The sequence below is a fragment of the Enterococcus sp. AZ179 genome (genome assembly GCF_050498885.1).
In the GTDB taxonomy this organism is placed as follows: domain Bacteria; phylum Bacillota; class Bacilli; order Lactobacillales; family Enterococcaceae; genus Enterococcus_D; species Enterococcus_D entomosocium.
Window position 1 is genome coordinate 1 of the sequence record NZ_JBMHEO010000003.1, and the last position, 57,671, is coordinate 57,671.

Annotated in this window: 63 protein-coding genes (1 of these 63 running past the window's edge); 53 read left to right on the forward strand and 10 right to left on the reverse strand. The window is 36.6% G+C overall.

What is annotated here, in order from left to right; translation table 11 throughout:
- Positions 1 to 955: 955 nt before the first annotated feature.
- The gene (locus tag IGI88_RS17630; protein WP_429960974.1) at positions 956 to 2,455 is read left to right on the forward strand and encodes a primase C-terminal domain-containing protein; all 1,500 of its coding nucleotides are present in this window, start codon (positions 956 to 958) and stop codon (positions 2,453 to 2,455) included.
- A 161-nt stretch (positions 2,456 to 2,616) separates the two neighbouring features.
- Positions 2,617 to 2,904 (forward strand): type III secretion system protein PrgN, encoded by a 288-nt coding sequence (locus IGI88_RS17635; protein WP_429960973.1) that lies wholly within the window; start codon positions 2,617 to 2,619, stop codon positions 2,902 to 2,904.
- Positions 2,905 to 3,038: 134 nt separating this feature from the next.
- On the opposite strand, the gene IGI88_RS17640 is transcribed toward IGI88_RS17635, so the two are convergent.
- Positions 3,039 to 4,010, reverse strand: a complete 972-nt coding sequence (locus IGI88_RS17640) for a helix-turn-helix domain-containing protein (protein ID WP_429960972.1) — start codon at positions 4,008 to 4,010, stop codon at positions 3,039 to 3,041.
- A 701-nt stretch (positions 4,011 to 4,711) separates the two neighbouring features.
- Between IGI88_RS17640 and IGI88_RS17645 the strand changes: the two genes are divergently transcribed.
- From IGI88_RS17645 to IGI88_RS17710, 14 genes are all read left to right on the forward strand, one after another.
- Positions 4,712 to 4,924, forward strand: a complete 213-nt coding sequence (locus IGI88_RS17645; protein ID WP_429960971.1) for a hypothetical protein — start codon at positions 4,712 to 4,714, stop codon at positions 4,922 to 4,924.
- A 19-nt stretch (positions 4,925 to 4,943) separates the two neighbouring features.
- Positions 4,944 to 5,231: a hypothetical protein gene (locus tag IGI88_RS17650; protein ID WP_411416092.1), complete on the forward strand. Its 288-nt coding sequence runs from the start codon at positions 4,944 to 4,946 to the stop codon at positions 5,229 to 5,231.
- Between the two features lie 498 nt (positions 5,232 to 5,729).
- Complete coding sequence (locus tag IGI88_RS17655; protein ID WP_429960970.1) at positions 5,730 to 6,257, forward strand: hypothetical protein; 528 nt, start codon at positions 5,730 to 5,732, stop codon at positions 6,255 to 6,257.
- A complete protein-coding gene (locus tag IGI88_RS17660) occupies positions 6,250 to 6,510 on the forward strand; it encodes a hypothetical protein (protein ID WP_429960886.1) in 261 nt (86 codons plus the stop codon). Before IGI88_RS17655 ends, IGI88_RS17660 begins: the two co-directional genes overlap by 8 nt.
- A 52-nt stretch (positions 6,511 to 6,562) precedes the next feature.
- Positions 6,563 to 6,838: a hypothetical protein gene (locus tag IGI88_RS17665; protein WP_429960885.1), complete on the forward strand. Its 276-nt coding sequence runs from the start codon at positions 6,563 to 6,565 to the stop codon at positions 6,836 to 6,838.
- A gap of 28 nt (positions 6,839 to 6,866) precedes the next feature.
- A complete protein-coding gene (locus IGI88_RS17670) occupies positions 6,867 to 7,163 on the forward strand; it encodes a hypothetical protein (RefSeq protein ID WP_429960969.1) in 297 nt (98 codons plus the stop codon).
- The gene (locus IGI88_RS17675) at positions 7,156 to 7,401 is read left to right on the forward strand and encodes a hypothetical protein (RefSeq protein ID WP_429960968.1); all 246 of its coding nucleotides are present in this window, start codon (positions 7,156 to 7,158) and stop codon (positions 7,399 to 7,401) included. The genes IGI88_RS17670 and IGI88_RS17675 overlap by 8 nt, the downstream gene beginning before the upstream one ends.
- The gene (locus tag IGI88_RS17680) at positions 7,398 to 7,679 is read left to right on the forward strand and encodes a type III secretion system protein PrgG (protein WP_429960967.1); all 282 of its coding nucleotides are present in this window, start codon (positions 7,398 to 7,400) and stop codon (positions 7,677 to 7,679) included. Before IGI88_RS17675 ends, IGI88_RS17680 begins: the two co-directional genes overlap by 4 nt.
- 10 nt (positions 7,680 to 7,689) lie before the next feature.
- Positions 7,690 to 8,052 carry a hypothetical protein gene (locus IGI88_RS17685; protein ID WP_429960966.1) on the forward strand — a complete coding sequence of 121 codons (363 nt, stop codon included), beginning with the start codon at positions 7,690 to 7,692 and terminating at the stop codon, positions 8,050 to 8,052.
- A 192-nt stretch (positions 8,053 to 8,244) separates the two neighbouring features.
- The gene (locus tag IGI88_RS17690; protein WP_429960965.1) at positions 8,245 to 8,769 is read left to right on the forward strand and encodes a hypothetical protein; all 525 of its coding nucleotides are present in this window, start codon (positions 8,245 to 8,247) and stop codon (positions 8,767 to 8,769) included.
- Positions 8,770 to 9,091: 322 nt separating this feature from the next.
- Positions 9,092 to 9,730: a hypothetical protein gene (locus IGI88_RS17695; RefSeq protein ID WP_429960964.1), complete on the forward strand. Its 639-nt coding sequence runs from the start codon at positions 9,092 to 9,094 to the stop codon at positions 9,728 to 9,730.
- 41 nt (positions 9,731 to 9,771) lie between these two features.
- Positions 9,772 to 10,086: a hypothetical protein gene (locus IGI88_RS17700; RefSeq protein ID WP_429960963.1), complete on the forward strand. Its 315-nt coding sequence runs from the start codon at positions 9,772 to 9,774 to the stop codon at positions 10,084 to 10,086.
- A gap of 30 nt (positions 10,087 to 10,116) precedes the next feature.
- Positions 10,117 to 10,350 carry a hypothetical protein gene (locus IGI88_RS17705; RefSeq protein ID WP_429960962.1) on the forward strand — a complete coding sequence of 78 codons (234 nt, stop codon included), beginning with the start codon at positions 10,117 to 10,119 and terminating at the stop codon, positions 10,348 to 10,350.
- A complete protein-coding gene (locus IGI88_RS17710; RefSeq protein ID WP_429960961.1) occupies positions 10,322 to 10,693 on the forward strand; it encodes a hypothetical protein in 372 nt (123 codons plus the stop codon). The genes IGI88_RS17705 and IGI88_RS17710 overlap by 29 nt, the downstream gene beginning before the upstream one ends.
- 863 nt (positions 10,694 to 11,556) lie before the next feature.
- Here IGI88_RS17710 and IGI88_RS17715 read toward each other — a convergent pair.
- Positions 11,557 to 11,958, reverse strand: coding sequence for a hypothetical protein (locus IGI88_RS17715; protein ID WP_429960960.1), 402 nt, complete (start codon positions 11,956 to 11,958; stop codon positions 11,557 to 11,559).
- Between the two features lie 5 nt (positions 11,959 to 11,963).
- Positions 11,964 to 12,233 (reverse strand): hypothetical protein, encoded by a 270-nt coding sequence (locus tag IGI88_RS17720; RefSeq protein WP_413133288.1) that lies wholly within the window; start codon positions 12,231 to 12,233, stop codon positions 11,964 to 11,966.
- A gap of 130 nt (positions 12,234 to 12,363) precedes the next feature.
- Between IGI88_RS17720 and IGI88_RS17725 the strand changes: the two genes are divergently transcribed.
- From IGI88_RS17725 to IGI88_RS17855, 27 genes are all read left to right on the forward strand, one after another.
- A complete protein-coding gene (locus tag IGI88_RS17725; protein WP_429960959.1) occupies positions 12,364 to 13,431 on the forward strand; it encodes a LysM peptidoglycan-binding domain-containing protein in 1,068 nt (355 codons plus the stop codon).
- Positions 13,432 to 13,587: 156 nt separating this feature from the next.
- Positions 13,588 to 18,219, forward strand: a complete 4,632-nt coding sequence (locus IGI88_RS17730) for a SpaA isopeptide-forming pilin-related protein (RefSeq protein ID WP_429960958.1) — start codon at positions 13,588 to 13,590, stop codon at positions 18,217 to 18,219.
- 58 nt (positions 18,220 to 18,277) lie between these two features.
- Positions 18,278 to 18,973 (forward strand): class A sortase, encoded by a 696-nt coding sequence (locus IGI88_RS17735; RefSeq protein WP_429960957.1) that lies wholly within the window; start codon positions 18,278 to 18,280, stop codon positions 18,971 to 18,973.
- Between the two features lie 80 nt (positions 18,974 to 19,053).
- Positions 19,054 to 19,473 carry a type III secretion system protein PrgE gene (locus IGI88_RS17740; protein WP_429960956.1) on the forward strand — a complete coding sequence of 140 codons (420 nt, stop codon included), beginning with the start codon at positions 19,054 to 19,056 and terminating at the stop codon, positions 19,471 to 19,473.
- Between the two features lie 25 nt (positions 19,474 to 19,498).
- Positions 19,499 to 19,726, forward strand: coding sequence for a hypothetical protein (locus IGI88_RS17745; protein WP_429960955.1), 228 nt, complete (start codon positions 19,499 to 19,501; stop codon positions 19,724 to 19,726).
- 15 nt (positions 19,727 to 19,741) lie between these two features.
- Positions 19,742 to 20,521, forward strand: a complete 780-nt coding sequence (locus IGI88_RS17750; RefSeq protein ID WP_429960954.1) for a hypothetical protein — start codon at positions 19,742 to 19,744, stop codon at positions 20,519 to 20,521.
- Positions 20,522 to 20,524: 3 nt separating this feature from the next.
- On the forward strand, positions 20,525 to 20,881 hold the full coding sequence (locus IGI88_RS17755; protein ID WP_429960953.1) for a hypothetical protein: 357 nt from the start codon (positions 20,525 to 20,527) through the stop codon (positions 20,879 to 20,881).
- Positions 20,835 to 23,213 (forward strand): VirB4-like conjugal transfer ATPase, CD1110 family, encoded by a 2,379-nt coding sequence (locus tag IGI88_RS17760; RefSeq protein ID WP_429960952.1) that lies wholly within the window; start codon positions 20,835 to 20,837, stop codon positions 23,211 to 23,213. The genes IGI88_RS17755 and IGI88_RS17760 overlap by 47 nt, the downstream gene beginning before the upstream one ends.
- Before the next feature lie 10 nt (positions 23,214 to 23,223).
- Positions 23,224 to 25,980: a phage tail tip lysozyme gene (locus IGI88_RS17765; RefSeq protein WP_429960951.1), complete on the forward strand. Its 2,757-nt coding sequence runs from the start codon at positions 23,224 to 23,226 to the stop codon at positions 25,978 to 25,980.
- 59 nt (positions 25,981 to 26,039) lie between these two features.
- On the forward strand, positions 26,040 to 26,798 hold the full coding sequence (locus tag IGI88_RS17770) for a hypothetical protein (protein ID WP_429960950.1): 759 nt from the start codon (positions 26,040 to 26,042) through the stop codon (positions 26,796 to 26,798).
- Positions 26,798 to 27,082: a type III secretion system protein PrgM gene (locus IGI88_RS17775; RefSeq protein WP_429960949.1), complete on the forward strand. Its 285-nt coding sequence runs from the start codon at positions 26,798 to 26,800 to the stop codon at positions 27,080 to 27,082. The genes IGI88_RS17770 and IGI88_RS17775 overlap by 1 nt, the downstream gene beginning before the upstream one ends.
- A complete protein-coding gene (locus IGI88_RS17780) occupies positions 27,063 to 28,277 on the forward strand; it encodes a hypothetical protein (protein ID WP_429960948.1) in 1,215 nt (404 codons plus the stop codon). The genes IGI88_RS17775 and IGI88_RS17780 overlap by 20 nt, the downstream gene beginning before the upstream one ends.
- Positions 28,278 to 28,352: 75 nt before the next feature.
- Positions 28,353 to 28,859: a DUF3801 domain-containing protein gene (locus IGI88_RS17785; RefSeq protein WP_429960947.1), complete on the forward strand. Its 507-nt coding sequence runs from the start codon at positions 28,353 to 28,355 to the stop codon at positions 28,857 to 28,859.
- 10 nt (positions 28,860 to 28,869) lie between these two features.
- Positions 28,870 to 30,681 carry a VirD4-like conjugal transfer protein, CD1115 family gene (locus IGI88_RS17790; protein WP_429960946.1) on the forward strand — a complete coding sequence of 604 codons (1,812 nt, stop codon included), beginning with the start codon at positions 28,870 to 28,872 and terminating at the stop codon, positions 30,679 to 30,681.
- A 115-nt stretch (positions 30,682 to 30,796) separates the two neighbouring features.
- Positions 30,797 to 34,351, forward strand: a complete 3,555-nt coding sequence (locus tag IGI88_RS17795; protein WP_429960945.1) for a toprim domain-containing protein — start codon at positions 30,797 to 30,799, stop codon at positions 34,349 to 34,351.
- A 118-nt stretch (positions 34,352 to 34,469) separates the two neighbouring features.
- Entirely contained in the window at positions 34,470 to 34,988 is a 519-nt protein-coding gene (locus IGI88_RS17800) for a hypothetical protein (protein WP_429960944.1), read from the forward strand.
- Positions 34,989 to 35,166: 178 nt separating this feature from the next.
- Positions 35,167 to 36,762, forward strand: coding sequence for an ArdC-like ssDNA-binding domain-containing protein (locus IGI88_RS17805; protein ID WP_429960943.1), 1,596 nt, complete (start codon positions 35,167 to 35,169; stop codon positions 36,760 to 36,762).
- Between the two features lie 63 nt (positions 36,763 to 36,825).
- Entirely contained in the window at positions 36,826 to 37,275 is a 450-nt protein-coding gene (locus IGI88_RS17810) for a hypothetical protein (RefSeq protein ID WP_429960942.1), read from the forward strand.
- A gap of 227 nt (positions 37,276 to 37,502) precedes the next feature.
- Positions 37,503 to 37,859: a MobC family plasmid mobilization relaxosome protein gene (locus IGI88_RS17815; RefSeq protein ID WP_429960941.1), complete on the forward strand. Its 357-nt coding sequence runs from the start codon at positions 37,503 to 37,505 to the stop codon at positions 37,857 to 37,859.
- On the forward strand, positions 37,860 to 39,536 hold the full coding sequence (locus IGI88_RS17820; protein WP_429960940.1) for a relaxase/mobilization nuclease domain-containing protein: 1,677 nt from the start codon (positions 37,860 to 37,862) through the stop codon (positions 39,534 to 39,536).
- A 4-nt stretch (positions 39,537 to 39,540) separates the two neighbouring features.
- On the forward strand, positions 39,541 to 40,275 hold the full coding sequence (locus tag IGI88_RS17825; protein WP_429960939.1) for a DNA/RNA non-specific endonuclease: 735 nt from the start codon (positions 39,541 to 39,543) through the stop codon (positions 40,273 to 40,275).
- Positions 40,276 to 40,451: 176 nt separating this feature from the next.
- The gene (locus IGI88_RS17830) at positions 40,452 to 41,876 is read left to right on the forward strand and encodes an SEFIR domain-containing protein (RefSeq protein WP_429960938.1); all 1,425 of its coding nucleotides are present in this window, start codon (positions 40,452 to 40,454) and stop codon (positions 41,874 to 41,876) included.
- Positions 41,877 to 41,931: 55 nt separating this feature from the next.
- Positions 41,932 to 42,678, forward strand: a complete 747-nt coding sequence (locus IGI88_RS17835) for a Fic family protein (protein WP_429960937.1) — start codon at positions 41,932 to 41,934, stop codon at positions 42,676 to 42,678.
- 321 nt (positions 42,679 to 42,999) lie between these two features.
- Positions 43,000 to 43,203, forward strand: a complete 204-nt coding sequence (locus IGI88_RS17840; RefSeq protein WP_429960936.1) for a hypothetical protein — start codon at positions 43,000 to 43,002, stop codon at positions 43,201 to 43,203.
- A gap of 66 nt (positions 43,204 to 43,269) precedes the next feature.
- Positions 43,270 to 43,527: a hypothetical protein gene (locus IGI88_RS17845; protein WP_429960935.1), complete on the forward strand. Its 258-nt coding sequence runs from the start codon at positions 43,270 to 43,272 to the stop codon at positions 43,525 to 43,527.
- A 58-nt stretch (positions 43,528 to 43,585) separates the two neighbouring features.
- On the forward strand, positions 43,586 to 43,765 hold the full coding sequence (locus IGI88_RS17850) for a hypothetical protein (RefSeq protein ID WP_429960934.1): 180 nt from the start codon (positions 43,586 to 43,588) through the stop codon (positions 43,763 to 43,765).
- A gap of 217 nt (positions 43,766 to 43,982) precedes the next feature.
- Entirely contained in the window at positions 43,983 to 44,738 is a 756-nt protein-coding gene (locus IGI88_RS17855) for a DnaJ domain-containing protein (protein ID WP_429960933.1), read from the forward strand.
- Between the two features lie 99 nt (positions 44,739 to 44,837).
- On the opposite strand, the gene IGI88_RS17860 is transcribed toward IGI88_RS17855, so the two are convergent.
- From IGI88_RS17860 to IGI88_RS17890, 7 genes are all read right to left on the reverse strand, one after another.
- The gene (locus tag IGI88_RS17860; protein WP_429960932.1) at positions 44,838 to 45,299 is read right to left on the reverse strand and encodes a hypothetical protein; all 462 of its coding nucleotides are present in this window, start codon (positions 45,297 to 45,299) and stop codon (positions 44,838 to 44,840) included.
- A gap of 90 nt (positions 45,300 to 45,389) precedes the next feature.
- Positions 45,390 to 46,025 (reverse strand): N-6 DNA methylase, encoded by a 636-nt coding sequence (locus IGI88_RS17865; protein WP_429960931.1) that lies wholly within the window; start codon positions 46,023 to 46,025, stop codon positions 45,390 to 45,392.
- Between the two features lie 561 nt (positions 46,026 to 46,586).
- Positions 46,587 to 46,994, reverse strand: coding sequence for a hypothetical protein (locus IGI88_RS17870; protein ID WP_429960998.1), 408 nt, complete (start codon positions 46,992 to 46,994; stop codon positions 46,587 to 46,589).
- A 4-nt stretch (positions 46,995 to 46,998) separates the two neighbouring features.
- Positions 46,999 to 47,337: a hypothetical protein gene (locus IGI88_RS17875; RefSeq protein ID WP_207115082.1), complete on the reverse strand. Its 339-nt coding sequence runs from the start codon at positions 47,335 to 47,337 to the stop codon at positions 46,999 to 47,001.
- Between the two features lies 1 nt (position 47,338).
- Positions 47,339 to 47,770: a hypothetical protein gene (locus IGI88_RS17880; protein WP_429960999.1), complete on the reverse strand. Its 432-nt coding sequence runs from the start codon at positions 47,768 to 47,770 to the stop codon at positions 47,339 to 47,341.
- A 559-nt stretch (positions 47,771 to 48,329) separates the two neighbouring features.
- Positions 48,330 to 48,860 (reverse strand): hypothetical protein, encoded by a 531-nt coding sequence (locus IGI88_RS17885; protein WP_429969540.1) that lies wholly within the window; start codon positions 48,858 to 48,860, stop codon positions 48,330 to 48,332.
- Positions 48,861 to 49,879: 1,019 nt separating this feature from the next.
- Positions 49,880 to 50,374 carry a hypothetical protein gene (locus IGI88_RS17890; RefSeq protein WP_429960997.1) on the reverse strand — a complete coding sequence of 165 codons (495 nt, stop codon included), beginning with the start codon at positions 50,372 to 50,374 and terminating at the stop codon, positions 49,880 to 49,882.
- A 589-nt stretch (positions 50,375 to 50,963) separates the two neighbouring features.
- Here IGI88_RS17890 and IGI88_RS17895 point away from each other — a divergent pair.
- The 10 genes from IGI88_RS17895 to IGI88_RS17940 all read left to right on the forward strand — a co-directional run.
- A complete protein-coding gene (locus IGI88_RS17895) occupies positions 50,964 to 51,392 on the forward strand; it encodes a helix-turn-helix domain-containing protein (RefSeq protein ID WP_429960987.1) in 429 nt (142 codons plus the stop codon).
- A gap of 3 nt (positions 51,393 to 51,395) precedes the next feature.
- A complete protein-coding gene (locus tag IGI88_RS17900) occupies positions 51,396 to 51,647 on the forward strand; it encodes a hypothetical protein (RefSeq protein ID WP_429960986.1) in 252 nt (83 codons plus the stop codon).
- Between the two features lie 574 nt (positions 51,648 to 52,221).
- Positions 52,222 to 52,719, forward strand: coding sequence for a hypothetical protein (locus IGI88_RS17905; RefSeq protein ID WP_429960984.1), 498 nt, complete (start codon positions 52,222 to 52,224; stop codon positions 52,717 to 52,719).
- Positions 52,720 to 52,736: 17 nt separating this feature from the next.
- Entirely contained in the window at positions 52,737 to 52,859 is a 123-nt protein-coding gene (locus IGI88_RS17910) for a hypothetical protein (protein ID WP_429960905.1), read from the forward strand.
- Between the two features lie 236 nt (positions 52,860 to 53,095).
- Positions 53,096 to 53,785, forward strand: a complete 690-nt coding sequence (locus IGI88_RS17915) for a hypothetical protein (RefSeq protein WP_429960904.1) — start codon at positions 53,096 to 53,098, stop codon at positions 53,783 to 53,785.
- Entirely contained in the window at positions 53,757 to 54,782 is a 1,026-nt protein-coding gene (locus tag IGI88_RS17920; protein WP_429969541.1) for a hypothetical protein, read from the forward strand. Before IGI88_RS17915 ends, IGI88_RS17920 begins: the two co-directional genes overlap by 29 nt.
- A 157-nt stretch (positions 54,783 to 54,939) precedes the next feature.
- On the forward strand, positions 54,940 to 55,539 hold the full coding sequence (locus IGI88_RS17925) for a recombinase family protein (RefSeq protein ID WP_429960982.1): 600 nt from the start codon (positions 54,940 to 54,942) through the stop codon (positions 55,537 to 55,539).
- A 21-nt stretch (positions 55,540 to 55,560) separates the two neighbouring features.
- Entirely contained in the window at positions 55,561 to 55,863 is a 303-nt protein-coding gene (locus IGI88_RS17930) for a hypothetical protein (RefSeq protein ID WP_074934969.1), read from the forward strand.
- Positions 55,864 to 55,970: 107 nt separating this feature from the next.
- Positions 55,971 to 56,171: a hypothetical protein gene (locus IGI88_RS17935; RefSeq protein ID WP_074934967.1), complete on the forward strand. Its 201-nt coding sequence runs from the start codon at positions 55,971 to 55,973 to the stop codon at positions 56,169 to 56,171.
- A 144-nt stretch (positions 56,172 to 56,315) separates the two neighbouring features.
- Positions 56,316 to 57,671, forward strand: partial view of a P-loop NTPase fold protein gene (locus IGI88_RS17940; protein ID WP_429960981.1) — the 5' portion only. It continues 558 nt past the right edge of the window; the window shows 1,356 of its 1,914 coding nt (coding positions 1-1,356); its start codon is at positions 56,316 to 56,318; its stop codon lies beyond the right edge, outside the window.

The following is a 57,671-nucleotide window of genomic DNA, read 5'->3' on the forward strand; positions in this document are numbered from 1 at the left end:
AAGTGAACGTTTATTTGTATGACGATGACACTAGAAATGAGTTATATGCCATGGGGAAATTAGTGGGTAAGCAAAACGGTGGAAAGTCTTTGATTGTGGAAAATGCATTAAAAGAGTACTTTGAGAGAAATAGAGAATACGTGGATCAAGCTTTAAAACAATTTCCCCCAAAAAAATGAAGAGCGAAAGCCCTTCTTTTTTTTGCATAATACTATTACTATTAATATCAACATTGCTAGCAATAATGATAGCTTCTTTCCTATAAGCTTATTTCATAGGCTTTCCTTGTTCCTTTATTCATTAAATCACTATAGGACTGTGCTAGTTTTGTTACTATTAATAATGCTAGCAATAATAATAGTAATATTATTATTATTTTGGATAGCAATATTATTAGCAATATTACTATCATTATCCATAGCAATATTAGTAATAATAGTAATAGCAATATTGATTTTAATAAAGATAGTAATAGTATTAGTATTATTAATGTCATTATTGCTAGCGTTAAGTCAACAATAGCAATAGAAAAAATATAAGAAAGTGACTTTACGTAATTTGAAATAAATGGTAAACTGTTGTTGAGAAAAAAACTATTTGCACAACATTGTTTTAGGTGGTAACCTAATAAAGAATTTAAAAATAAAAAAAAGAGACGGAAAAGTTAATGGATTGGACCCCACTAATTTTTCTGAATCACATACAGCAACTATGTGTTCTCGCTCGTCTCGGAAGTTATTTAAGTGGCTGGAAACCACTTATGTAATTTGATAAGTTTTTCGGACTCGCAATCCGAACTTACAAGCTTATCTTACCATTTTTTGACGAGCAACTCAATATATACATGCTTATTTGTCATGCTTTCTTTAAATTTTTTTGACATTTCTAGCCATTGAGGGAACACAAATCGGATGATTATTTGTGTTCTCTTTTTGTTTGGAAAGGATCAGTAACCATGGCAGCTTCTTTAGACGTCGTCTATTCAACAATCTTACAAAACGGTATTCGTAAATTCAAATATAAAAATAGCCGCCTTAAACCGGTCTCTTTTAGTGATCAATCGGGAAAAGGGGCTATTTTTGCCTACCGTTCAAAAGAACATATGGTTGAAGGGATTGGCCTAGTAATCACGTCTGAAGAGGGGATTATCGAGAATAACAATTCGTTTAGCCATTGGACACCTAACGTTTTTCGCTATGGGACGTATGCTGATGAAGGGAGAATGTTCACGAAGGGCCATTCTGAGGACAATTTACGTCAGATTAATACGTTTTTTGTTGATTTTGACACGCTAGATCCAAATTTTGATTACGGAGAAATCATTCTGGCCAGTAATGAGCTTGGCTTTATGCCAACGATGGTATTACGGACAACTCATGGATACCAGGCATTTTATGTATTAGATAAACCTGCCTATGTAACAAAGAAATCCAACTTCAAAGTGATTAACGTGGCTAAAATGATCTCCAATAATCTGCGAAATAAATTAGCGAAAGACTATGAATTTCCAGTTGATGTTAATGCAAACCATTTTGGAATCACTCGTATACCTACAGAAGAGAGTGTTTTATTCTTTGAGCCAGAGTACCGTTATAGTTTCGAAGAGTGGATCAATTGGTCGATGAGAGTGGATGCTGACAAGAGTTCTGAGAGTAAGAATGTCTTTATCTTGCCGTCAAACCAGGAGTTTCGTCAGGTCGATGAGCCGTGGTTCCAGCTGTTATTAAGGAGTCAAAAAATTCAAGGAGAGAAGGGGATCTATGGCCGAAATAACGTCATATTTACCCTGTCTTTGGCCTACTTTTCTTCAGGATACGAGATTGAGGAATGTGAGTTAGCTATGCTTGAGTTCAATGATCGATTAGCAAGTCCATTGACTGACCGAGAACTGACTAGGATTATTCGATCAGCTTATTCAGGAAAGTATCAAGCCGCACATAGAGAAAAAATTGTTGTATTGTGCCAGGAGTGGGTCGATACTAATCTCTCTGAAGAGCAGCTATTCAATAAAAAGCGTGGGTGGTGGAAATTCAAGAAGGAAAGATCTGTGCGCAAGTATTCTCATAGTCATGAATGGGCAGCTGATTTGCTGGCTTATTTGAACGAACAGTCCTATACCTATAAACCTTATATCGTTTCTACAAAAAAAGAGTTGAGAGAAGAATTAAAGATTCCGGAACGTTCCCTTGATAAAGTGCTGAAGCAACTGAAGAACGAAAATAAGATCTATTTCCGAGTTCGGGCCGGCCGCAATGGCGGAATTACTTTAGCCTCTGTTCACGGCTTGATGCGATCAATCATTCGAGTTAAAAAAGAGGTGCAAGAAGCGTATTTCCATGCGATTTCTGAGGCCTTCGGCTTGGGCCGGACATTTATACAAGAGACGTTGAAACAGCTGATAGAGCCTAAGAAAACCGCCGTACAAATGGATTTATTACAACTCGATTCCGGATAATATTAAAACCCGCAAACTGCCTTTTACATTATATCTATGATACTTCTGGCTTTTCTTTGGTTTCTGATCTGTCTTTTTGCCTAGTGTCTTGCTTGCCAGGTTTTACAAAGAGATCTATTATTATCACATACGCGATAATACGCTGGAGGGGGTTACCGTCTATGTCAGTGAATACTTTTGTTTATCCTTATCCTGTGTCTGTTTTTATTATTAAGCAGCTAGGGATGTCTGTAGAGGAATTTTGTGAGTTACATGATTATAAGCAAAGTACTGTAGCCACCTGGTCTTATAGAAATCGTCCTGTGGGGTTATTACCTTGTGACTTTCTATATTGCTTAAGTTTGTCCGCTGGGTGGTCAATGGATATGGTTTATAAAGAATTGCTAAAGTTGGAAGAGGAGTTTCTTTTGAGTATTGATCCCAAAAAGAAAAAGAAGTACGTTGATTAGGCTATTAGAGGGTTTGAAGGAGAAATTGACTTTAAAGCTTATCCATGGGCTACATAATCTTGTGAATTATGTTTTTTAAGGTGATTTCTTTATTTATAACACTCAGAGGGCAAGTAATTCTCTGAGTGTCTGTTTCAATTTATGATGTAGTTTATTTCTTTTAGCGGTAGTTTACCTGCTAATGTGTTTTTGATTGATGGAATGCAGGCTTCAGCGTAGATATGCTTTACTGGTGATTTACTGATGTTATATATTAATTCTTCAAGAAAATCTTCTAGTTTTTTTATCGCTTTTTTTTTGGCTTTTTCGTTGTCCGCTATGTAGTAATCATATCGGTATTTTGAAACTCTGTATAAGATTACGTGATCCGTAGAGTACTTTATTTTTTGATAATTAAACAGTGAGGATAATAATTTTTCTGCGTTATCTAGTAGTTTTTTCTGTAGATCAGGTTTAGCATAAAGCGCTCGATCTATTGAGCTATCAGCTAGATTTGAGAGTGCTTCCGGCAATTGATATGAGTATCGCGAATTTAAGGATGATATTTGTTCAAATTCATATTGGTCGAAAAATTTTGAGATATGCAAAATTTGTTCATCTGAAAAGTGAACAGTAAAATCTATGATAAATTGAAGATAGATTTCAGTTATCATTTTTCTTTTTTTCAGTTCTGAATAAACATTATCGGTATCCTTAGCGTTTATTTTGGAAATTTTGGGACTAAATTGATGGAAATGTTGGCGTATATAATAAAAGTACCGTAAAAATGCTAAAGATGTGTTTTTGTATTCATTTGCGGTTTGAAATAACTTCTCTAATCTTTTTATATCCAATTCTTGTTTGAGATCATTTTTTTGATTGAGACATACTTTAATTTCAGCGATGATGTAAACCATACGATTGTCCTGTTCTTTTTGAATATTATATACGTCGGATAATTGTAGTCCTAAGCGATTAGCAAATTCTTCGACGTTTTCGATTGGTAGGGTGCGCTCACCATTCTCAAATCGAGAATAAGTTGATTGTGAGACAAGACCTTGGTAGATTTCTTTTTGCGTGAGATGTAGTTTGATGCGTATATATTTTATGGTTTCATGGAATTGCATAATTTCACTCCGATTATATTTTTTTATTTAAAAATGCTTAATTAGCATATTTTAAAGTTTTACTTGAAGTTTATTGATGTAATTGCAATAATGAACTCAGATATCAAATTAAATTGTGCACAAATTCAAAGGAGGTTTAGTCATGTTTGAATTTTTAATTGATGTATTTAATATTCAGATCACTCGTCCGTAATTAGTATTCATACTAGGGGATTATTTGAATTATTGCCCAAGTAAAAAAGCATGCAGCTCTGTATTTTCGAAAATTACTTGCGAAAAAAACAGAACAATGCTATGCTTTTTGTGAAAATGAAATATTGTCAAAAATAAAAACAATTAATGTTTAAATATATTTTTTTTGATTGAGCAAGCTGAAGTTTTATTTCAGGCAATCAAAAAAGGGGATGCGACATGCGATCAGGCTCCTACACCTGAACACATGTATGCATGAATATTAGATGAAATACGGCTCTAATATCATGGTGCATGCCCCCTCTGTTGAGCTATGCCCAACGAGGTTTAGTTTAGCATAGAATAGCTTCTTCGTCACGCCCAAAATGGGGAAGACGCAAGACGTTTCTAGCTAAACTCTCGTTGGAAAGAGCTGAGCAGCAAGGGGTGTCACGTGATTTAGGTCACGTGACACCCTTTTTTGTTTGTCTGAAAGTATAATACCAAATTTCATTAGTATTTTGGAGGTGTTGAGACTGGATCAAAAGGAATTTCAAGAATTTCTTAATGAAAATCAAGGAAAAATCTTTACGATCGAACAATTACAACAGCAGAGACGAGAAAATCGCTTGCCTGAAGTAAACGTGGCCAACTTTTTAGCGTTGATTCGCTATACCAATCGTGTTCGTCGTGATTATAGGCGAATAGATGGCCAGCTGGAAAGTGTATTTCAAATTATTTAACGAGAAAGGATTAGCAAAAATGGTTGTTACAAGAAGAAAATCGAAAATTCGAGCAGTGACTTCAGTCTGCTCGTTGTCTGACATTGAAAATCGCGCGTTGTCTATCCGGTTATTTGATCAAACAACCTGGATCAATATGGGCGACGGACGGATAATAAATCCTCAAACCAAAGAGATTGAAGCATTGATCAAAAAATTCGATGAGATTCGAACTGCCACGCTTCCTGGCAAAATAGTTTTTGCCAAACGTTACAATCGTTGGGACCCACTGTGCTTAGTGGAAAAACCTTATAAAATCCGATCATAAAGGATCAACACTAGATTAAAAAGTATTTCTACTTGCAAGTGAACACTTGCGTGTCCTTTGAAATGAGAATACACAAGAATAGCAAAAAAAGACGTGGGAGTCTGACTGTCTATAACACGTCGCTATTCACACAAAGGACAGGGCTTAAAGCGACTGTTGGATAGCTTTAAGCATTGAAGTTTCTATGGATTCCTGGCAGACAGCTTGCAGATGGATGTCTGGGCTGGGCATTACTGGTAGTGAAGAAGTAGGAGAGGTAGCTCGGAATCCTAAACCGGCAGGTTCTCACTAAACCTAAAAGTGATTCCAATAATCATTTGTGAGTAAAAATATTTTTTAATCGATCAAACTAATTCTCTTCTGTGATCAATCGATAAAGCTGAAAAAGTTGTTCTTCTCTTTTATTTTTAACAATAGAGGCGGTCCAAAGGAGCAGCAATCTAAGAATGATTGAGCGATTTCAGAGGATGTTAACAAATTTGTCGAAGGAGAAAAGATATGCAAAAATCATTTGACGCTGATCAGAAATACAGGGAGACCATGTCAAAAATAAGTCTCCTTGAGGCAGATGAAATAAGAAATGATTGTGAGATAAAGTTAGAGAAGTTAAGGTTTAGAAGGTCAGAAACAATTGAAAATTTGAACAGAATGTCATCAGCAATTGATGATAACATTTCTAAACGAATGAAATGTTTACTACGTTACATCTTCCCAGAGTTCATTGCTATGATTCCAATTTGCTTTTTAGGTTTAATCTATTCTATCACACAAATCCTTATTCTGAATTACAGGGGAAGTGGGGATTTGGTAGGAATTTTTAGATATTTGGTTCTTGCTTTCGTTGCAACTATTTTTACTCTTGGTTGTCTGGCAATTTTGGTAAAAAATGCTTATATAAAATCAGATTATATCAAGATGGTTCGATCTCTGGGAAGTGAAGTTAAAATAATAGATGCAGAGATTGAATTGGTAATTAAGCTGTTTTTTGAGCAAAGTTTCTCTTCTTTAGGAGAATCTTATGAGTGAGATCGAAAAATTGCTGGCATTTATGGATTCTGGCAGAAGAAAAAAGATTTTGTTAGCTAATTACTTTGAGTTGCAAGAACAAAAAGGAACGTGGAACAATAAAAGATCAATTGATTTACGTCGTGAAATCAGTAATTCGCCATACTTTGAAGTTACTTACATCAGGAAACAGGTCGATAACGATAGTTGGAAGACCGAAACGCAATTAACAATTAAATCCAAATATACTTGTAAAAGAAATAGAAGCTTGTAGGAATTCCTGCAAGCTTCTATTTTTTTCATTCGGAAAGGAACGAGGAATATCTATGGAACAAAAACAGGCATATTGCCAAATCAAAAAGAAACATTGCCAGGTGTTTAAGGCTGGTCACACGAGCAAATACGTTGATAAAGGAGAGTACTACCTCGGTATCGAGTATCGGATTTTCAATAGCGGTGCGTTAGACATTCATGATCTTCGTTCTGGTAAAGGAATTGAGATCTTAGAAACTGAAGAACGTTTTGATATCAGAAAAATTCATAAATCTAATAAAAATGTGTTGCTATTTCTAAAAAATCCTAAATTATTGGCGGATTTCTAAGGCGAGTACATTTGAAAGGAGCATTTTTGTGAAGCAATTAGAAGATTATATCAGGTCAGGGTGGAAATTACAGGTTACGTTAACTCCCAGCGATCAAGGAGTTAAGTACAAAGCGTGGGCATACGATCATTCGGATAAGGAGTTGTTAGCACTAGCAGGAGAAGGAGATTCAATGAGCGCTATGCTTAGAGATCTTCAGGAATGCGAGGAAGAACTTTATCCCCATTTAGTTAACGATGGAAACCATATTCAGAGCAACCGAACTGAAAAGCTACCAACGGTTTTTAGAATGGGAAGGCCTGAAGGGATGAGAACTAATGGATAGTACTACATGGCCACTTGCCGATCCAAGGTTGTTGTTATTGAACGAACTCAAAAGGATCTATATCTGGCAGCATAGTCATGCATGGGATATTTTTTACTATTTATTGGAGGGCGACAAAGATATGTTTGAAAAAGAGTTTATACAAGTATTCAACAATCTAAATGAAAATGAATCCCTTCAGGTTGGACAAGAGTTTTTATCATGGGTTCTAAGTGAAAGTGAGGCTGATAAGTCATGAAGATGGTTGTTGAAAAAATAATTGATGGAATACAGAAATACGAAGTAGTAGAAGCTGATAGTGCACCACAGGCTCTTAATCAATGCAACTTTGATCGATTTCTCGATGAAAATTGTGATTCAGCTAGTTACAATCAGGAGGTTGTTTACGTCGGTGTATATGAAATGGGGCAGACGAATCTTCTTGAAGACACTGAACACATAGCTAATGTCCATAGATTCTATCGAGAAAAGTTGATCCAAAATGGATTTGATCCTGATACCTTCCAAAAAATATAAGGTGCTCTCTATGGAAAAGTTTGTCATTTTATTATTTCATTCGCTGGCTTTGTACCTTGCTTATTTTGCTTACAACGTTACTCAGAAAAATAAAAATTTGATCAATTACTATCTGAATCCATTGAACAGGATAGAGATTTTAAAGCAATGTTTTTACGATCGATCAGAAAAAAAGAGGATACTGTTAGAAATTGGTCGTTGTATTTGCCGTATACAGCTGAATAAAGATAAAAGCTTTATGAACTATGAACGCAGAGAAAAAATAAAGGATTTGAAGCACTTAGAATATGAAATTATTTCAGGTAGCTATCGAGAAATATTAGGTGAACTTTCTGAAGAAGATCGCAAATTCGATAATTGGGATTCATTTTGATTCGTATATGAAGTCAAAATTATATAAGGAGAAGTGGTATGGAGATTTTTCCAACTATTATGATTTATGTAGGATTAGATATCTACTATTCAGATTTGGTCGTTTTTTTTCTGATGTTGATAGTTTTATGCCTTTTTCTCATTAATAAAATTTTAGATACATCGACACATAATTAGGAGTGAGGAAAAACAAATGAATAGAAAAAAAGTATTGTGGCTCGTCGCAGTGCTATATCTTTGCATAATAGTATCCATGATAACTGTTTTTGGGTTAATAAATCAGCAGCGTAAATTCATAATTGACCTGGGCGAATTGAATGCGGGACTTCGAATGATCAATTTGATGTTACTAATTCTAACAGGTGGGCTAGCAATTTTAACTAGGAAAATTCTTCCAACAGGCACAAACGACGAAGGAATATCCGAGAGTGATAAAGAGACTGTTGATACAGGACCAGAAGTGAAATTAGAAGAACGTGTAACTGAACTAGATATCGAAAAGGAAGAGAAGGTAGAAAAAAAAGAAATTTTGTCGATCTATCTATCCAGTGGAGAATCATTTTTTCATGAAGTAGATTCAACAGGCCTCAATAGTCAAGAGATAATCGCTGCTTGGATGAATATGAAACCTGGTGGAGAGCTAGTTGTTGAAGATTCTGACGGCTGGTCAATGTATGTAATGGATCAGATTACTGCAATCACTATTTTACATTGTTGATGGATAGTGGGCTGTTTTGTTGAAGCTGTATTCTATAGAAGCTAGACCATGCTACTGTTCGGAGAGGTTCCTTTTCTTGGAAAGAAGGGGAAGTCATTAATTGACAGATTTTATGGAATCGAGGATAGAAAATGAAAAATCCGAATGATTTAATTGTGCTAATACTTTTATCTCCTTTAATAATGCTGATTCGGATTCGAAATAAACCCGATGGATCAGTAGTTAGAGTATGTGATTTGTTTCGTAAAGCTAATTGGAAAAAATACTATGAATGAAGAATAGGCGATAACAGACAGAAATCATAGAATGGAGAGGCTTTATCATGATGGGAAAAAAGCAGCTGGAAGGCTTCCTTAAGACATTTTCGAACGACAAATCTAAAGAGATTATCTTATGTGATCCTAAAAATCAAAATCAGATAGTGTCAGAACTCAACAAGAAGCAGCAAGTGCTAGTGAACGATGTAAAATCAGGATATTTTATTGATGTTGTACTTGTCGAAAATTGGGAAATTGAAAAAGGATTGGTGGAAGATCCGATTATCGGTAAGAATGGGCAGTATTATTTCACTCTAGGAGATAATTTTGATTCGAGTGATATTTCTTTGTTTATTTCAGATGCAAAAGAAAACGTTATGGAAAAAATATCATACGAAATTATAAATGATAAACACCAGCACATTGAAATATATAGAGATATGCGCTCAAACGAGTTTATAGGTATTGTTAAAAATACTGTGAGCAATAAATTCTCATTAGGAATTGCTGGTAATGGAAGTAAATCTAGATTTTTCTGGTTGAAAGATTTCAATGAAAATTTAGCGCAGGGATATATTAAACTAGTTCAAATAGAAAATGGATTGGGGATAGAGGTTATAGATACTTACAATTTGGAGTCCAAAGAAGAAGAAGAAGACTTTTTAAATTCTGGATACATTAAGGTTGGTTATCCGTCACGATAGTTGATTAGTTTTAGAGATAACAGAATTAGGAGGAAAAAAGCTTGAATAATGAATTTTTGAATCAGTTAAATGAGCTAATAACAGCTTTTAAAGAACATCATGAGGATGTATTTTCTCCTGTTGAGATTGCAAAAACAAGTGAATGTGATTTTTGTGAAGAAAATAAACAAAATTCGAACTTCAAGCATGAATTGATGGAAGACACTGAATATGTAAGCCAGCCAACTCTTAATGCTCTAGGGGATAGTTTGAAAGGAGTTATATTACAGAAAATCAAAGGATCACACTATTGTCTATTAATGGAATATTCAACTCCGGTAGCTATTAAACCGAGATTCACAACACTAGTTGATTAGCGGAAGAGATAACGGAATGAGGTGAGATTTATGAAACATGTTTGGATTTTGATTTCTACACCAACAGGAGACGATCCAAGTCCCGCCATTTTTTCTAGCAGAAAAAAAGCTGAAAAGGCTTTTTGGGATCAAGTTAAATATGACCTAAGAGCAGGACTCAAAACAGAGACCACGGCAGATAATCAGAATTTGTCATGTGTATCTACAATCGAAAAAACAGGGGATCAAATGGTTCATGATGTTAAAAGAGTTAAAGTTCATTAGCGACAGAGATTGTAGAAAGCGAGGTGTGAATTTGATTAAACCGAACACTATATTTTTAAATGGCAGAAAAATTGGAACCTATGAAGCTATGCTTACTGCTGGGTCAGGACACATTAATTTTAAGGGGTTTGAACCATACGAGAAAAAAATTGACGGCAAAAAACTTTATAGGTTATTACTACCTATTCGTTTTAGCAAGTGCAAATACAATTATTTAACTGCCACGGGCATACACGGAATGACTGATTTATTGAGTATGGTGCCACAACTCACAGTTCAAGAAATCAGGAACATTGACCCCAATCTAATGGCTCTTGCGACACCTGTTGAAGAGGAAAAGTGATTGTGGCGTGGGCTACTTTAGTCAGTAATCCACCAAAATAGTTGATTAATAGAAGAAATACATGAAAGGAAGGTTTAAGTTAATGGTCTATATTTTAAGTTTTGTTGGATTTGTACTTTTTATGTTCATTTTGTTAGCTTTATATAGCTGTTTAGTTATTGCTGGAAGGGCCGATCGGCGATACGAAGAAATGAAGAATAATAGCGATTCGAGCTACAAACTTTATCAGAAATATTAGTTTTCAGGAAGGTATTTAACAAGAGAAATTATTCTGAAACAAATATGGAAGCACGAAAAGACCAGACATAATTAAGTCTGGTAGTAGTCGTTGCTGACTAAACTTAAACTACCATTTTTTAACATTATATAACAATAGTAATAAAAAATGATTAGTATTTATTAGGATATTAGTAGAAAGAAAAGCAGCTATTTGGTATTCTTAATATATAAATTCAATAAAATAGTCATTTTTTTATAATTAATAGACGTTTTTTGAAAAATATTTAACCAATAGAAAATGGTGTTACTATGCAAAAAAACGCAATTTATAACATATTTGGTGAACCGATGGTTCTAGAAAAAGGAAAACTCTATTCTTGTTATGTAGGAAAAAAGGGGATTGTCTGCCGAGAGGAAAAGCGAACACGGTCGAAAAAAGCTGAGAAGTTATAGACTGTTTTGATTCTTGGCTGAGATTTGTCAGGGACAACAGCTTAAATAATCCATTTACCAATGTGTCAAAACAAGAATGGCCTTTTTGTTTGATCACTTCCATTGTTGTTGCGTCTCTTTCAGTGCGAATCTCTCCTAAGACTTACACGCTGAAAGAGTTCCTTGGCAAATTTCAGTTAAGAATCATTTGCTTAATCAAGTGGGTAGTAATAGAAATAGTCTAACGCATCAGTTGCTAAACCAAAAGTATCACCTATAACGAATGTATCCGGACTAGCAATAATATCGGCTAGGCTAAAAGTACTTGATTCACGATCAACAACCGTTAGGGGAAAACTAAACTCTTCTTCGTTGGTTGAAACTGTCGCAGCATTTGCGTCCTCAAAGTGAACAAAAGAAATCAATGCTTCGCCTAAGTCAATCAGGTCTTTGTTCAAAGCCACTTGTAGCTGTTCAAAAGCAGAAAGCTCATTTATATTCGAGCTTTCTACAGTTTCGCGGTATTCATTCCTGGTATTGCGAGTTTGGTAGATCAAAAGACAACTGATACCAATAAAGAGAATTGGTAGAATGTAAAATATTTTTTTCTTCAATCTAGTTATTCTCCTTTCTTGGGTTGGCTAGATAAAGAATTTTTACGTGCCTCAATTCTTTTTGCGTAAGTTTCTATATCACTTTTTAAATAAAGCCTTACCGTTCTTGTTCCTGTACCATACTCTAAAAAGGGGACAACATATTTTAGATTAATTGCTTGCGAAAAGGCTGCGTAACTTTGACCTGTAAGCTTTGCTGCTTCATTCCGAGTAATAAGATTTTTTTTTGCCCAGGACTGGACATCTTCTAAAGTCTCTAATTTCAATAGATTCACCCCTACTAATATTGTAATAATAAACTTATTATACTGAATTGAGAAAAAATTTCAAATAACTATTTACATATCATAGTTAGTTTGTTATCATAAACTTATAATAAAAACGCAAAGAAAGAAGGAAGAATAAATGAAATTATTAAAAGTGTTAGCTGTCGGAATCACAGTTGGTGGAATGGCTTTAGCTATTCATACGGAAAAGGCTGAAGCGGCAGAATGGACGCCACGTTCAGTCGAACAAATCAAGGCTGATATTTCTGGAAAAGAGTACACGATCGTATGGGGAGATACACTTAGTGCCATAAGTGAAGCTACTAATATTACAGTAGAACGTTTAGCACAATGGAATAATATCAGTAATATTGATTTGATTTTTGCAGGCAACAAATTGGTATTTGAAGGAAACGTCGTTTCTTTGAAAGATTCTGATGGAAATACGGTTAGCCAAGCAGTGATCCAAGACCAAGATAAAAATGATCCAACGAAACCAATCGGTGGTGGTTCTAACACGTCTAACAACGGCAATGGCTCTGGTAGCAACACCAATCCTACAACACCTCCGGCAAGCGGAGACAACGGCTCTGGAAGTGATAATGGAACAACGACACCTCCAACTGGTGGTGACAATGGGCAATCAACAGATCGCGAGATCACAGTTACTATTGTAGGCGAGAATGCAACGTTTACACGTTTCCGTGTAGGCCCATTCAACAATACTGATGAAGCTTCTCAATGGGTTAAAGAAAACTATCCTAATGGTATTAAAGGATACGAGGTACACCCCGACGGTGATTACATCTATATTGAATTTGAAATTGCCAAAGATGATCAAGTCACACCACCAACAGATGGAGATAATGGTTCTGGTGGAGACAACGGATCAGGTGGTGGAGAAACAACACCTCCAGGAGGTGGCGATAATGGTACCGGTGGAGGAGATAATGGTTCAGGAGGCGGAGATAACGGAAATACTACTGATCCAATCTGGAACGAAGACGGTACACTTAACAATTTAGGTATTATCACAAATGTTGGTAATTCAGGCAAAGTATTCAAAACCTTCGCTCAAGCACAAGCTTATGCTGAATCCGAAACAAGTTTGTCTGGACTATATCCATCTAGTCAATACAGTATCTATTCAGCTTTAAATGCAAATGGTTTAGAAGTTGGACACACTGTTCATTTCGCTGATAAATAAAAAACAGTTTTAGAGTAGAGGACAAGCCAAAAGGTTTGTCCTTTTTTGAGGTGATATTATGTATAATAAATGTCGAAGTCCCTCTGAATTGAATAGTTTTTACAAAGACGAATGAAGAATCATTGGTCTTTTTTTATTATTTATGAGGAGGATATTATGAAAATAAAGAAATGGCGAAAGATAATAAGTCTGTTTGTCTTATCATTTGTGATTACTACGAGCTTACCAGTGGAGATTTTCGCAGAATCAGTTGTTGACCGTGTTTCAGAGAGTTCAACTGATAATAAAGAAACCAAAGAATCTGAAAACTCAAGCAAGAGTAGTGATCAGGATGATGAAAAACAAAGTGTTACAGAGGCGGACAATAAAGACTTTATCGGGCCGATAAAAACAGGTGAGAGTCAAAATGCAAATGATGGACCGAATGTCGAAGTGAGAGAAGTTCCTGAAGATATGAAACAGTTTTTTATAGGTGAAAAAGACTTACATTCACTTGGTTCATATTCAGAGCAAGAAGAGCTGGCAGAACAATCAAAAGAATGGCAAGCCCTGAAACAGGAAAGTTTTGCGAGAAGTACTACTTATCGCTTATCAGAAAATGGTCGGATGACTGCAAATGTAGCAAGATACACACCAGATGGCACATGGTATACGCATGATATTATCATTCGTTGGCAGATTGATGGCGAAGATGTATTTTGTATTCAAGAAGGTGTGTTTACTGAAGCAGGCATCAATTATGAAGCAAGAGCTGATCTAACGGCGATCCAGGGAAGTAATAGTTTCCGAATGAGTTTGATCGGTTATTTTGGTTATTACAGCCAACGTAGTATGGAGAATTACGCACTCACTCAAATGCTGATTTGGGATGAATTGGGTGGTAGCTTCATTAATTACGGTGTCTTCGGTATGTCGAAATACAACACGTTCAAAAATACTGTTAATACAGCTATTTCGAATTACAGCTTACGTCCGTCATGGCATAACACAAAAATCCAAGTAAAAGTTGGCGAAACAGTAAGAATTCCTGATACAACAAATCGCTTCGCTTCTTGGAATGGTGAAGTACGTGCGAATACAGCGGGGGTTAGAGTAGAAAAAAGTGGTAATGATCTATTAATCACCGCCACAGCTAGCTCAAACACTGAGGGAGCTGTTCAGCTAAATAAGCATGGAAGCGGTGAGTCCGGAGTCGGTACCGCGTATGCTTATACGCATGGATCTGCACAAGACCTGGCAAGACTATATTTATATGACCCACTTTCGGCTCATTTAAACATTGAAGTCTTAAAAGAAGGGCATGCACGAGTTCGAAAAGTGGATGAAACAACAGGAGAAGCATTAGCTGGTGCTGTTTTCCGCTTTACTACAAGTGACAACCAATCCAGAGAATTTACGACCAATGCACAAGGAATCGCTGAATGGCGTGACTTGATGCATGACACAGAAGTAACGATGGAGGAAATCAAAGCCCCAACAGGGTATGTCTTAAATAAAACACCGCAAAAAATCACGATTCGGGCGAATGAAACGACCACAGCGACGTTTGATAATCGCGCGCAACTAGGAACGATCACAATTGATAAATCCGGTGTCGAGTTTGATAAAGATATGCCAAATGGTAATTATACTTTAGCAGGAAATGTCTTTGAGATTTACGAAGGAACAGGCACCGATGGTAACTTAGTAGATACGATCACGACAGATGCCAAAGGAGCTGCTAAAAGCAGAAACTTGCCTTTAGGCACCTACACAGTGAAGGAAATCGAAGCGTCTGAAGGCTTTGTGCTGAACACAGACACATGGACGGTGGAAATTGAGTATGCCGGACAAACCGTGGAAATCACAAACGTTGATCAAGCAATTGAAAATAAGGAACAAAAAGGCAATGTTGTCTTGAAGAAACGTGACAAAGAAACGAACGACGTCCCACAAGGGGAAGCAACCTTTGAAGGTGCGAAGTTTGATTTGTTCCGTACGTCTGATGATGAAAAACTAGGCACCTATACGACAGACGCAAACGGTGAGCTGACCGTTCGTGATCTTCTTTTAGATAACTATTACTTTGTTGAGGTAGAAGCCCCTGAAGGATACGTGATTGATGATACACCAGTACCTTTCACGATCGCTTATGCCGGACAAACAGCTGAAATCGCAGTTGAAGCAAATGCTACAAAAGAAAATCAAGTGATCACTGGTGGGTTTGACTTGATCAAAATCGGTAACTACAGCTGGTGGAATAACGCTTGGAACTGGATCACAGGAAAAGACGAATCAGACCAACCCCTGGTATTAGAAGGCGTTGAGTTTACAGTGTATCAAGACTTTGGAAACAAAGAAGAAGTCGCACGAAAAGAGACGGATGCAACTGGCCATGTAAAATTTGATGGACTACCGTACGGCACGTATCGCGTTTCAGAAACAAAAGTACCAACAGGTTTCGACGGAATCAAAGATTTTTATGTTACGATCACAGAGCATGGGCAAAACTTCCACTATGTGATTGAAAACAAAGTGAAAGAAGCGCAGATTCGGTTTGTGAAGGTAGATGAAGAAACTGGCAAAGAAATCGTTCGCGATCGTGCTGGGTTTGAAATCTATTCAGAAACAACCGGAGAACAATTGAAAATGAAAGACTTTGAAGGTGTGGAACATTCAGTCTTTTATACCAATGAACAAGGTGTCTTACAACTTCCTACATGGTTTGCGTTTGGCAAATATAAAGCCGTTGAAGTCGAAGCGCCTACGGGCTATGTATTAGCTGATGAACCCGCTTATTTTGAAGTGACCGGCGAAGAAGAAGACGGTGTTGTAGTTGTAGTGATCACGAACAAAAACCAAATGGGTCAAGTTGAAGTAAACAAAACCGTTGAGACGAATGTATCTATTTCAACACAAGAAAGTGAACACGGCGAGTATAGCCAATTTGATTTTGAGCAACATGCAGGCGTCGGTTTTGAGTTTAAGATTCGCCCAACGCAAGATATCGTAACGGGAGACAACACGGTTCGTTATCCAGCTAACGAGTTCTTACAAGAAGATGGCGAGGATCTTGTTTGGACGACGGATGAAGAAGGACGTTTCGTTACTGATCCAATTCTCTATATCGGAAGCTACGAGCTCGTCGAAGTTGGCGCACCAAAAGGTGTCGTCTTATTAGAAGACCCAATTCCTTTTGAAATCGAGTATGCCGGACAGGCGCTAGAAATCACTTCAAGCAATTTAGAAGTAGAGAATTTCTTGCAAGATATCAATATTTACGGTCAAAAGGACCAAGAAGTAGTGGTTGATTGGGCAGAGGGTCAAGCAGTGATCGATGTCGAAGCAGCGAACAATGGTCAAGTTTTTGCCTTACGTTTAGCCGAAGAATTGACGATTGGGGAGTCCGTTCTTGAAGCAGATACAACATTGCGCTACACAACGGTAGAAGATGGAATCATTGCTTTTGAAGGACTGAAGTTACCGAATCAGACGATTCGTATGTACCTTCAAGAAGTAGACGCTGGTTCTGATCACGTATTGAATGAAGCGAAATACTTCTTCACTTATGAGCCAGAAACTAACGAGCAAACACATGATATTCATGTATCTGCTAAGCAAACAGAAATGGAAGGGTCGGAAGAAGATCCTGAACAGCCAAATGAAGAAGAGCCAGCTGAAGAAGAAGAAAACACTGAAGAAACAGATGTTGAAGCTGATCAAGAAAATGAAAATGAGTCAGAAGATACAGAAGCAGACGCTGATGCTTCTGAAGAACAAGACAACGATTCGAACGAAACTGGGGAAGCAGAACAAGAAGACGCTGAAGAAGAGTCCGACGCGATTTTAAACAAACTGGCACGTGCCAATGTAAAAGTGATCAAGACGGACGGTATGGATCAAAAAGCACTACAAGGTGTTGAATTTGATTTGATTCGCATTGGGGAGTTCAAACAAATCGATTCAGAACAAGAAGACGAAACAACTGAAGGTGAAGAGGAACAAGCACCAGAAGAAGACGGTACTGAAGAATCTGAAGTTGAAACACCAGAAGCACCAGAAACGCTATCAGAAGGCGCAGAAGAACCAGACGAAACACCTGGCGATACAGACGCAGAAGAGGAAGAACCGACGTTAGAGGACGAAACGCGGACGGTAATTGGAACCTACGTCACCGATGAAAATGGCGAAATCGCTATTGAAGATCTACCAACTGGTCAATATGTGCTTGTTGAAACGAAGCCACTTGAGTGGTACCACGAAAATGACGAAGAGTACGCTTTTAAGATTTCAGCTGAAAATAATGGTGAAACGATTATTATTGAAGTTGAAAACAATCGCTTGGATCTGGAAGTCGAAACACTTTTTGCAGAAACAGAAACAGGAGCAAAAGTGGTCGATCCAACCGTTGATAACAAATTAACGGATTACGCTTGGGTCAAAGGTGGCAAAGAAGGCCATGAGTACTTTGTTGTGACACAATTTATCAATGTAGAAACAGAAGAAGTGGTTGATACTGTGATTTCTTCCTTTGTTTCAACAGGAGAAGAAGAACAGGAACTTCTCTTTGATGTCATGATCCCAGCGAACACCATGAAAGACGGAGACGAGTTGGTCGCCACCCACATGGTGTATAGTGACGAGGAGCTTACAGACCTTGTGAGTGATCACTTTGATTTACAAAATAAAGAACAAACTGTTAGTTTTGCGGTTGATAAAACGCAGGAGATTCCACAGGCAGGAAGCTTCAATGCTTGGGAGGAGTTTAAGTTAACGATGTATAACTTGATTCCTTCGTTTTTCAAGTAATTTAATGCAATAGAGGTGAGATCGAGAGATCTTGCCTCTTTTTTGAAAGGAGAAAAATTTGCGGGGCGTAAGGAAATTTATAAGAACTTTCATTCAAAAATTCAATAAAAAAAAGAAAAGGAATGTCCTCTATTTAACATTGGTTAGTTTGTTTTTAATTAGCAGCGTGATCTTAGGGATTATAACTTTTCGACAAAAGCAATTTGATCAAAGAGTCTATCAATTACAAGAATTAGCACTCGAACAAATGACAACGAAAGAGCCAACGTATGTTCGGGGAAATTATTCAGGAAATGACATTGAAACCCTTCAAATGAATCATTTAACAGTGGATCCCCAAGCGCTAATTGATCGATATGGTGTAGGAATGATCTCTATTCCTTCAATAAATTTACAGTTACCTATTCTTGAAGGAATCACACAAGCGAATTTAAGTATTGGCGTAGGAACTGTGCGTCCAAATCAAAAATTAGGCGAAGGAAATTTTGTGTTATTGGGTCACTATATGACTAATGAGGGGCTTTTATTTGGTGGCTTAAAGCAAGTAGAAATCGGTGATACAATTCAAATTTCTTTTTACCAAGAAAATGCTGAGTATGTTGTACAGGAAGTTAAAGTCATTCATCAAAGTGAAGGTCAGTATATGTTGAATGACCCTAGCGATCATCATTGGTTGACACTATTGACTTGTGATGGAAGTAGGGTAGGTACTGATTACCGCGTTATGGTCAGAGCTACTATAAAAGAAAAGTGATTGAGAACACGGTTTATCAAAGCCCACCAATTTGAAAAGACATTTAATATTACCATTTTTTTTTAAAAGGAGGACGTGTGTTGAAGTATGAACGACCGATTAAGAATCGAGAAGTAAAGCTGCCTTTTTTACCTGGAGTACATGAAGCTGTTATTCAACGAGTCTCAATGAAAAAATCGAAAAGCGAGAAAGATATGTTTGTTATTATCTTGGAAAATCCTGGAGGGAATGAGTCTGGCGTGTTTTGTCTAACTTTTGATACAGATTTTACAGATACCAATCTATCATTCCTTATTGCAAGTATTGAAGATAATGGCGTTGAGATTCCGTCACTAGATTTTGGATATAACAAAGAAACAGCATCCTTTCTTAAGAACAAAAAGGTTTATATCAAAGTTGAGGAATCTCATTACAATGGTGAAATCAAGCCAGCTATCAAAACATTTTTAAGTCAGGAAGAACTAGACACAATTTTAGATTCAGAAGAATCATTTGAATAAATAAATAGAAAGAAGGAAGAAATAAATGGATATCGCAGTACGAATGGTAGGAGTTTTAGGTGCAGTATTTGCAGTAAGAGGATTATTTTCAGTTTTAACGGGAGCTATGGACTTTTTCGGCGGACGAAAAAACGATAATCCTACAAAAATGGATAGTGGAATGGAGGCAATGATCACTGGAGGAACGATTGCTGGTATTTCAACAGCTGTTACTGCTGCCATTGTCGCAGCAATGAATGCGATAAGTTTTTAGAAGGTAGGTTAAAACATGCAGCTTGATCAAGAGACACTAAAAACGATTATATCAAGTCTTCAAGACTATAATCCGACCGCGTATGAATTAATGGGTCAAGTTTCAACTGCATTGATTCCTGTTGGTTTGGTGATATTATCTGTTTTAATGTATATCGAATTAGCAGAAAACAATAAACGTGTAGCTATTGAACAGGGCCAGGTGAATATGGATATGCTCATATCTGTTACATGGAAGTACGTAGTTGCTTACGCTTTAGTCATGACAAGTGGTTATATTATTGATTCAATTATCTGGTTAAACGGCGCTATTGCAACAATTATTGATCGTGTCATGGTTGATAATGCTAATCTGGAGCTTGTTTTGCCTAAAATTGAAGGAAAGCTAAGCTTTATGGAAGGGATGTTTATCAATTCCATGTTGGGACTTGCGACAATGACTTTTTGGTTAGCTGAAATCATTGTACAAGTGTTGATATTTTTACGTTTCTTCCAACTATATCTTTATAAGGCAGCGGCACCAGTGCTAGTCGCTTGTTATATAAGTGAAGAGTGGCGCTCGATATCAACTGGATATATAAAGCAGTTCATAGCCCTGATCATTCAGGGCTTTTTGTTAGTTTTAATTTTAAAACTTTACCCAGCACTAATGGCCAACGATATGTTTAGTATTGCCGCGGAAGGAAATTTTTTGAAGAACCTGGCAACGTGTTTTCTAACACTACTAAAATCGGGAGTGCTGCTATTTGTATTAATTGGTTCTCAAAATATGGCTAAACGTTGGATGGGAGTGTAGAAGATGGCCATACAATCACAATTTTATAAAGATATGTCCAAGTATGAACCTCCCTTTATGGGAAGTTTTACTAAAACACAAATAAAAATGATATTACAATCGATCCCAGGAGTTGTAGCGATCGTAATTCAAATAATCTTTGTCAAAGGAATCGCGTTTTGGATATTGTCGTTCTTTACTGGCGTCCTGCTTCTTGCCCCACCAATCCTTATTGCTCAAGGGAAGTGGGCAGAATTTAAGAAGAAAGTTGATTTTTCAATTAAACACCAAGAAAGAGTCTATCAAACAGGTCAAATACGGAGGTATGAGAAACATGAATTTATTCCCGAAAAAGGGGTCAAAGAAACTGACGAGTACTGAAAAAAAGAAGAAAGAGCGGTTAATAGACCAAGTAGGTGCCACGCCTCAAAACACCATTAATTATACGAGCAATTTTGAGTCTGGACTAATGCATATAGTAGAACATGAATACTCGAAAATGTATGAGCTAGGAAACTTGGATTATGAAGTGGCTAGTGAGGATGATCAATTAGATATTGTCGTTAGCTACGCAGAAGCCCTAAATTCTTTAGATAAACATTCAAGATATCAATTATTGGTTCTAAACAAAAGAATCCAGTCGTCTATTCTTGATGAGATCCTTTTACCATATGAATATGATGGATTTGACAAATACCGTTCTGAAATCAATACAATTATATCCGAACGATTTAAAAGGGATCAGAAAAACTTTGAAATAAAGAAATACGCAGTATTATCGACAGAAGCGGCGGATCCAAAGCAAGCGACGAGACAACTGAATACATTGTTTCAAAATTATGAAAAAAGGTTTAATGAAACTGACGTTGACTTGAGTATGGATGAGTTAAGCGGAATAGAGCGACTTAAGATCATGTCAGATATGTTAAGGCCAAATAAACATTTCACATCAACATATAAGGATATAGCTCTATCTGGATTATCAAGTAAAGCATTTATCTCACCAACTCGATTCAAATTTTACGATGAACATTTCAAAATGGATGATAAGTTTGGGAAAGTGTTGTTCATACGAAATTATCCAACTCACTTAGAAGATCGACTAATTCATGAGTTATGCAAATCTGGTAGAGAATTAGCAATTTCTATCCATGCGAAGCCTTATGACATGTCAAAATTCAAGAAAGATTTACGAAACAAAGCAATGATGAATAAAAAAGACATTGCCCAGCAGCAACGGAAGAATTTTAAAGAAGGACTATCTGAGGATATGGTTTCGGGATTGGCTTCTGAAGTACAAATGACAGCAGAAGAAATCGCCAATGAACTAAAAGATAATGGACAAAAAACATTTTCAGGTATTTTTACTGTGTTGCTGGTGGAAGATTCAAGAGAGCAACTGCAAATTGCTACAAGAGAAATTAAAGATATTGCCCAAACGTGGCATGTTGAATTTGATGATGTTTACAAGTGGCAAGAAGAAGCCTTAAATACCGTTCTACCAATAGGAAAACCATTCCTAGATGTTGAAAGAAATTACATGCGCGATATGACCACTAGTAATGTCGTAACGCAAATTCCTTTTACCAACATTGAACTTCAAAGTCCTACGGGTCAGTACTATGGCCAAAACCAAATGAGTAATAACATGATTACAATTGATAGAAAGAAAGACTTGATAACCCCATCTGGTCTTATTCTGGGTTCTTCTGGATCAGGGAAAGGTATGACGGTCAAATGGACAATGATTTTTAGTCTACTGAAGAATATGAACAAGAAGTCGGAAAAAGTCATAATCGTTGACCCTGAAAGTGAGTACTTACCGATCGGGAAGGCATTTGGTGCGCAGATTCTTGATATATCTACAGGAACCGAAAATCATTTTAATCTCTTAGATTTGCCGGATCGACGGTTTTTAGATAAAGAAGATCAGAAAGTTGATTTGGTGAAAGAAAAAGCTAATTTACTAGTTAGTTTATTTGAATCAGTTCTGAAGGACTTCTCAGACTTAGAAGCTAGTATTGTTGACCGTGTGACTCGTATGACTTACCAAGCATTTGAGGGACAAAAGAGAGTAGCTACTTTAGTGGATTGGGATCGAATTTTAAAAGAGCAACCAGAAGAAGCAGCGAAGAAACTCTCTGTGAAAATCGAGCCTTATACGACTGGTTCGCAAGATATTTTTGCCCACGAGACAAATATTGATTTGAGCGCACCGTTTATCATTTTCAATATTAAACACTTAGACGAACAAATGAAGGGGTTCGCCATGAAGGTGATTCTAGATCAAATTTGGAAACAAGTAGTCATGAACCAAGGAAAGTTGACAACAAACCTCTATTTTGATGAGTTACAGCTGAATTTTGATACGGAAGAGAATGCTTCTTGGTTTATGAAATTATGGTCTAGGGTACGTAAATATGGAGCGATTCCAACCGGGATTACGCAAAATATTTCTACATTACTAGAAACGTCACATGGTCAGAAAATGATTTCTAATAGCGAGTTCATTGTTTTACTTCGGCAGAAATTAGTGGATATGGAACATTTGAAGCGGGTAATTAAATTACCACCTAACTTAACGAAGTATATTGGTGAAAAAGTACCTAAGGGAACTGGGTTGATTTCAGCTGGGGGAGTCGTCGTTCCTTTTGAAAATCCAATTCCTAAAGAAACGGAACTATTTGAGCTTATGAATACCGACGCGAATTGAGGATTCTCCTATGAGTAAAGAGAATAAAGAAGAAAAGAAAAAGATGGTATTCTCTAATCGTCCATCAACAAGAGAACGGGCAAAAAGTAGTGTTACTCAAAAGAATGTGCAACAGAAAGTAAATTATAAAAAGAATCAAAAAAATAAAGGTGCTTCATTACTGTCTAATCAGCCCTCCTTTGGTGATAAAAAAGAGAAAGAACCACGTGTACGGGTTAGAGTAAAGCAAGCGATCAAAGAGAATGCGTATGTCAAACCGAAAATAGCTACCAAAAATAGTCGAAAAACGTATCAGCATGCAAAAAAACAATATAAATTAAAAAAAGAAGAAGTTCGCGAGAAAGAGAGAATGCTCAAGGCGTATAAGGAAAACTCGCCGGGGGCTGAAACTGATTTTCAAAAGGCTTATGAATCTACAAAAGATAAAGTCGAGGGAGCTGCTCTTCGCTCTAAGATTGCTAAAAATGAAAGTGCGACTGAATTAAAAGTTGCACGAAAAGTCTTTAAACGTGCAAAGCACGATGACCCAACTCGATTAGTAAATAAAACAAAGCAAGCAGCTAAAACTACTTCTATTGCTTATGTGCGGCATCAAACAGAGAAGTCAGTGGCTCAAGACGACATTTTAGGGGAAGCTATATCGATTCGTAGGAAAAGTCGTCAGCGTACACACACATACCAATCTGCAAAATTCCTTGTCAAAGGTGGCCACCGTGTAAATGTGAGAATGGCCAAAGGGACGTATGGTTTGACAAATCGCTCCTATAATTTTGTTAGAGGTCGTGGCTTTCAAAAAACACCAGTTGATCATTCTAAAGCGAGACAAGCTGCCAAAAAATTTAGGAACTTTAAGAATCGATTGAAGATGAGTAAAGTTGGGAAAGCTGCTTCAACCACCACAAAAGTAACTGGTGGATTGGTGCGGTTTTTCAATGCACCATTAAAATTAAAAAATGCCACTATCATAGGCGGTGTTTTGTTAGTTATGATGTTTCTTTTTGCCCTTTTTTCTTCTATGGGTCCTACAACGATTCACCAAGATGAATTTGAGTTGACGGATTCATGGACTCATATGACAAAAGAGGATGCGGAGCATACAGATGACACACACCTTTTTTATACACAGTTCGACGATGTAATGTTTTACATGAACTATGCTCATGAAGATTACAAACTAACCGATAAAATAGCTTGGTATCGCTTTAAGACATATGCAGAATACCTAAGTGATCTTTGGGTAGCAATGAATGGAAAAAAAGGAAACTATGACTTTACTTCGATGGATGATTTGATAAAGGATAAAAAATCAGACTATCATTTGGATCCAGAAAATTATGAAGAATTCAGGGAATTGGTCGATGAGCTTGGTTATGGTGTTTTAAATGGAACGTTGTCCTTTCCGTTTGAAACAGATAATTTATTAGTTTCTAGAAGGTATGGGTTTGAGGTAAACGGTGAGAATCTAACACTTCATGAAAATATTCAGATACAAACTTCAGAACGAACAGAAATTACGGCACCAATGTCAGGAATTATCGAATGGCACCTTGAAAGTAACCAGGTAATAATCCAATCAGATAATGACGCACGATTAATTTTAACTGGAATTAATTCGCAAAGACATCGTTCTGGATCAGAAGTAATGGAAGGTGAAGCGATAGGCCGAGCCTCTGGAAATAGTATGACTATTTCTTATGAAAAATATGATACGGAAGATAAAGTGTGGCGACGTGTTAATCCTGCCTTTTATTTTCCGAAAGTATCGTATCTTCAAGTAACAGTTATTACAGAAAATTTTAATCCAGAGGGGGATCGATTAAAAAATGCTCGCTTTATTCATACCCAATTAAAGAATCTCGGCTATACCGACAAGGGAATTGCAGCAATCTTAGGAAATTTTGATGTTGAAAGTTCTATTAACCCTAAACGGGCTGAAGGCGATTATTTATCTCCTCCAGTCGGTGCTTCAGCTAATTCGTGGGATGACCCTAACTGGCTTTCAATGGGGGGCATGGAGATTTACGGCATGTACCCTAATATTTTACGTCGTGGATTAGGTCTTGGTCAGTGGACAGACACAGCGGATGGTAGTACTCGTCATACAAGACTTCGTAGCTTTGCCAGTCAAAAAAACACAAAATGGTATTCTTTGCTGTTGCAACTGGATTTCATGTTAAATGGGGACGTACCAGCATATCGAACAATATTTAGGAATACGGCTAAAGGGCTTGCTGGTGAAAGTGTTGCAGATCTCACACGGTATTTTTTAGTCCAATGGGAGGGAAACCCTGGAGATAAATTGCAAGAGCGAATCCAGTCAGCGGAGAATTGGTATCAGTACTTCACTCGTACTGGTGGAACAGGTGATTATATTTTACCGATTGATCCACCGAATATTAGTTCATGGTTCGGCAATCGTTATTTGAACGGGGAATTAAATTTTCATCGGGGAATTGACTTTGCTCACCCACAAGGAACACCAATCAAAGCTATTGCAGATGGAGTAGTTATAGCGTCAGAGTATCATTCTTCCTGGGGGAACTATGTTCGAATAAAGCATGCAAATGGGCATTGTAGCTTATATGCTCATAATGTTCGTAATAATGTAAAGGTTGGCGATACTGTTAAACAAGGGGACATTATAGGATTAGTTGGTAACACAGGTAATAGTTATGGTCCTCACCTTCACTTCGAATACTCGACGTCAACTGATTTATCACAAAGTAGCTTAATGGACCCTGCAATTGTATTGGGTATTTCAAAATAACTATATGTAACTGGAAAGGAGAAAAATAGTAGAGATCTTTGCAGGATCTCTACTATTGCATGCCTATGTATAATGAAAAAAAAATCAAGCTGTTCAAACGATTACTCGTTGTAGGGGTTATCCTTGCTTCTACAGCCATCGGGTTCGGATTGGGACAAGTAGTTCCCGGACAGCAACAAAATGCCGTAGAGGCGGAAAAAAGGAAAGAATTAGAACAACAAGAAAAAGAAGAAGCTGAGAAAAAAAAGACAGTAAGTGTTGATGATGTCGAAACATTTTTAATTGCTTACTATACGAAGCGAGATTTAGGGGAAAACCGCAATCGTTACCAGCCGTTAATGACGGAATCCATGTTTACGCAAGAAACTAGCAGCGAAGATTTGCCGATCAACCAAGCTTATAAAGGCTATGTGATCAATCAAGTGTTCAACGATGCAACCATCTATATTGATCCAATAAATTCTACTGCGATTGCTGAGGTGCAATATCATAATACGCAACTTTTGGAAATTGGATCTACAAAAGGAGCATTGGTTGATACACCTGTTCAAGAAACACTGAAAATTTCTTTTGTGGAGCAGGGAAATAAATTTTTGGTCAACTCGATTGAACGAGTATTACTAACTTCTACTGGCTTAAGAAGTTCGAGCAATACTTATCAAGAAATTGAATATCCTGAGGACTTTGATCCTGACAAGTCCGAAGAAAGCACCGAAGAAACACAAGGATCACAAGAAACTCAAAGCTCTGAAGAGCAGACAGAGTCAGAAACAATTGATTCTGTTGGACCAGATGATGAATTGGAAGGAGACCTATGATGGCAAAATCGAATGATCTAGAAAAGAAGAGAACAAAAGTAGAGAATGAGCTTGAAAAAGCACAGGCTGCCTTGGAAAAACAGAAAAAGCTAGTCAAAACAAAAGAAGAAGAGTTAAAGCGTATTAATGCAGAACTAGTTTCATGTCTCTTGATTGAGAACAATATGACTATGGCCGAGTTAACGGCAATGTTTGCCGGCAATGAGCAGGAAAAAGAGGTTGAACCAACAAACAACGAATCGGATATAAAGGAGGATCATGGCCATGGCAATACCGTTTCTTAAACGAAACAAAGGAAGATTTGAATTTTCTTTTGTCGATAATGTGAATTTAGAACAAATTGAAAGTCCAGCAGCTTTAATTTCATGGGTTGAACAAGAGAATGCGCGGTTAACAGAAAATGAGAGTGTTGGATCTGTATTAATCGTTAAAAAGAATAGTAAAGATGTTATTCTTTTTGCGAAGAAGCTTGTATTACCAGTCAATGAGGATACAGATTTTGACGAACTCCTATATGACTTTTACGCTAAAAAAGTAGTTCCGTTTGATCAAAGTATTTTAAATCCAGTAGTATCAGAAGAGCCATTCATCCATCCCAAAATTCAAGAACCGGAAGATGAAGGATATGCTGCTGTTCCGGACCTTCTGGAAGATCAAGAAGTAGATATTTTAGAAGATACGAATGACCAATTATCAGTTGAGAATATTAGCTACGAGTCTGAAGAGCTTTTTCATAAGCAGGCAGAAGAAATTCAACGCTTGAAGGCACAACTAGCTGATAAGTCAGTTTCAACAACAATTGAGATGGAAAAGAATCCAAATGAATGTTTGGATAAGAAATATAATGAAAATAAGGACGAACGTACTATAGAAGAACCTAGAAATTCTTATGTAGTAGTTGAACGAGAAACGGTTGTGAGTCCAGTTTCATTTACTGCCAAAAGTTTTGACCAACGATTGTCTGCTTTTATAGAACAAGAATTGAAAAATATTGATGATGAAATTAAATTGGTAGATAAACGTAGTTTCATAGAAACAGATATTAGAGAAGCAATTAGGCAAGAAGAAGAGCGAATGTTGCAGGTAATTGAAAGCACAATTACTAACCAAAAAACAGAAGCTATCAAGGCGGAAGAACTTCGACACTTAAAAGAATTGGAAATTATTGATCAAAAGTATAACCAAGAGCTCAAACAACAAAGGATACAGACTATCAATGACTATAAACGTGAAGAAAAAGATCGAATCACTCAAGAGTTTAATAGACAAACTAAAGAGCTGAAAAAAATAATCGAAATTCGTATGAATACACTTCGCGAACGTCAAGAAAAATTAGGAGGAGGACTAGCACAAAAGCTAGATGATGTTCTTCAATCCATGCAGGAAGGATCGCCATTGAAGGCTCCTGACTCTGATAGCTTTCAAAAGCAGATGAAAGATCCCCCGTTAGCTGATCGTGACAAAAGAATGCATGCATGAACAAATGATTTTATATAAAGAAAGCAGCTGTAATGAGTACAGCTGTTTTCTTTTTTCTGAAGGAGAGGATATCTTGTGGATCAGGAGGAAATAATACACCAAGTATACGTGAAGGGTGTAGCGACACTCAAAGCATTTTTTGAAGCTGTGCTGCTCCTTTATAACGGAGCAGAGAATTTAACTGATAAAGTGCTGGATCGATACTCTACTGGGGAGACAAAGCTATACAAGTTGTTAAACCAGTCAGATCCAGTTAGCGTTCAGTTTTTGTCACAAAAAGTGGATTTAAACAAGATAAGATCCTACTTAGCAAAACATGATATTTCATTTGCTTTTAAGCAAGACAATAAAGGCGTACAAATGTATTTTAAAACGAAGGATCAAGAGTTAATAAAAAAAGCGTTAAGTCCAATATTAAAAGATATTACAAGCGATTTAGGCAGCTTTTCAAAGAAAATATTGAAAAGACCTGGAACAATGAGTTTTGCAGAAAAAGTTTCTTATGCACAGAAACATCAAGCTAAATATTCTGGTGTCATTTCAAAAGCACCAACAATAAAAGCGCCAAAGGCAGCAGGTTAAGGAGGAGCTTATGCAACATTATAAAAAGGCATTCAGACCCTATCTCTATTTATCGATGACTTTGTTTCTTCTTTTTTGGGCATTAAGCAATTGGCTAGTATCATTACCCAATAATAATTTTTATTCAAACATGAACTTTGTTTTGTCAATAGCTGGATTAGAGTCTTTTTTCTATGGATTTTTCGGCTTCCTATTTGCATTCAATCCTTTTTCTATTGGAGCGGGAATGATGGGCTTTCTGTTTGGCATGATGGCGTATACGTACAGAAATGATAAAGGAATTTATCGTCCAAACGAGGAACATGGTTCTGCTCGTTTTGCTAAGCCAGAGGAAATGCAGAAATACGCGGACAAAGAAGAAGAGTATAACATGATCCTGACTGAGCAAGTAAAAATGGGTTTGCTAAACGAACGATTACCACATCCGGTACAACGGAACAAAAATACTTGTATTATCGGTGACCCTGGATCTGGTAAGACACGTTATTACATCAAGCCGAACATTATGCAGATGAATGCAAGCTTCATTATTACGGATCCCAAAGGTCTTTTAGTTAGAGAAACTGGACATATGCTCGAAAAGAACAGGTACGAAATAAAAATCTTTGATCTTGCTACTTTGTCCAATAGTGATCACTTCAATGTATTTAACTATATCCGTAGCGAGTTGGATGTTGATCGTGTACTGGAAGCAATAACTGAAGGAACGAAGAAAAGTGAGCAGCAGGGAGAGGACTTTTGGGTTAAAGCCGAAGGGCTACTAAGTAGGGCCTTTATTGCCTATCTTTGGTTTGATGGTCAGGATAATGATTATACGCCGAATCTTTCCATGCTTAGTGAGATGCTTAGATTTACAAAAAGAAAAGATCCAAAGGTGCCTAGTCCAGTAGAAGAATGGTTTGAAGAGCAAAATGAACTTCGACCAAATAACTATGCTTACAAGCAGTGGACTTTATTTAATGATCTCTACGAAGCAGAAACAAGAGCGAGTGTATTAGCGATAGCAGCTGCACGTTACTCTGTATTTGATCATCAACAAGTGGTTGACATGGTTAAAGAGGATACGATGGATATTGATAGCTGGAATGAGAAGAAAACAGCTGTTTTCGTGGCTATTCCAGAAACGTCAGATGCATATAACTTCTTAGCTGCTATCTTCATGGCTACAGCGATGGAAACTCTTAGATACAAGGCCGATCAAATTCTAACCGGTAAGACGTCACTTCCAGAAGGTGTACCATTACTTCATGTACGATTTTTACTTGATGAGTTTGCGAATATTGGTCGGATCCCGCACATCGACAAGGCTTTAGCCACATTCCGTAGTAGGAATATGTCTATTGTAATTGTCCTCCAAGCCTTAGATCAGCTAAAAGGAATGTACAAAAATAGTTGGGCTTCCATAGTAACAACTTGCGCGAGTCTCTTATTCTTAGGTGGTGAAGAAGAAGCCACCATGAAATACCTGTCAGCAAGAGCTGGTAAGCAAACGATATCTATCAGGAATCATAGCTTATCTCAAGGCGGTCGGTCTGGTGGATCAGAGAATCGTCAAAAACAGGCGAGAGATTTGCTAACCCCTGACGAGATCAGTCATATCAACGGAAGTGAATGTCTTCTATTTATCTCAAAAGAGTATGTGTTTAAGGACAGAAAATATCCACTTGAAACCCATCCTAGGGCAAAAGAATTAGCCAATAGTCCTCAAGATGCAAATTGGTATAACTATAAACGATATCGGGATGAGGTAGAAAAGTTATTTGACCAGACTTCTAAACCTAAAGTTATTGACTATGGTGTTATTGAAGCAGAAGCTAGTTAGTTTTATATGAAAGAGTGTGGGTTCCTAATACCCGCACTCTTTTTTTATAAATAGTACACGATTTAGAGAGGGGGATTAAAAGTAAGTACTGCATAACAGAAAAAGGAGGGAGAAGATGGCAGCAAAAGCAATGTCAAAGAGCCATGCAGAAAGACTAAAGAGGTATGAAGAAGCTCGAAATCGAGATATAGTATCCGTTGCAGAATCACTTGGCATGAACCTTGCCGGAAGAGGGAACGATCTATACTGGGATCAACATGACAGTTTGAAAATTAATCGGAAAAAGAATTATTTTTATTGGAATTCACGTCAAAAAGGTGGCGGACCGATTGAATTGGTACAAATGATCAAGGAATGCAAACCCAAAGAGGCAGTGAACTTCTTGTTGGATCCAGAATATGAAATCGGTGAAGCAGCAGAATACAAAGAAGAACTCAAAAATTTTCGTTACTTTCTGAATGACCATAAAAATATGAATTTAACCAAGAACTATCTGATCAACCAGCGAAAATTAGACGAAGCGACTGTTGATCACTATATATCCATGGGGTTATTAGCACAAACTACCTATAAAGATCCTGATGATGGGAAGACAGAACCGGTAATGGTTTTCAAATCTCGAGATAGAGACAACAATATTAGCAGCGTATCTTTGCGTGGACTATGGAAACAGGACAAACATGATGGAAATGGCTATCTGAGGAGAGTTCTAGGCGACGGTTTTACTGGGATGGTACAGAAAGTAGGGAATCCACCAGAAGGGGCTGAGATCTCAAAAGAGCGACCATTAAAGATTGTCACTTTTGAAGCCCCAATTGATTTGATGAGTTATTACGAAATGCATCAAAATGAAATCGGAGATGCGTTGCTATTAGCTATGGACGGCTTTAAGAAAGGTACGATTTCAAAGTTACTAGCAAACCAGTTAAACCTTAATATCACGGAAGATGAAAAAGTTAATTATATTGATATTCTTTCGAAAACTATGAAGAAAAACGATTTAATACAACTTGTATTGGCCGTTGACAATGACTCCGCTGGAAAAGAATTTATCGATACTATTGGAGACGTTCCTTTTTCAGTCACAACAGACCTTCCGCCTTTACGGGAAGGAGACACTAAGAGTGATTGGAATCAGGTACTAGTAGAGCGTAAGGAGGAAAAAAAAGAAGTGAATAAGAAACCTACAAGTAAAAAAGATACTGCTAATGACAAAGAATCTGTTGAACCGCAGGTACAAACATTAGTTGAACCAACTACCAACGATGATCATATGTCGCTAGAACAATCGATGCAGATCCAAGATGATGAAGTGAATGAACAAAATAATACAAAGGTCGAGAATGATATAGCAGAACCAGAAAACCGAAGCAAGAGCTTGTCTGAGGATGTATTTATTAAAATTAGTCACAAGGAAAATGGATCTGCAATTACAATCTATACTGATCAGGAACAACCGGAGAAAAGTGCTGAAGCCGTTTATGAGTTTGATTTAAGAGGAACATTGACCAATACGACTGCCTGGAACACTGGTGATAAACCAGATTATGCAGATGTCATTCACTATGATTTGATTCAAGGCGATTCTTTAAATGTAAAATATTTGAGTTCTTTCTTTGAGGAATGGAACAAATACAAAAGAGAATCAAATTTGGCCAAAGGGATTCCTGAAAATAACCGACTCACATCGTTGCAAGTAACTGAAGAATACAGTTCTATTCAGGAAAAATTACCGCTCGGCAAGATCACTATTAGTTCTATGGTTCAACAACAATCCGAAGTATTTTTGAGTGATATTACTAATCTGACCCCTCTGCAACTTGATTATATTGAGGCTTCCTTGCAGCTTGAAATCGTCAATACGGAGGTCATTGAGCAAAATAAAAAGATCAATCAACTTTCTCAGTCAATCGATACTGAAGAAAAGCAGCTGGAACTTGCGGACTTAAAAGCCAATGTTGAAGAGGTAGAACAAGAGCGTGATAAACAACTTGAAAGTCATCAAGAGATTAAAAGCCTTTTGACTGAGGGGCAAAAAATTGCGTGTGAAGAGTTAATGAATAGGAAGATGCCAGACTCCACAATTTCAGCGATTCGATCAGAAATCTTTCAACAGCATTACCCTGTATCTAGGAACAGAATTACGAATGTAATGCAAAGGTTAAATATTAATAGAAAAAAGGCAATTGATTTGTTGGCCAAAGAACGATTGAACTTGGATTACCCTAATACTTCGGAAGTTAAGCAGTTACTATGTGCTCTATTGCATAATGAGAAAGAGTCGCTGAGAAAAGGAAAAAATTCTACCGTTCCTCAAGAAGAAAGTGTAAAGATCACTGATTCCAATCCCATAACTGAAGAGATCAAGGAGTTCCCTCAGACAGTAAAGGATTCCTTAGAGGAGACTTTTCAGGAAATAGAGAAACAAGATGGACCTACACAAAAATATCTTACAGAGCAAGAAATAAAGGATATCTTATCTGAGCACTTGAAGGCAGTTCAAAAACTAATCACTGATCAAGAGCAAGTTTTGGAGAATCAACCAGCTAATTTACCGGAGGCGCAGCAACAGGCAAATGATTTTGTTCAAGACCTCCAGAAAGAAAATACCAACTTCAAAGGAAAGTTGGCGCAGGCATGGACAATGAAAAAAAATGACATTATTTACAATGTTACAGACCATGTAGATAATTTGAGATTATTCGTTAAAAATAATTTTAATAAGCCATTTCTTAAGTTGAGCCAGATGTTAAATAAGTTAGCAACCAAAATGGATACGAAGTTTGCTCTCGAAGAAAAAGTCATCCGTTCTCACCCGAATGATAAATTACAAGTTCCCACGATTGAAGAACCACCTGCAGATCCCATTAAAAATGGAACTATGAACTATGGCAATCTTTTGGCTCAGCTTGCCAATCTTAATCAAGATGAAAAGGTATTTATAAGTGAACTAGCAAATCTAGAGTCTTTATCAAAAGAAGTGAAGCAACTTGAAGCAGCAATAAGTGCAGAGAAAGTTCCTAGGAAAAAAGCACGGATTGAAGTGAATCTAAAAGAGATCAAAGAGAAAATCAATACCGCTAATGAGGATATAAACTCATTAGAAGGGAAATTCACTTTGAATGAAGCTAAAACTTGCAGAGATTTACTGAAGTCTGAACCATCTTATGAGGCTCTGGGCAAATTTTATAAAACATACTATGATATTCCAGAAGTAGAAGTAGTTGTGGCCATGAATAAAAATAAGTGTAACAAAGATGATGCCATTAATATTTTAGCGGAAAGATATTTTAAGCGTAATGGATTTAGTACTATGCATAATCTACTGTCAGATTCAGAGAAATTCCAAGATAAAATTTCTGAGACAATGAAAGTAGTCGGATCTGCAGTGAATATGGATGAGAGTAACATTATAAAAAAAGAATATACTATTATTCAGACGACCGACACTGATGGGAACCCACTGACTGCAGACATAGAAGTTAATGATTTTTCTACTCAAGATAAAAAAGAGAAGAATAAATCAACAGAAGTTAAACCTAAAAATAAATTTGAAGAGAGAGTGGCCAAAGCAAAATTTGCAGCTAAAAGTGGGAGAGAACAGAATAATCATGAAAAAAATCAAGGGCAACCACAATTGGAAGTTTTACAAGCTGCGAGAAGAATGTAATTGAAGTAAAAAAGCATGGCGACACAAGTGAAGACCTATAAAAAATTTGAATATAAAACGTGAAAGTCCGAAGATAAAGAAATCTAACGGTCTTTTTTGTTAGTTAGGAGGTGTTGGAATGGATTCAAAAGCATATTCTCCTGAAAAAATAGATTCGATGATACCAGCTGTAACAGCAGAGCCGTTTGTAGAAGAGGACTTAATGGACCAGCAAGACGAGATTGTAAAAAGGTATTGGCAAGAGGTGTTCTCTCAAGAGCCATTGCCCACTTTTCAGGTTTCCGAGTTCAACATTGCAACTGGGAAGCAAGGCCAATTCAAAATATTTTCTCCGAGCACGAAAGCAGCGGACGAATATAAGTTCACTTTATTTGATCCTGATGGTACCCCGATTTCACACGCGACTTTCACAAAAGAAATAATAGAAAGAATAAAAGCCGGCGATACCAGTGTGATCATTAGGTTATTGCCTTACAGTACAAATTCAGGAGTATGTGTATTGACTTACGCTGCTGATCACCAATCAGTAAAAATGAAGGACATGAAAATAAATAAATTTGAAGAGAGAGTCATAAAGGCTAGGCAGCATAGCAACAAAACTATGCAGGACCAGGGAATGACACAAAAAATGTGTTAAAATTCTAAGCTACGAAATTTCTTTAAGTAAGAAATAAAAAAGCAAGAAGGAAATTATCCTTTTTGCTTTTTGTTTTTTATGTACAAAAAAAAGAAGATGCCTAACCTAATGGGACAATCAAGGCTTGTCCTGCCCGTGCATCCTCTCTATAACAAATCTTATCAAAAAGGAGTTAACAATGTCAAGTTATCAATTAGTTACTATCGATCCACGCTTCATTGCGGAGACGATCGCAAGAACAGGCAGCGAACAATTAATGGCCAAAGCAACGAGAAGTTATGTCGGTATTTATGATCAAGATATGAGCTGGTACATTCCTTTAAGATCGAATTTAGGAAAGAAAAAGCCTGAAGGTTCATTTTTTGAGACGCCATTTAAAACAACTAGCCCACACTTCATTCGTCCAGGACTAGATTATCAAAAAGCACTCTTTGTTCCTAAAGAGGGTGTCATGGAAATAAACAATACTTTGCCCGAAGAACAATATGAATTGATACGATCGAACAAAGAAAAAATCAAGCAGGGCTTTGAAAACTATGTAATGAGCTTAGAAGAACTATCTCCAAGTGAACCAAGATATCTCATTTCTACAGTCCCTCTTTTTCCTGAAGGGGTAGAGTTGATAAAGGAGGTGCATAAAGATAATGAGAGACAAAGGGAAGCCTCGGAAATGAATGAAGTCACAATGAGTAGTTTGAAGGTATTCGAAGAAAACAATATGAAGGAAGAGAGTAAGCCGATCATTCAAGACTTGATAAAATCAAGAGACTATCAAGGCTTGGCTGCTCATCTTAAAGATGGAGTAAGGACTTATTTAGAGAGTGATACTTTTAAGGAGTATTTGAACTTTGTTTCGAAATTCCACAAGTACTCTTCCAGAAATGTACGATTGATACTGGGGCAAAAACCAGATGCTCGCTATGTGGCCAGTTTTAAAAAGTGGAAGGAAATGGATCGAGTTGTAAAAAAAGGTTCTAAAGCAATATATGTATATGCACCAAGCACAACAATAAAAAAAGATTCAAACGGCGAACCAGTTAAAGACGCTGAAGGAAATATTGTAAAAATGACCAACTATCTGTTAGTGCCAGTATTTGATGTTAGTCAAACACAAGGTGAAAAAGAATTACCCAAACCGATTTACAATTTAGAGGACAATTTAAATGATCCAAAACGATTTTCTCAATTATTTAAGGGGCTGAGTGAGATATCTCCTGTCCCAGTGAAGATCGATCACATTGATTCAGAAGCAACTGGCTTTTACCATTTAGGCAAAAAAGAAATTACTATCAAAGAAGGACTCGGACAAGAGATGACTTTGAAAACTCTCACTCACGAAATCACACATGCCTTAATGCATGCGAATTCACGATCGAGATTTGGTAGTGAAGGATATCGGCAACAAGAATTTGAAGCGGAAGCTGTAGCATATATAGTTTGTAATCACCTTGGTATCGATTCAAGTTCTTATTCGTTTGGCTATTTATCTTCCTGGACTGATTACGGAAAAGATATTGATTCATTTGCTGAGTCACTAGAACGTATTACCTTCCATGCGCAACAAATGATCAATCAACTTGATAAGAAAATGCAAATCGTTTATGGCGTGGATCCTCCAGAAAATAAATTTGAGGAACGATTAGCAGAGGCTCAAATCAAAAAGCAAATTGCAGAAGGTAAACCAATTAAAAGAGAAAAGAAGCCTGAAGTTGATCAATCAACAAAAGGAATTTCAGAACCCCCAAAAGTGAATTGTCCTCAATCGATTCGTTGAACGATCGATTGAGGACAACGAAAAAAAGACTAGCGAAGTCAAAAGACAGTGAGGAAAAAGAAAATGACGAATGAAGAATATCAACATACACTTGCACAAATTATGTTGCTCGATCCTATTAGTGATAACCCGAAAATTCATAGCAAAAGAAAAACAATGCCAAAGCGACAAATGATTCGTAGACTTGAAAAGGTTATTCAAGAGTATGAAGAAGCTGAGGTAATTGTTGATTTATCTTTCTTCAAAGAATCGATTGAGCGCTTAAAAGCAATAAGATCTGACAGAGAGTATTCGGAGCTAATTCAAGAAATTGTCGATAGCTATGATCCTAACTTTGGCATTTTAGAAGAAAGCAGCATTTCTCAAGTGCCTATTCTAGATAATAATCCCGAAGAAGACAGTAGAATTATAGAGAATTTAAGTTCGACAAAAATAAGCGGTTTTGAAGAACGAAATAATGGGAAGAATGATTGGATAAGCTCATTTGTAATGAACTTTCGTGGCGGGAATTAAAAAAAACTGAATGCTAGATGTAAAAATGGGGATTGGGGCATGCCCCAAAAATTTAAAAGGAATCCGATAGTTTGTATCGGGTTCCTTTTAAAATATCGTAACATGGGCACATGTTACTATGCTCGCAAAAGAGAAAGTATCTCCCTACCGGATTCTGAAAGCAACGATTTAGAGTCATAAAGTTTCATTTTTTTTGGATTTACAGTTTATGGAGGGTGAGAACTACGGTGGCAATAAAATATAACTTGAAGAGGCCGATAGAAAGGAAAGTTCGCTTTAGTCATGAAGAGAATGAGTACATTAATAAAAAAATAGCGGCGAGTCCATTTGATAATTTCCAAAATTTCGCTCGGATCTTGCTGATCTCAGGCGAAGTTAAAATTGTTGACTATTCACAGCTGAAGAAGTTAAACGGTGAAATTAGACGAATAGGGAATAACATAAATCAGATTGCAAAACTAGCGCATCAATTTGAAGAAATATCTGAGCAAGATATCCGAGACATGACGCAAGTGTTGAAAGAAATTCAGCAGCAACTTGAAGAACACCTAAAACAAGAAAATAAACAGGAAAGGACAATTTGATTGGTTTACACAAAACATTTTGTCATTCATAAAATGAAACACTTACAACAAGCAAAAGACTATGTTGAAAATGCAGAAAAAACTTTAGTGGATAGTGGGAAAACTCATTTTGATAATTTGTTCCCCTATATAGCCAACGATGATAAAACTTTGTCGATGCAATTGGTTTCAGGTCACATGATCACTGATGTTAATGATGCAGCAAATGAATTTATTTACACAAAGCAAATGGCCGCGATCAAGCAAGGAACCCACATCAATTTGAATGCAAAAACAGGAGAGTTAGAGTTAGATCCAAAAGATATCGAAAAAGGAAATGGAAGGGGGGAAGCCGTTTTGGCCCACCACTTGATACAATCTTTTTCTCCGGAGGATAAACTAACACCAGAAGAAATTCACAGAATCGGTAGAGAAACAATGATGGAATTTACCGGAGGCGAATATGAATTCGTTATTGCAACTCATATTGATAGAGCACATATTCATAATCACATCATTATGAATTCTACCAATGCATTGTCTGGAAAGGCGTTCAAATGGAAAGTTGCCAAAACGAAAAATGGTAAACATAAAGATTACACGAAAGAAATGTTTGAAAAAATATCGGATAAACATGCCAGCAAAGCAGGCGCGATCATTATTGATAAGTCGCCTAAAAATTCTCATAAGAAATATACTATGTGGCAAACTGAGAATATTTATAAGACAAAAATAAAGTCGAGATTAGATTTTTTGTTGGATCATTCTTCAGGAATTGAAGATTTTAAGGAGAAGGCGGCAGCACTTCATTTATCGATCGACTTTTCAAAAAAGTGGGCAACGTATCGGTTATTAGATGAGCCACAGATTAAAAACACGCGGGGGAGAAATCTTCAGAAGGGAGACCCTGAAAAGTACAATTTGGACCGTATAGAAAAAAGACTTCAAGAAAACGAGATCCATTTTTCAATCGATGATGTTGTTGATCGTTATGAAGAGAAAGAACAATCTGTAAAAAATGATTTTGACTATCTAATGAAAATTGAGAGTTGGCAGATCGATCACGTTACTAGCAAGGGAATATACTTAACTATTGATTTTGGGTTATCTGAGCGTGGGCAACTATTTATTGGTGGATACAAAGTTGATAAATTGGAAAATGGTGACTACAATCTCTATCTGAAAAGAAACGACTGGTTTTATTTCATGAATCAAAAAACTTCTGAAAGAAACAAGTATATGAGTGGTGAAACATTAATGAAGCAGCTGAAACTATATAATGGATCCGTTCCAATACGTAAGGAACCGGTGATTACAGAGTTGGGCGATATTATAGCCGCGATTAATTTTTTGGCTGAACACGGTGTTAATGACGGAAAACAAATGTTTCAACTCGAAAGAAAACTGGAGCAATCCCTCAAAGAAGCTGAAGCAAAACTTCAAGAATTAGATGAAAAAATAATTGAGCTAAACCAAGCTTCAAAAAGTTTGATGAGTGAGAGTGCTCGAGGTGATGACTTAGCTGAAGACACTTCTAGAAAAATTCATGAGATTGCTGAAGAATTGCAAGCAGCAAAATTAGGAAAGAAAATTCTTCAAGAAACCTTCGATGAGATTATTGACGATTTGGAAAATTACCATGAAATCAAAGCCGGATTTGAAAAAGAAATTGAGGTAGAGAATAACTATCGATTATAGGAGGATGATTTTGAAAAAAGCAAAAATTGTATTAGGAACATTAGTAAGTTTATTCCTTTTCACAGCAAGTTACGTCGATTTTGATCAACTTGAGATTAGTTTCGATCATTTTTTAAGGGAAGCAACGGTTGATACAGAAAGACGAATCGATAATTTAGAAGAACTTCCCGAGTATAATGGTACGGATGTAGTAATAGAAGTAAATGGAAACATACCCTTCTTTTCTGACTCCGATTTAGATTTAGGCAAAGGATACTGGCAAACTTTTTCGGATCTAGATTCTTTAAATCGTGTAGGAGTAGCAGATGCATTATTACACAAAGATTTTATGCCTACAGAATCAAGAGGAGATATCTCAAACGTTTATCCCTCGGGATGGAATCAAAAGAAACTTGCTGATGGTGTTTGGCTCTATAATCGCTCTCATAGTATTGGTCACCAGATGACTGGAGAAGATGCAAACTGGAAAAATCTTTTTACAGGTACGCAGCAATTAAATCAAATCTATATGGTCCAATATGAGAATGAAGTCGCAAATTATTTGAGGAATACAAATAATCATGTAAGATACAGGGTAACACCGATATTTAGGGACAGAGAGCTTGTCCCGAGAATGATTCAAATGGAGGCTCAAAGCGTAGAAGATACAGAAATCTCATTCAATATTATTATTTTTAATGTCCAATCGGGATTTAATATCAATTACAGCACCGGAAAAGCAACTGAAGTTAGTGAGTAGCTATGATACAATCGAGTAAGAGGAGACGAATCAAATGGATATAAGTAACCTAGATTTAGTTGACAGATTGAAGCTTGAGAAGAAAGCAAATATGCATGGAGGAATCTATCATATCTTAAACTTTGAATCAAAGTAATGGTACTTAACGTTATGGTTAGGAGAGTTAGGAGAATAGTATGCACACAGTCAAAACAAAAAAAGTTTTCATATCTTACAGTTGGTCTTCAGAAGCTCATAAAAATGCGGTATTAGATTTAGCAATTGCTCTCAGACAAGACGGAGTGGACGTTATATTAGACGTATGGGATCTAAATGTTGGCCAAGATAAGTTCGTTTTCATGGAACAAATGGTTTCAGATCCTACTGTTGATCGTGTATTAATCGTTAGTGATAGATTATATGCAGAGAAAGCAGATATGCGTCAGGGTGGAGTTGGCACAGAGACTCAAATTATCACAGCTGAAATCTACCAAGATGCTGGCAAGAATAGATTTATCCCAATAATTTTTGAGAGAAATAAGGATAACGGAGAACCGTTTTTACCAATATATGCAAAAAATCGAATGTATATAGATTTGTCTGAAGATTCAAGTTACCAAGAAGGATATACAAGCTTAATAAGAGAGATTTATGAACGACCGGATTTAAGAAAGCCAGAGCTAGGAAAAACGCCAAGCTTTATTCTTGAGGATACCGTTGATAGCTTCTTAATAGAACGCAAGTCCAAGGATATTGAACGTGCTTCAAATTATAATCCTGAAAGACTTCCTTATCTAGTTAAAGATTTTTTTGATACTTTTACAGAGGAACTAGAAAAACTAGCGGTCGATAAAAATGTTGGTGAAAATGAAGATGAAGCTGCAGTTAGAGTAATCAACGATTCTATTGAATTTAGAAAATCAATGCTGAAAGTATTAAATACAATATCTATGAGCAACGAATATACTGATATGTTAATAGATTTTTTTGAAGAATTTAATAATCGAATAAAAGAGATAGAACACTTAAAAAGCAATACTTTGAGTTCGGAAGCCATAAAATTTTTACTTAATGAAATTTTTATATTGACTATCACGACATTGATAAGATTCGGAAATTGGAAATCTGTTTCTAAATTATGTAATAATCTTTATTATGATGAAAATAATTCTAAGGAAGTAGATTATGTAAATTTTAGAAAGCCATTAAGAGTCATATATGAAGGTGAACTGGAACGTAAAAGTAAAAGAGTATCGCTATCTGCTGACCTGATAAAAGAAAGAGCATCATCTCTGAAAGAATTCAAAGATATGGTTGGAGCAGACTTGTTTTTATACTATGTGAGTATTATTAATCCTGATATAAAGAATGATTGGTTTGGAAACTGGTTCCCAATTCTGCATATTTATATTGGTTCCACTACTAAAAATATTAAGGTGTTATCCTTACTAAAATCAAAAGACAGTTTGGAAAAAATACTACCAGTTTTTAATGTAGGACTAGATGAATTAAAAGAAAAGATTGATCAAATTGGCAGAAAAAGGGGCTATAGCAACTCTTTCGAAATGATCCCGGCAATGAATGAGTTTATAGAGAGTAATGAAATAGGGTCAAGACCTTGAACTTTTCAAGGATAAAATTTTGGTTAATACACTCTAGGAATAATGGGGGAAAGCTATGAACACAAAAAAAATGGCAGAGATTATCTATAGCGTCGCTCAATATGATGGCTATAACACTTCTGTTTTACAAACGCAAAAGAACCTGAATAGAGATAAGAACGAATGGGAATTCAGCAGCGAAAAGGACAGAATCATTTTTGAAGATCTAGTCCGTGCAATTCACTATGCGGGACAACAAAAAGAGTTGTCTGTTGAAGTCTTCAAAGGAATCAACGCACAAATGCATTCTAAAATGGAAGGGCAGCCTGAAGAACCAGGGAAGCTTCGAGAGAATGTAGAGATTTACGTTGGTGATTACATTCCACCTAGAACAGTTACACCAGCTATGGTTGAAAGAGAGATTAACGCTGTCTCTTCAAAAGATATTGAAGGGGCATGGGAGCTTTACGCTCGTCTAGCAAAGCTTCAGGCTTTTGATAATGGTAACAAAAGAACTGCACTAATTTCAGCAAACCTATATTTGGGTGCTTTAACAAAAGAAACTGATGAATACTTGGCTATCCCTACCGATTTCAGACGTGCTCGATTTGACACGAACTTACTCGAATATTATATGGCGGATGATTGGGATGATCACTTACCAGATGTGGAATTTTCCTTGCGTCAGTTCGTTTCTTACGCAACAGAATATACGAAAATGTCAAAGCCAAATAAGTTTGACGAGAGGGTGCAGGCAGCCAAAGAAAGCAAGAAAAATAGTAAAGGAGACATGGACACACCCACTAATAAGAAAAAAATATGATGACACATTAGAAAACACTGCTTGGTCAATCGGACCAGGGAGTGTTTTTTTTGATCAAAAATAGTAAATAAACGCTTGCTAAAATCGGCATACCGACTTATACTTAATCATAGATAGTCGGTATGCCGACTGTTGGGTTTTTGTAATGTTAATTTAGGAGGTGATATACAAAACGGTGATATTACAAAAAACGCCTATTCTGCTGTAACAGAATAAGCGAATAGCAACAAACCGAGCAGGCATGCTACTACTCAAAATATATCATAAAAAAGAGTAGTAGCAAATATATTAGGCTACACTCCACTTCTGGAGGAATTAAGAATGTACGCTGATAAAAAGAAAATCGAATGGCTATTATTTGAGAGTGGGGTATCGAGAAAATTAATTCATGAGAAATCAGGAGTTAAACTTACTACGATTACAGACTTAAGAAAAAAACGCTCTTCAATCGATCTTATGAGGTTTGACAATGCAGCTAATCTAACAGCTTTAGTCGATGAATTAAAGAAAGAAGAGCTCGATTGATCTTGATTCTGTAATCGTAGTTCTCTCCGAAATTAGGAGGAAATACGAGATGACAGGATTGAATTTATGAGAACAATAAAAAAACAACAAAAAGAAATAGTGATAGATAATTTTGCCGGAGGAGGAGGAGCTAGTACAGGTATAGAAAATGCAATCGGTCGGTCAGTTGATGTAGCCATCAATCACGATCCAGATGCGATCGCAATGCATGAAGCAAATCACCCGAACACCAAACACTATTGTGAGTCGGTTTGGGAGGTTCACCCGAGAGAAGTTGCAGTCGTACAGCACTATTCTGTACGGACGCCTTTTTTAAAAGGTTAGATCTATATGGATACTAGTGCTTATAGTAATTATTTTAAAAAGTAGGTGGGAATGAATAATGGCAGTTGCAAAAGGAAACAAGCGTCTTCCTGTCACGATCAATGAAAAGCGCCAGGAAGAATTAGTTCATTTGAAGAGAAAGTATAATAAAAGTGAGTCTAAATTAATGTGTATTGCTTTAGATATGTTAATAGAGCAAGAAAAAGCAGGCTTCGATATCCCGCTGCTGAAAAAGTGACAGCACTTTAATCCTTCCAGCCAGTAAGTGATGGCACTTCATGGTTAGACGATAAGATCGAACGATCAAGATTATTCGATCTTAAGAAGTTTATTTAATTCGAGGGCTATTCGGTAAAATTGTTCAGTATTAACAAAAAATAGAGACTAATACTCAGTTTTATGTCAAAATATAATGTGACTGTTAAATAAAAAATCAAAGGAAAAGAGGGTTACTTATGGGACTATTAATATCTTTATTTTTTATCTTGCTGACAGGCTTGTTTTATTTAGCGTTAGCCATTTTCGCTTTCCCCGAGATCGCTATCTTTCTTTTGATTTTTTATCATGGACTCTTTGATCCAAAGCAGCACGAAGTGTTCTTCTTTAGACCATTTGAGAGCTTTTATCCTATTTACGTAGAGGTTTACGAGAGATTAGGCAGCGTAGAAATACACTGGAAATGGATAGTTTATATAGGAGTCCCCCTCATATACTTGCTCTTAAATAGCGCGATCCACATAAAAAATTTCTATCCGCTAAAATTTATGGGCATAGGTTTATCCATCTGGTCGATTTATACCTTCAGCAATAGTGAGTTACAAACTACGCGATTTTGGATTATCGTTGCAACAATAATAGGATCTATGCTGGCGATCGGAGCTAGGCTGACAGTTCATAGATATGTTGATAGCTTACTGTACGCTGTTCATAGATTTTTCATCAAGATTAAGTCTGATAAAAATGATAAAAGGTCCCGACAATCCAACTTTTCGGGAAATAATGAGTATTATGAACCGCCTCATTACAAAGAGAATGATCTAAATGATTATTATCGATTTGTTTTAGGCGTTTCTGAGACAGCAAGTAAAGAAGAAATTAAGCGCGCGTATCGATTGCTGGTAATGAAGTACCATCCAGATAAAAATCCTGATGGGTCTTCAGAAGAAAAATATAGAGAAGTTGTTGAAGCTTATGACAACTTAATGGCATAGAAAATGTGAGATCCAGCTTGGAATATTCATACTAAAAACCCTCTGTTCACGAGAACGAGGGTTTTTTCTTCCCTTTTTAAATTAAATAGATGATAAAGATTAGTTTTTACGTTGAAAATTCTTCATTTTAAACCGGTCTTTACCCTTCAAGTATTCCTGGAAGTCAATGATCTCCTGTCTTTTTCTTTTTAAAACAGAGTCTTGCATAGATTTTGGGAACACGCCTTCTCTTTCGAAAATCAGATTTTCTATAACATAAATCTTCTTAACAAGATGATCAACTTTATTATCGTCATGTTGCCGGAATGCGATATCTTTGGCTTTCCTAGCAATTCTCAACAGGTAGTAGAGAGTCAAGGTTTTCTCGTGAAGTAAATCAATTGTGCCGCGATTTAAGACCTCTTCTTCATTCTCTAGAATGGGAATGTCTTCAGGGATCTGCGACTGACGTAGCTGCCCGACAGAAACCTCTGAAGGAGAAAATCCGATTAGACAAAAATCGCAACTCAGATGTTTAGTTAAGGTTGAACCACAGTACTTGCAGGTATAATTTGAATCCATAGAATTTTCTCCTTCATGTTTCTATATTTTTTTTATCAGGTAAACTCTTTAATAAATTATAACTCACTGATTATCCAGGAAAAAGTTTTTTTAATGGATGAAGACATATGGGGTATACCAAGTAGAAAACACCTCATTCGATAGTGAATTTTTAACCTGGCATTTTGCTCTAATACCTAGTATGGAAAGTTGTACATACGTCATTAGCAAACATGTTTCGTCTAAGTCCTCACAGAGAACCAGGAGTTGATTTTGCATGTTATAACCTTTGGATTTCATAACAGAAGCAAGACCAATGATCATACTTCCAGATCCACAGCATGGTTCATAGTAGTTAACGTGGCCGTTTGTTTCGATATCTTTTTGCATTGACGGGAATGTTAATTCAGCCATTAGTTTTGAAATATCGTTGGGTGTAAAACATTGCCCCATAGATTTATTAGCTAAATTGAGGTCCATGTAAATCTCACCTAACCAGTCAATTGTATCTTTTTCAAGTGCATCTGTTAATAAAAAATAGCATTCTTTGAAAGTAAAAGCCTGATGTTTTTCGTATCTATGGATTGTTTCCAAATATAGTGATTCACGTTCTTGAAAATTCTGGTGATCAGCTGTGTTAGAGAGTGCATAAGCCATGATGCGGATCCAGTCACTAAAAACCTTATTAATAGAATGTTTACCAGCAATTGACAATAGATTGGTAGTTATTTTCTTTTTGATATCCATAAAAGTCCTCCTTCAGAAAGGTTTTCTCCTTTCAATGATTTATTTATATTTTTCTTTGATGAGGAAGATGAATCATACCTGGAATGACTGACAAGGGCTTACAGCTGCACCAGCTTCAGCTGGATGCAGGTGTTGTGCATTTTACCCTTGTCGGTCGAATGGAAGGTATGATATAAGGCGACAGCGGAGCCGTTCTTCTCAAAGAAAAATATGAATCATTGAAGGGCCGGGCGCGACGGAGGAGCGCGTAAAAGAGGCGTAGCCGAAGCCCCTTTAGGCCGTTGTAAACGGGCGGAGAGTCTGCGCTGCAGACGACAGGGGGACCCAGCGATCGTCGATCGGTGGGGGAAAAGCGGGCGTCGTCCGCGTTCCGTTTAAATAGGGCCAGCTGTGGTGACAGCTGGCTGAATTTGTCCATATAGCGTAGCGTCAAAGGAAGAGAGCGTAGTCGAAGATGATACGAAGCGAGTGACTGTATATGGACAAATTCACTACAAATTGCGTCAGCAATTTGTTTCCAAAAAGCAGGCAAGAATAGGTTTCCCTATTCTTGTTTGCTTTTTATGCAGTTCGAATCAAGCCACCAACTATTGGTTTGAAACCAATGAGTCCAAATTCTGAGTATTCGGGAATATCCAAATTGAAAACATAGGACATTTGAAAGCCTTCATTGAGTTCTTTCCAATCGCCTGACCATTCTTCTTCTCGGTTTGAAACATAGAAGAGAGAAAGCATTTTGCCGATGGTGGTGTAGCTTAAAATAGCGTAATACACGAGGTAGTCGTGCTTTTCTTCAAATTCTGCGACTAATTGCTTAAAGCTATTATCTAGCCAATAATTTCCTCCACGTAAAGAATAGGAAACCAAGTCAGCTTGTTCGAATTGTTGAATCGTATCGTCAATGATACCAAGCGCCTTCATGCGCTTGATTGCTTCTTTTTTGTACCGTTGTTTTTGTTCATTTTTCATGGTTTTACACTCCTTCGTAATGTGTTAAAAATCCGAGAAAGAATCCTACAGCAACCGCCATAGGCGGGATATCTTTACAAGCTTCAACAAAATCTGCACTATCCAAATAATCAAATTCATACTCGCCAGTTTGAGTGTTAACATTCACCTTTTTGCCGAAGTTGCATTCGACTTCAGCCGGACCGTACATTTTGTTTACCCAAACTTGGAGAGCAAAGGCTTCATTTTGGACTTCAAGGATGTCATGGCCGGTTTCGTATTTTTCAAGATTGGGAGAATCTGTTAAGGAAGAAAGTAGTTCATTGTCCATGATTTCTAGGATGAAACAATTATTCAAGTTCATTTTAGTCGTCCTCTCTTTCGGTGAATGAATAGAAAGCGCCGTTTACTTTTATTGATTCGAAATAGTCCAACCATTGGCTATCCGTTGTTTTTGCTTTCTTATCGTCATTAAATCTTTGCCATGTAAGTTCTAACGCTTGATACTCATCTGGCTTAATCGTGCTAGGTTTGATTCCTTTATCAATACACACTAAAGCTTGAAATAGCCATTTGGGGTTTGCTTTCTTTAGCTGTTCAATCGTTCGATAGTAAGTGTCAATCAGATTAAGCTCAACACTGCTTTCAATGATTTCTTCTTGAGCTTTTTCTAGCAACTTTTTGTAGTGCTTTTTTGGCACCCTCGTCTCGTTGTAAGCAAAAGTCATATCCTCCATTTTTTGAGCCATTTTGTCTTTCGGCAGACGAGAAAATTCCTCGTAATACGTTTGTGGCATAAAAAACTCCTCCTTCAGAAAGGCTTTTGCCTTTCAATGATTTAAAATATTTTTCTTTGACGAGGAAGATAAATCATACCTGGAATGACTGACAAGGGCTTACAGCTGCAACAGCTTCAGCTGGATGCAGGTGTTGTGTATTTTACCCTTGTCGGTCGAATGGAAGGTATGATATAAGGCGACAGCGGAGCCGTTCTTCTCAAAGAAAAATATGAATCATTGAAGGGCCGGGCGCGACGGAGGAGCGCGTAAAAGAGGCGTAGCCGAATGCCCCTTTAGACCGTTGTAAACGGTCGGAGAGTCTGCGTTGCAGACGACAGGGGGACCCAGCGATCGTAGAGCGGTGGGGGAAAAGCGGGCGTAGCCCGTGTTCCGTTTAAATAGGGCCAGCTGCAGTACAGCTGGCTGAATTTGTCCATATAGCGTAGCGTCAAAGGAGAGAGCGGCAGCGAGTGACTGTATATGGACAAATTCACACCAATATTGCGTCAGCAATTTGTCTCCTGAAAGGGTAAAAAATAACCATTCAAACAATTGAATGGTTAAATTCATATCATCCTCAAAAAAATGCTTTGACGTCGTTCAACGGACTTTTTGATTGTCGAATATCGCGGATATTCTCTTTGATTAACCGTTTAGCGATAATTGCTCTCAATGCTGTGAAAAGAACGTATAACGGGGTTTCGTCAAGATTTTTACTACCTGGTTTTCCAATAGTATAGAATGCCAACAAAGAATTGATGCTAGTTTTGTGTGAATCGAGCATAAATGGGGTATCCAATGAATCTTTGTCATTTATATATTTTTCAAGCAGATAGTCCAACCAATGCGTGTCAGAATTGCACTTGTCATGAACCTTTCTACCTTCAATTATTTCTTCAAATGAAGCGTGGAAGGGAACTTGGTAGAGCCAGTTTGGAGAAATAATCAAGCCCCGCTTTCTTAATAAATCAAAGAGTTGAGTGCCTGATATGACATGGGATATTTCATAAAGTGGTAAATCTAAATAATGATTGATGGACAAGCTCTTTAAGTAATTGTCTGCTTGCATGGAGAGTTCCAAATATCCTTGAATTTTATTGTCTCGCATGAGAGTGCCTCCTTCAGAAAGGTTTTTGCCTTTCATTGATTTGATGTATTTTTCTTTGATGCAGAAGATGGATCATACCTGTAATGAGCGACAAGGGCTTACAGCTGGATCCAGCTGTTGTGCATTTACCCTTGTCGATTGAATGGAAGGTATGATATAAGGCGACAGCGGAGCCGTTCTTCTCAAAGAAAAATTGAATCGATGAAAGGTGGAGACCTGGAAGGTCGGTGCGCGACGCAGGAGCGCTAAAGCGAAGGCGATAGCCTGAGAGGCCGTTGGAAACGGCCGGAAAGTGTGCGTAGCACACGCCAGGGGGACCCGACGATCGGCGATCGGTGGGGGAAAAGCGGGCGTCGCCCGCGTTCCTCTTTAATAAACGTCAGCTGTGGCAACAGCTGGCTGAATTTGTCCATATAGCGTAGCGTCAAAGGAAGAGAGCGCAGTCGAAGATGGTACGCAGCGAATGACTGTATATGGACAAATTCACTACAAATTGCGCCAGCAATTTGTCTCCAAAAAAGCAACAAGAAATGAGTCATTTGGTGACTCACTTCTTGTTGCTTTTTTAATCAATGTTCAGAAAGGACTCATATTCCGATTCTCGTTCTTCTATAAACTCGTCGTCTTCGTCATAAAAATAATAATAGTCAATCTCTTTGCAGGTATCTATAACGACTTCGCCATTTTTAATCACATAATACTCGGAAAACCCACACCCTAGTTCCAATGACTTAATGGTGATTTCGAGATTTAATTCTTTTGATATTGAGACAAGGTTTATCCCCCAGGTTGAATGATCATCGATGAAACATAACTGAACACTCCAAGCGCAGTACCCGTCAATCCACAGGTTTGTTTCGTCTGAAAGGTATAGTAAGGCTTCATAGGTTCTGTAAAAGTTACTAGCTAGGGAAAGTGATGACCCTGTATTTGATCTTGATTGTGGTACCTGCATAAGTCGTAATAGCTTTTTGATTGATTGTTCGCTACCAGTAATTCTCATATTAAAATCGCAACAATTAGCCAATGTGATCACTCCATTCCTGAAAGTGATCGGTAACATTGTTATTCGTCACTTCTATAAAACCAAAGTCTGAAAACTCTTCACCACGATAAGCAACTAACCCATTTACAACGTAGCTATTTGGGGCGAGAATTCGATCAATTAAGTATTGAATCCATTCGACATAATTGTAAAATTTTTCTTCCATATCCCACTCCAGCGTTTGATTGTCCTCAGCTAGCAGCCATTGACACCAAAGTCCAGGTTGCGTAGATGGTGGTTGATTATAATCGAGAACAGTATCTAATTCACTTTCTTGTCCGTAGCGACCGTCGTCGACGCAGAAAAATTCACCGTCCACGCCACAATCACCATAGCCTTTTTGAATGAGTTGCTCGTTATCCCTTTTCATTCTTCTAGTGGCTGCTAAACCTCTTAGCAGTTCGGCTATTTCGTCAGTGACTGGACGGTCAATCTGAAAAGCCCCTATAAAATCTGTGTGATAACCCATAAATTGTTCCTCCTATAAATGATTTTCGATTTCAAAGGACTTCCTTTAGAAAGAGTTTGTCTTTTTCTGTAGGGTATTTTCCTTTGATGCGTTGAATGAATCACAGATGGAAGAGAAAACAAGGACGAAGAGCTGCACGATCTTTAGATCGATGCAGCTCTCGTGTATTTAATCCTTGTTTGAACTGAGTAGCTGTGATAAAAGGCAACGTCGTTGCCGTTTCAACCAAAGGAAAAGAGTCAGGAAGGAAGAGAACTCGATTGAAAGGAACAGGGCCGCTGTAAGCGGCCTAAAAGTGTGCGTAGCACACGCAGGGGGACCCGACAATCGTAGATTGTTGGGGGAAAAGCGAGCGTCGCTCGCGTTCCTCTTAAATAAATGGGAGCTGTGGGAACAGCTGCCTGAATTTGTCAATATAGCAAAGCGTCAAAGGAAGAGAGCATAGTCAAGGACGGTACGAAGCGAATGACTGTATATGGACAAATTCATAGCAAGTTGTATGCAACTTGTATCAAAAAATGGTTTTAGTTTAACACGATAAAGGGTATAATTATTTTATACACTTTATCGTGTTAAGGGGGATGAGCGTTTGAGTGTTCATAAATATGATTTAATGAGTGATGAACTAATGACAGCTCCAGAGGCTTCAAGAAAATGGGGTTATGAGGAAAGCTATGTTCGCCAAATGATTAAGAAGTATCCGGAAAGAATTCCTGCAGGCGAGATACGTATGTTTGGAAAAACCCTGGTGATAACGTCAGAAGGTATGGAGAAATTGACTGGCCGATCTCTAAAGGAATATTGGTACTTTTACATTGAAAAGCAACAAATGATCTTCAAAGAAGTGAAATATGAATCTTATGAAGACGCCTTAGAAAGACTCGTGAATGAAATGAAGGGGCTAGGAAGCTTAACGGATGTCCCTGAAGCAATGGATGATCATAGTGAGCGTATAGGAATTAAATTTGAAAATGGATCCATATTATTTATTACAAAGAAACGACAGGAGATGACCTAAGGAATGGCTGAAGAGAGAAAATGTTACGGTGGTCAATGGAAAATACCAATAACGCCATACAACCGGCGCTTATACTGGCCGCCTAAGTGGGTTGAATGTGATTGCGGTGAACTCGCACAGCAAGTTTATGAAAGAAAGTTTGAGTTTATGTACCCGACTGAATACTATCAATGTAAAACTTGTCAACGCAGCTATCAACTAATCACTGGCACCAATCGATTTGTTTTAGTAGATACTGATGAAAAGAAATTGTGAGGTGAATTTTCTTGGCTTCAAAGAGTGAGTTAAAAAGAATTTACTTCTACAATGACTGTGCGCTTATTGTTGATAAATCAGCAAAAGAGTATTGTTGTGTATCGGATCGATTGGGAATTTTGAAAGTAAAAGACATGATTGGTTTCTTCATATGCCACGAGAATCTTACTGAAAAAGAATCTCAATTGAAGAGTCAAGATTACAAAAAAGTCGAATCGATGATCGATCGGTATCCTAAATTATGAAAGATAGGAGTATGATCTATGATAGATCATGAAACATTAGGAAGGCTTCTGACGATAAATTTAGTGAGATTAATTTATCAAAGACCGAACTATTGTAAGATAATGTCTGCATTGGTTGATATAACTGAAGAATGGATTGAAAATGACTATTTATCCTGTAATTGAGAAATAATTGCAAGTATTACAAATAGAGTAGGCTGAATGCGGAGATCATTGTGGAAGATTTTTTAAAGACTTAGAGTTACAATAATGTAAGAAGATTATTTGCACAACCATGATACAATAACAGTGTATTAAAACACTATTATTATATCAGGAGTGATGAATCAATGGGAATAAATCTAAGTAAATACTTATTAACAATTGTTGCTGTAGGTTCTTTTTTAGTAGTTTCTACTTCTGTGGCAGTAGCTGCAGAAAGTCAAAATGTTGTTGAAGAAGAAAGTTTATTCGCTACAGATGCTGGAATTCCAGATGATTTTGAGAATATGGAAAATATTGATCAAGTAATCTCAGAAATTGATTCCTTTTATATGCGAAACGAGAATCCATTTTTACGAGCAGCTGCGGGAACAAAGTGGGCTGAAGGACAAAAAGTATGGGATGGCGAAGTAGGTTATTGGGTTACTAGTTATTTTTGGGTTAAAGGAAGCGATATGTCCCCTTATTTTGTTGTTGGTCAAGCTCAAAGAAAAGCTGTGATTGCCAAATACGGAAGTGTTAACAACAAAACTTCCTACAAAATGAAAACGAAGCAGCATATTACACTAAAAGGTAAATGGAGCTACAAGACTGTTTCAGCTAGTGCCGTTTGTTACGGGCGATAAAGAAAGTAGGGAAAATCATGAAAGATATCATAGTAATTTTAATTGCGCTTATTTCGATTGGTTTTGCAGCATGGGGAACAGTTGTTGAAGGTAATTGGATGAAAGATCAAATAAAAAAGAATAATGACAAGAAGCAATAAGGACTATCTTTCTTAAAAAAGACACATTAATCTGTGTCTTTTTAATTTTGACAATTTAAGAAATAAAAGATCAGCTTGAGTAATATTGTTCAGAAACCTTGAAGGTTTTAACTATTCTGAAGCAAACTTTTTCAAGCTCAATTATCTAAAAAAGACTTGATATTTATTTTAATGTATATTATATTTACATTAAATGATATTTAATGTAACAATAAGTTATAAAAGGAGTTGGTTTTTTGTATAATGATATTTTGAAAGTAAGTGAATGTTTGGATATAATGAGACAATTTGGGATTACGATTAGTGAACCCGCTTTCAGACAATCTATTAGAAAAGGACAAGTGAAAAATACCTTTTATAGAAGTAAAAAAGAAGGCATTAATATTCCGATGGCGTCCCTAATGAATTTTATGATTTCAAAAGTATCTGGAAATCATGATGCATTTGAACTAGGAAAATTTTATATGGATCAGAAGTATGTATCTCAACCATTACCCGCCGAAGGAATCATGCGTGATAGAAGCTATCTGGCTAAAGCTATCTTTAAAAATGAATATATTTATATCACAAATAGTACACAAGGCAGATACTACAAGTCGTACCAACTATTTATTGATTATCAAAACTACACTATACATTTATATGATGATGTAAAATTAAATGGATCAAGTAGTATAAATATAATGTCAAAGGAGACTATCTCTGATATATGGATGAAATTAGGAGTAGCGATAGACAAAGATATTCTTGAAACTACATGTGTAAATATATATTCTGATTCCGGATATAATGATTTTCATATAACTGGTTTTTATGGCGAAGGCTCAAAAGAGTTCTATAAGCCTCGTCTTCCTTTGCATGAAAGGTTCAAGAAAATGATGGAAGGGGACAAGGATTATGAACTATTACTTACAGAGGATGAATGAAATAAAAAGAAAACTGTCTTTATCTAATAAAGAGTTGAAAGCTGAGACAATAAGTCAAGAGATTTCTAAAACTGTTCAAATGATTAATAAGAGAATGCTGGAATTCATAAGTGAAAATATAAATAGTGAGAATATTACAATTCGTGAAGGTGGTATATTCAAGAAAAAGAAGAAAATATTATCTTATCCAGATCCAAGAATGTTTGCTAATTTTCTTACAGCAAATTCAGATTTAGAGTATTATTTATCAGCTTCTGTATCCATGGGGCATCGTGAGTTATTCATTACAGAAAAAGACCTTCCGATAATAAAAACAGTATTGCGAGAATTTCGAACCACTAGTGGTTTCGATGATAAAGATAGAAGTAATATTGAATGTGCAGATAATAATTTGTGCTTAATTTATCCGTTAAACATAGGTTTCTTTTTTGGAGATTACTCGGATAATCTGAAATATTATACAGAAAACACCAAGTTTCATATTTCTGATTTTTATGACTACTCTAATATTTATAAGATTTATTACTATGACTTTGAGTTGAGTAAGTTTAGACATATCGAAAATAATGAAATAGTTGATAATGAACGTATGAGAGAAGAGGATCGTTATTACTTAGAAATATTTCCTGAATTTGGATATTTATTTGAACTAGGCAGGTTAAATATCGGTTTAGAAGAATATGGCCCAAATATCATTAGGAATGGGCTAACAAAAATTGAAAAAATAAATCATATTGATAATTTGGAACTAGCAGATTACATTCAATACATGATGGTTGGTTTCTCTGAAAGAAATCATGATGTTAACCAAAATAATATAAAGCTTATTAGAAATAGGGGGTGGACTAAAGAAGGTACTAGATATTTTTTGGTTAAGAAAATTGATAGAACGATGGGAATCCAAGTTACGCTAGAAAAATATGGTTCAGATAGTAACTCTATAATATGGGATGACCCAATTGTTGAAGCGTCCGAAAAATTAAATGAATTGATATAATCGAGAGTGTTCAGAAAATGACCCGTTTCTGAACACTCTCTTTTTGTCCCGAAATTCTACAGAAAATATCGAATTTAGTGTTCAGAAACCCGTAACAAAATCTATGTTCAGTTATTCCCCCTAGATTAAGTTATGGTACAATAGATTTAATCAAGGAGTGATTTTTTTGAAAATTGGATATGCACGAGTTTCAACTGGATTACAAAATTTGGATTTACAAGAAGATAGCTTAAAAAAATTTGGCTGTGAAAAAATTTTTACTGATTATATGAGTGGAGCGAAAAATAATCGACCTGGATTAGAAACTGCGATCGATTTTGTACGATCTGGAGATACACTTGTTGTTTGGCGGTTGGATCGATTGGGGCGGAATATGGAAGATTTGATATCGATCGTCAATAGATTGAATGAACGGGGCGTGAGTTTCCATAGCCTTCAGGAAAATATCACGATGGATAAATCCAGTTCAACCGGTCAGCTTATGTTTCATTTGTTTGCGGCTTTTGCAGAATTTGAACGTAATCTGATTTTAGAGCGATCGGCAGCTGGTAGAGAAGCTGCTCGAGCAAGAGGCCGATATGGTGGACGGCCGGAAAAATTTACGGATCAGGATCTACAGCTGATGAAGACATTAGTTGATAGTGGAACTCCAATCAAAACGATTGCCGAACGTTGGCAGGTCTCTCGGACGACAATTTATCGCTATTTAGAAAAGATGGAGAAAACAGAGGCTGAAGAGGAAGAAATTATACAATAGGAATACTGCGAGGGGAAAGTGATGAAAGAAAAGGAGATTCATTTAGCGATTGTAAAATTGACTGAGGATCCAGAGTGGATACATTGTGCTGAGATTGTGGCTCACGTGCAAGAATTAAGCAAAAAGTTCTCTACTACTCGTCAGTCGCCGATTAATTACAATGCTATAAATGGGATTAAAGTTGTATACTCAAATGGTTCACATAGGATCTATCCTTCCCTGAAGCAATGTGCTCTAGAAGAGAAACTGTATAATGGCACAATTCAAAGAGTCATACGAATGAAATCAAAGACAAGTGATGGCCGACAATTTATTGTGATTTAACTTTTTTGTCTTTTATTCTTTGGTATAATTAATATAGATCTGCTTAACATAGACTTGCGCTGCCCGTTATTGAAGTTTCAGGCAGCGCTCTTTTTGGGGGATTATACATGGAAGAAAAAACGATATTTGAGAAGCGCTGGCAATTAGCGTCTAGTGATCAACGTGCAAGGTTTGACAAACTTTTATCCTCTTACCCTACAATTGAATGGACGTACAAGGAGAAGAAATATTTGTTATGGTTATGCCAGCTAGATATAGATACTTTTGAAACTTTCGAAATTATCCTTAAAAAAATACAGATGAAATAATATATGTTTGAAGCTCTGATCAGAATTAATAGAGCTAGCTTCAAAGTGATAGCATAAGAAGACATAAGCAATGATTAGATAATCGTTTAAATAAACAGACGAATAGTAGATTTTAAAAATGACTCAAGAAAGAGACAGAATATCATGATACCTTTTTTAACTATAATAATTGTTATACTTATCTTAGTAGTCGCTTGGTTTTTATTTGAATATCTTAAATTCAGGAAAATGCGAATCCAAAAAAAAGACGAAGAATCCGAACTGTTAAATCATATCGATGTAAGCGATAGAGCAGCATATTTAGCTGGATTATTAGAAAATAATTTGACGTTCTTCTTAAATGGGGAGTGGGGGACAGGGAAATCTGAATATTTGCAAGAGGTGGAGAACCATACCAAGAAAAAATTTGTCTACTTAAATTTGTGGAACATAAAAGATGAACGATCTGTTATCAGTATAAGCTTTTCTTTGCTACACCCAATAATAAATTCATTATATAGGCTTTTCCTTATCGGTTGTGTTGTAGTATCGATTCTTATTACTCCAGCAATTAATATTGGAATAGGAAACTTTTTGGTTAATATTTTTGGAGAAGGGATTGTTACACAAGTTATATTTTTCGTTGGTACTATCATTGCTTTGTTTGTTGCAGTGTGGCAATTTTTTAAATATAAATCCGATGAAATCTATTATCGATTCTTTCAAAGGGAAATCTCTACATTTTTGATGAAGAATAAGGTACTTGTTATCGATGATTTTGATCGAGTAAGTCCCACTAATCAAGAAGAGGCATACAAACTATTCAATTGCTTAGACAGGAGATTACCCGTAATTTTTGTTGGAGATTATTCAAAGTTCAAAAATAAAGATAAATATCTACAAAAAATTATAGATCAAAAAATTGAACTACCTTATGACTTACACCCAAACAATATATGGGGGCCATATCTCCATAACCTGGAGTCTATTTTTTCAATTCAAATCAATATGGCGCTACAGGATATTTTTATTGCAGAAAATAGAAATCTTAGAGAGCGGAAGATGTTCAATTACTATGTAAACCATGAGTTAATTGAAAGGGCAAAAAGAAATTTTGTTCAAATCAACCAGCAATTAGCTATTATTTACTTGTATCTATTTCATAATGAAACCTATCAAGATTTAGTTGTAGGAAAAAGTTTAGATGACTTCCCAAAGGATAATAAGAATAATATTGGGGAGCTAATTTCATTACTCGCTGAAGCCGATGGTTATCCGAGGTCGTTTACTGATAATAGGCAAGGATATTTTTTATATGAAAAAGTATTAAGCTTACCAGAAGAAGAGGTTTTAACATTATTAGATAATTCAAATATAGAAGAAACAATTATTTCGGCTGATCCCAAAATGTCAGATGTTCAAGAATATATTAGACGTAATTATTCAAAGTTAGATGAAGACCTAAAGGAACGTTTGTTAAGTGCAAGTTTGTTAGGGATCAGTAATAATGAAACGTCAGAT

Coding starts and splice junctions, on each gene's coding strand:
- IGI88_RS17630 (WP_429960974.1), top strand. CDS start 956: ATGGCAGCTTCTTTAGACGTCGTCTATTCAACAATCTTACAAAACGGT.
- IGI88_RS17635 (WP_429960973.1), top strand. CDS start 2,617: ATGTCAGTGAATACTTTTGTTTATCCTTATCCTGTGTCTGTTTTTATT.
- IGI88_RS17640 (WP_429960972.1), bottom strand. CDS start 4,010: ATGCAATTCCATGAAACCATAAAATATATACGCATCAAACTACATCTC.
- IGI88_RS17650 (WP_411416092.1), top strand. CDS start 4,944: ATGGTTGTTACAAGAAGAAAATCGAAAATTCGAGCAGTGACTTCAGTC.
- IGI88_RS17655 (WP_429960970.1), top strand. CDS start 5,730: ATGCAAAAATCATTTGACGCTGATCAGAAATACAGGGAGACCATGTCA.
- IGI88_RS17660 (WP_429960886.1), top strand. CDS start 6,250: ATGAGTGAGATCGAAAAATTGCTGGCATTTATGGATTCTGGCAGAAGA.
- IGI88_RS17665 (WP_429960885.1), top strand. CDS start 6,563: ATGGAACAAAAACAGGCATATTGCCAAATCAAAAAGAAACATTGCCAG.
- IGI88_RS17675 (WP_429960968.1), top strand. CDS start 7,156: ATGGATAGTACTACATGGCCACTTGCCGATCCAAGGTTGTTGTTATTG.
- IGI88_RS17680 (WP_429960967.1), top strand. CDS start 7,398: ATGAAGATGGTTGTTGAAAAAATAATTGATGGAATACAGAAATACGAA.
- IGI88_RS17685 (WP_429960966.1), top strand. CDS start 7,690: ATGGAAAAGTTTGTCATTTTATTATTTCATTCGCTGGCTTTGTACCTT.
- IGI88_RS17690 (WP_429960965.1), top strand. CDS start 8,245: ATGAATAGAAAAAAAGTATTGTGGCTCGTCGCAGTGCTATATCTTTGC.
- IGI88_RS17695 (WP_429960964.1), top strand. CDS start 9,092: ATGATGGGAAAAAAGCAGCTGGAAGGCTTCCTTAAGACATTTTCGAAC.
- IGI88_RS17705 (WP_429960962.1), top strand. CDS start 10,117: ATGAAACATGTTTGGATTTTGATTTCTACACCAACAGGAGACGATCCA.
- IGI88_RS17710 (WP_429960961.1), top strand. CDS start 10,322: ATGATGTTAAAAGAGTTAAAGTTCATTAGCGACAGAGATTGTAGAAAG.
- IGI88_RS17725 (WP_429960959.1), top strand. CDS start 12,364: ATGAAATTATTAAAAGTGTTAGCTGTCGGAATCACAGTTGGTGGAATG.
- IGI88_RS17730 (WP_429960958.1), top strand. CDS start 13,588: ATGAAAATAAAGAAATGGCGAAAGATAATAAGTCTGTTTGTCTTATCA.
- IGI88_RS17745 (WP_429960955.1), top strand. CDS start 19,499: ATGGATATCGCAGTACGAATGGTAGGAGTTTTAGGTGCAGTATTTGCA.
- IGI88_RS17750 (WP_429960954.1), top strand. CDS start 19,742: ATGCAGCTTGATCAAGAGACACTAAAAACGATTATATCAAGTCTTCAA.
- IGI88_RS17755 (WP_429960953.1), top strand. CDS start 20,525: ATGGCCATACAATCACAATTTTATAAAGATATGTCCAAGTATGAACCT.
- IGI88_RS17760 (WP_429960952.1), top strand. CDS start 20,835: ATGAATTTATTCCCGAAAAAGGGGTCAAAGAAACTGACGAGTACTGAA.
- IGI88_RS17765 (WP_429960951.1), top strand. CDS start 23,224: ATGAGTAAAGAGAATAAAGAAGAAAAGAAAAAGATGGTATTCTCTAAT.
- IGI88_RS17770 (WP_429960950.1), top strand. CDS start 26,040: ATGCCTATGTATAATGAAAAAAAAATCAAGCTGTTCAAACGATTACTC.
- IGI88_RS17775 (WP_429960949.1), top strand. CDS start 26,798: ATGGCAAAATCGAATGATCTAGAAAAGAAGAGAACAAAAGTAGAGAAT.
- IGI88_RS17780 (WP_429960948.1), top strand. CDS start 27,063: ATGGCAATACCGTTTCTTAAACGAAACAAAGGAAGATTTGAATTTTCT.
- IGI88_RS17790 (WP_429960946.1), top strand. CDS start 28,870: ATGCAACATTATAAAAAGGCATTCAGACCCTATCTCTATTTATCGATG.
- IGI88_RS17795 (WP_429960945.1), top strand. CDS start 30,797: ATGGCAGCAAAAGCAATGTCAAAGAGCCATGCAGAAAGACTAAAGAGG.
- IGI88_RS17800 (WP_429960944.1), top strand. CDS start 34,470: ATGGATTCAAAAGCATATTCTCCTGAAAAAATAGATTCGATGATACCA.
- IGI88_RS17805 (WP_429960943.1), top strand. CDS start 35,167: ATGTCAAGTTATCAATTAGTTACTATCGATCCACGCTTCATTGCGGAG.
- IGI88_RS17810 (WP_429960942.1), top strand. CDS start 36,826: ATGACGAATGAAGAATATCAACATACACTTGCACAAATTATGTTGCTC.
- IGI88_RS17825 (WP_429960939.1), top strand. CDS start 39,541: ATGATTTTGAAAAAAGCAAAAATTGTATTAGGAACATTAGTAAGTTTA.
- IGI88_RS17830 (WP_429960938.1), top strand. CDS start 40,452: ATGCACACAGTCAAAACAAAAAAAGTTTTCATATCTTACAGTTGGTCT.
- IGI88_RS17835 (WP_429960937.1), top strand. CDS start 41,932: ATGAACACAAAAAAAATGGCAGAGATTATCTATAGCGTCGCTCAATAT.
- IGI88_RS17840 (WP_429960936.1), top strand. CDS start 43,000: ATGTACGCTGATAAAAAGAAAATCGAATGGCTATTATTTGAGAGTGGG.
- IGI88_RS17845 (WP_429960935.1), top strand. CDS start 43,270: ATGAGAACAATAAAAAAACAACAAAAAGAAATAGTGATAGATAATTTT.
- IGI88_RS17850 (WP_429960934.1), top strand. CDS start 43,586: ATGGCAGTTGCAAAAGGAAACAAGCGTCTTCCTGTCACGATCAATGAA.
- IGI88_RS17855 (WP_429960933.1), top strand. CDS start 43,983: ATGGGACTATTAATATCTTTATTTTTTATCTTGCTGACAGGCTTGTTT.
- IGI88_RS17860 (WP_429960932.1), bottom strand. CDS start 45,299: ATGGATTCAAATTATACCTGCAAGTACTGTGGTTCAACCTTAACTAAA.
- IGI88_RS17865 (WP_429960931.1), bottom strand. CDS start 46,025: ATGGATATCAAAAAGAAAATAACTACCAATCTATTGTCAATTGCTGGT.
- IGI88_RS17870 (WP_429960998.1), bottom strand. CDS start 46,994: ATGAAAAATGAACAAAAACAACGGTACAAAAAAGAAGCAATCAAGCGC.
- IGI88_RS17875 (WP_207115082.1), bottom strand. CDS start 47,337: ATGAACTTGAATAATTGTTTCATCCTAGAAATCATGGACAATGAACTA.
- IGI88_RS17880 (WP_429960999.1), bottom strand. CDS start 47,770: ATGCCACAAACGTATTACGAGGAATTTTCTCGTCTGCCGAAAGACAAA.
- IGI88_RS17885 (WP_429969540.1), bottom strand. CDS start 48,860: ATGCGAGACAATAAAATTCAAGGATATTTGGAACTCTCCATGCAAGCA.
- IGI88_RS17890 (WP_429960997.1), bottom strand. CDS start 50,374: ATGGGTTATCACACAGATTTTATAGGGGCTTTTCAGATTGACCGTCCA.
- IGI88_RS17900 (WP_429960986.1), top strand. CDS start 51,396: ATGGCTGAAGAGAGAAAATGTTACGGTGGTCAATGGAAAATACCAATA.
- IGI88_RS17905 (WP_429960984.1), top strand. CDS start 52,222: ATGGGAATAAATCTAAGTAAATACTTATTAACAATTGTTGCTGTAGGT.
- IGI88_RS17910 (WP_429960905.1), top strand. CDS start 52,737: ATGAAAGATATCATAGTAATTTTAATTGCGCTTATTTCGATTGGTTTT.
- IGI88_RS17920 (WP_429969541.1), top strand. CDS start 53,757: ATGAACTATTACTTACAGAGGATGAATGAAATAAAAAGAAAACTGTCT.
- IGI88_RS17930 (WP_074934969.1), top strand. CDS start 55,561: ATGAAAGAAAAGGAGATTCATTTAGCGATTGTAAAATTGACTGAGGAT.
- IGI88_RS17935 (WP_074934967.1), top strand. CDS start 55,971: ATGGAAGAAAAAACGATATTTGAGAAGCGCTGGCAATTAGCGTCTAGT.